This window comes from Clostridium sp., assembly GCF_051656525.1.
In the GTDB taxonomy this organism is placed as follows: domain Bacteria; phylum Bacillota; class Clostridia; order Clostridiales; family Clostridiaceae; genus Clostridium.
This window is the reverse complement of record NZ_JBOGCC010000278.1, coordinates 57,672-115,342: the sequence shown is the minus strand read 5'-3', so window position 1 is coordinate 115,342 and position 57,671 is coordinate 57,672. Positions and strand designations below refer to the sequence as shown.

Genomic DNA, 57,671 nt, shown 5'->3' with positions numbered 1-57,671 from the left:
TTGTTGAGCAGGACGATAAGACGCTGGTGGTTGAGAACTATGTCAACTTGCCATACATGTATCGTTATCAGCACACTCAGATGAGCTGGTACGATCGTTATTGCAACATCTACTCAACTGTATGGTCACAAGTAGCACATGATGCTGCTAAGTTCGACCGTAACAACTACATTATCATTGACCTGCCTGAAGTAATGCCAAGTATCAAAGACTTGCGTATTGCTGAATTCAAGCGGACAATGGTTACTCTTGAGAACATCAAAGAAGATGCGCAGTTGCTCTTCCTTGACCTGTGGACTTGGTTAGGTAAAGACCGCAGTCGTTCACTGATGAATATAATCGGTGACAAAGACCTGATTGAGATCAACCTGATTCTGCGTAGTGGCAACAAGTTCACTAACCTTAACTTGGGTGAACTGAACTACTGGCGTACTGGGGTTGGTTCCCGTCGCTTAGCTGCTTATGATGGTAAGGTTGGTCGTGAGTGCTACCGTTCTCCTGAAGGTGAGCAGCAAATCAATGTACTGTGTGAGAAATTAGGTTTAGAGCATGTGTCTCTGTCTAAGCTTAATACACGTTTGGGTTTTGAAGCTACTGAAACCAAAGTACGTGGTTTGATTGATGATCGTCAAGCACAGAACCGTTTATACGCTACATGTGTTGCATTGATGACTGAAGGTCGCAAGAATGACCTGATTGAAAGCGCTACGCAAGCTATCCTTAAGGATGACAATGCGCAGGCTGATGAGTTGGAAGATATCTCTGAGGAAGAACTGCAGAACGCTAAGGTTGTAATTGGCCGTGCTGACCCAGTTGATGAGGAGACACAGATTTCCGATGAAGAATCTCTCGCGAAGGAACTTAGCTCGTACGAAGAAGCTCCGATTGATGAAGAGCAGGCATTCACTATTGCTGATAAACAAACTGAGAACCTCACTCGGACAGCAGAAGAGATTGCACGTGAAGCATTTAGACCTTCGTCCCCGGAAGAGTGTGTTGACAAAGCTTGTCGTCAATACATTGAAGCCGGTGTAATGAGTGCCAAAGCGTATGAGACCTTCAAGGAGATTTCTGCCACTTATAAAACTCTGCCTAACCCAAATGGTCCGGGTTTGTTGGGTGATAACCTCGAAGCCACCGAAGAAGAACAGGTGCTTAAAGAAGAGGTTGTGTTTGATGATGACTTCATCTTAGATAAGTCTATGGCCAAGACGTCTACACGTCAGATGGACCGTAAATATATCAAAGAGATTATGCAGAAGGACATCAACGCTACAGTTATGGCGTTGCAACGTGGTGGTTTCCCAATCCTCAATTATGAAGTTGAGCGTATCACGGACGCTGCTAACGATACTGAATTGCATACTATCGAAGTAGCCACCATCAAGGGTTCGACTCGCACGCCATTACGCATTGTGATGCCACACGTTAGTCGTTACGGTACCTTCCGTGCGAACAACGTTGAATATTCAATGAAGCGTCAGCGTGTTGATTTGCCAATCCGTAAGATTGCACCAGATTGTGTTGCTTTGACATCGTTCTACGGTAAAACGTTTGTTACTCGTTCAGGTAAAGTGGTTCACAACTACGGTAACTGGCTGGTTAACAACATCCGTGCAATGGGCGAGAACGACAAAGATCTGAATGTTACATCTGTACGTTACTCTAACGTATTTGACCGTACTGTTCAGACTCCGCGTGACTATGCGGCTATCTCTACAGCAATCAGTGAGTTTAAAGCCAAAGGTATTCAGTTCTACTTTGACTATAAGCGTATCCCTGAGGTATTTGACACTGCTGCAGTTAAAGAGCTGGTTAAGTCTAACCTGTTGCCAGTTGGTAAGCGTGGGGATGCTGTTTACGGGATGGACGTTGAGAACCAAGTCTATCGTCTGTCTAAAGGTGAGTCTACTCATATGGGTAGTCTATGTGAGCTCTTGGAAATAGATCTCACTAAGGCACCGTATGAGATGGCTACTGTGGCCGTCAGCGATAAGGAGATACCATTAGGTCTGGTATTCTGCTATTACGAAGGTCTGCAAGGTATGCTTGATCTATTCAAGATTGAGCACCGTATGATTGACCCAGCTGAGCGCTATAAGCCAGCGCAGGATGAGTTTGTTCTGAAACTGGCTGACTGTAAACTGATTGTTAGTCCAAGGACACGTCGTCAAGAACTGGTATGTAATGGATTGCGTCCTTACATCAAAGTCATGGCACCGTTCACATTCAAGGATATGAACACCAAGGATGTGTATCAGGTACTTATCGCTAAAGATAAGATGCCGCCGTACTACCTGAATACGTTAGACCACATGGACGATTTGTTTATCGATCCAATCACCTTGCGTATTCTTAAGAAGATGAAGGAGCCGTTGACTTGGCGTGGATTGCTATATCGTTCTTCTGAATTGATTGCGCATGACAACCATCCTGAAGAAATGGATCTGAAAGAACAGCACATTTATGGCCACCAGCGTATCGTGGGTGCTATGTACAATGAGCTTGTTCGTGCTATGCGTGATTATCAGTCTAAGCCATCGAACTCTCGTAAGCGGATTGATATCAAGTCTCGTGCAGTATGGGATCGTATTCAAAGCGACGGTAGTGTTGCTCCAGTAAGTGACTGTAATGCGCTGCACTACATTATGCAGACATCTATTGTTACTGCTGGTGGTACCGGTGGTCGTTCTCGTCGTTCATTAACAAAACCTACTCGACGTTATACCCACAACAACCTAGGTGTAATCTCTGGGGATGGTGTGGATAACGGTGATGCTGGTAGTACTGAGTATTTGGCAGCAGATGCTCAAATCAACAATATCGATGGTATCATCAGTCCTGATATCGATAGAAGTAATCTGAATCCAGCTCAGTATATGAGTATGGCTGCTATGACTGCACCGGAGTTGTATTTCGACGATGGTAAGCGTCAGGTGTTCTATCGTGCACAGTACGGTTCAACTACTTCAGCATTAGGTTACTGTCGTGCAGGATTATTGACTGGCGCAGAGACACTGATTGCGCACCACACTGGTCCAACACAAGCAAACGTTGCAATTGATGACGGTCGTGTTACTGAAATAACTGACATGGCAATCACTGTAACATACGGGTCTGGTAAATCGCAGTATCAAGAAACATATCCTGTTGGTCGACACTTTGGTAATCACGAAGGTCACGTGTATCCACATGACCTAGTATCCAACGTTAAGATCGGGGAGAAAGTCAACAAAGGCAAAGTAATCTCCTACAACTCTAAGTACTTTAGACCAAACATTTGGAACAAAGACCAAGTTGACTGGATGATGGGTACCGTAGATACCGTGGTATTCATGGAGCACGAAGTTACTCTTGAAGATACCAACGCATTGTCACCGGAACTATCGCAGAAGCTATCCACCGAAGGTACTGTATTGCGTGACATCGTCGCTAGTGCTAAGGACGAGATTCACCGTATGCTTAAGGAAGGGGACCACGTTAATGCAGATACTATTCTGTGTTATATCGAGGATGCCTTGACTGCTGGCAATGATGCCTTTAGTGAGCAAAGCGTTGAAACACTCCGTTCGATTCAGTCTCAAGCACCTAAGGCCAAGACTGCTGGTACGATTGACCGAATTGAAGTGTTCTATAATGGTGAGCTGGAAGACATGACTGAGTCAGTGCGTAAATTAGCAATGGCTTCAGACAGACGCAGAAAGAAAGCAGCAGGTATTGCTAACATCCCAGTGACGACTGGACGTGTTGATGGTACTATGCGAATCGCTGGTGCACCTATCGAGGTTGATCAGGTTCTTATCCGCGTTTACATCAGTCATTGGTCTCCAGCAATTGGTGGTTCTAAGGTTGTTTTTGGCAACCAGATGAAGTCAACCATCCGTGAAGTATACCCGGTAGAAATCAAAACCGAGCTGGATGAAAAGGTCGGTGCCATTTTTGGTAAGGTTTCTAATGACAACCGTATCGTAAACAGTATCTATCGTATCTGCTGCGCCAATACTGTTGCAATGTATATTGGTTCTGACACACTCAAAATTATTCGAGGTCTTAAATGAACAACGTTACTGGTAACGCAAACTTCGCCGCGGTTGCTAATGCAATCGAATTGGCTTCTTCCGCTATCGAATATTACGTTCGTCGTAATGCTGTCCGTACTATGCAGGGCTCGCATGTAAACCGTCAACTGATTGCCGATACCGTTGCGCAGCGTATCGCTAGCAACATCCGTCTGTCTGTTATCGCTGCACACGCCAAGTAAGAGGACCCGGTAATGATCTCCGAATCTACTTTAAACGCAATTTCACCAATCCAAGAACTGCTGTATGCTGACCGCGTTACAGTAGCTACAATGCCGCGTTCTGTACTGGCTACTATTATGGCATCCAGTAAGTCTGCCGCGTTCTCAATGCCTAACGATAGCAAAGATTCATTCATCGATGCATGGTTGGCAGATATGACACTGGACCCACTGGGTAACAAAGATCCAGTTGAGTGTGACGGCGTAACGCACGTACCTATGTCACTGCACTCCCGTACTATGGATGAAGCAGCACAAGCTGTATTCTCCTGTACGCTGGACGCTATCAAGTTTGTTAGCGGTAAGGTTATTCCTGATATCCGTAAACTTATCGATAAGGTAGATGCTTCTGTTAACGATGCATATCGTCCTGTCGAAGAGTGGGAAATCTACGAAGGTTCTTTCCTGCCAGTATGGGAAACCAAGATCGTTAAGCACATCATGAGCCGTGCTTCTGCAGGTGACGGTATTTTACCAGCACTGCGTGTTAACAGTGATTACCCTATGGTAATGTTGCCGGACGGCACCTCACTGTACGAGCATATGTCCAGTGGTAGTAAAGAGCTGGATAAGACTTTCCGTGAAGCACTGAATAGTGTTGGCATGGATATCAATGCATTGTTCATGACTGTGTTTGGCCCAGTCGGTACTGTCGGTCCAATTCGACACACTATCGAAATGCGTAACTTGGCCATGTGTCAACTGTTGATGATCTACATGATCGAAGACAACCCGTGGGAAGGTACTGGATTGTCATCATCTTCATGGTCTAAGATGTGTGCGACTTTGAAGAGTGCGCTTACTAAGACTGTCGCTATCTACAAATCGACTTCTGAACTCAACAAGAAGTCTAACATGATGATCGTAGATATCGATTACAAAAAACATCGTATCTATGTTGAGTCTGATGTCTATAACGACTGGCTGGATGAAAATCAGGCTAACTCCCCAGAGCGTCTGATTGGTTTGGCGATGCTGAATGAAAGTACAGTGTTCACTGCTGAATCGGCTACTACCAAAGGCGCAATGGCTGAGCGTGCGTGGGCATCATACCATGCTTCTAAACAGCAGGCAATTGAGTCTAACCGACTGAGTATCATGCGCTCATCAATCCTGTCTGAAATCGCAGCTTATCTGCACGATGTATCTGCCGACGACTTACCGCCAGGCATCAACCGTTCAATGATCGTTGATAAAGTCACTGAGCGTATGCGTGGTGCTACACTTGCCACCATCAGCAATCTGGCAGAGCTGATCATCGACATCGTGTCCAATGACATCTACGGTCATACTGGCTGCTATAACTTGGCGTCACGTTTCAACCAGGTTATGGTGGAAGAACCAAATCTGTCGGTTGAAGATGCCGAACTGAAAGTGGTAATCGAATACATCACTGACTTCTGCTCAGCGCAGCTCGTAGTCGGTAAGATGTAATGGATATCTCTGCCTTTACCCGGAAGCCCGAAGAAATTTGGGCTAATTTAAAAAGGGTTGGGGATCAGATGATTACGCTCAAAGAGTGTACTATTTTGTTCCCCAAGACTTACGTCAACAAACAGTTAGCATATGTTGGGGATGATATTAGCCTAGTCGGAGTATTCGCGATCTGCTATGGGAACAAATACGGTGTTTCCTTGGTACCATCGCGTTTCGCTATCGGTGATTGCTTGGCAGAAGTAATTAAGATTGCCGATGAAGAATACTATCGTCTGACTTTCTCCCCGGGTGCTGTAATCTTCAAGAGTGTACGTGCTCTTAAGGTTAAGGTATTTAGCTATAACATTGTTAACTACTTTATCGACTATGGCAAGGTACCATGGTTCTTTAACTACGTCGATCTTGCAGAACTGTTATCTGATATCCAGTACTGGTGTAACATCTATCTGGGGAATCAGTCAATTTACGATATGTTGATCAGTATCATTTCTCGTACGCATGATGATCTGCGTGTGTATTATCGTGAAACTATCAAGAGCGAAGCCGATCTTTATAAATCACCTCGATTCATCCCGGTGATGGAGAAGTCGTTAACCGCAACCAGTACGATTGCTCGTATTACTGGCGGTGAGCTCAAGAAAGCTTTCCGTGAGACTCTGATTACTGATAACCATCAGCGTGAGGAACTTGAAGAACTATTCGTTAAATAATTAGGAGAAAGAAAGTGGCATTGAAATTTGAGTGCACTGCACTAGTCGGTGTTAACAAAGTAGGACAGCTCGAGCAAGATGCCGACGGTTATTACCACGTAACGTTTGGTGCGTTGGAATTACCGAACTCAATCGGTATTCCGTACAGTTATGATCTGAACAAGCACGTCTTTGAACCGAACAGCATCTTCATGCGTAAGGTTATGTCAGGCAAACTCTTCTCCGAGGTTGAGCATCCTGAACCACCTATCAAAGACCCGCGTCATCCAGACTTTGAAGATCAGTGGGTTGAGCGTAGTCGTCAAATCGATCTGCGTAACTCTTGTGGCCATATTCGTAGTGTTGAATGTACTCCGGGTACTGACCCTGCTACTGGCCGGCCAATCTGGATTATCCACGGTTGGATTCGTCCAGAGGGCGTGCAAGGCAATGTACTGAAGTCTCTGCTTGATAACAAGCATGCTAACGTATGCTTCAGTCTACGTAGCGTTATCGATACAGTTTATCACAAAGGCGTTAAAGTTCGTGTGTTTGAAGAACTTATCACCTTTGACTTGGTTAGTGAAGGTGGCCTGACTATCGCTACTAAGTATAACTCTGTCGGCTTCGAGCATTTCGTAACACCATCCAACAAGACTGTTGAAATTCCAGTAACTATGGACTCACTGGTTCGCCTGCGTGAAATCGAACTCAGTAAGCAACGTATGGGTCTGGAACATAGCGTAAGTAGCATCGACCATCTGATTAAGGCAGCATCTCGCAGCAACGGCGTTATTAAGTCTAATGCTTTATTGCGCTGGGGGGCCTGATGGACCTTAAAGCATGGATTGCACAACAACCGCGAGGGATCAGGGAAGATCTCTCCATTGTTACGTGCGATGGGCTATACCATATCTCAACGAATCCAGACATCAAGCTGTTTATGCCGATGGTTGGTACTCGTCAATTGCCGGATGAGAACCGCACTATTCCGCGAGTATGTTGCGCAGACAATCTTCTGAGTGCGATACGTGGGCATGCTGCTGTCACTGGCCAAGCCATCAATCGATGGAAGAAAGGTGATATCGGAAAGTTCTATATTTACAAACTGCCATTCAAGCAATGTATTAAGCCAGGTAAAGGTTTGGTTGCTGACGTTGGTATTACTAATGAGTTATGGGTGGTTCCAAACGACCCATCCTCTGGTGCTTTTAAAGCTAAGGTAATCGGGGAATTTATCGTTAGTAATATTAGCGAGGAGTATGAGGACGGGAAACTTGAGCATGAGTTCACCATCATGATTAAGGCTAACGAACTTATTCACGTCGACGGTAATCATACGCTGGTGGGTTATGCGGAGATGGAGCTGGAGCGTGAAGGCAAGATGGCTTATAATGGACACATGGTAGATGAACTTAAAGCTATCAGTGCTGATGCCTATGCTGAAAAGCTAAACGCTCTAATGGCTAACGTCAAGGTGAAGTAATGGAACTTGAGGAGTGGGTAAAGTTACAGAACCGCAAAGTTCGATCTAATGTAGAGATTGTGAATTTACCATGCGCCTACCACATCAGTCAAAACCCTAAGATCAAGAACTTTGTTCCTGCGATCGGTGATTGGAATCCAGATGTTGAAGACCGTACTATACCGAGAGTATGTTGCTCGGCTGACGTGCTTAAAGCAATATCTGGTCATGCTGCGGTTGCTTATAACAGCATTCGCGATTGGTCCAATGGTAAGATGCCAATCTTCAGCATTTATGAACTACCGTTTAAACAATACATCAAGCCTAATGATAAGCTTGTGTATGATGCTGATACCACCGATGAAATCTGGGTAGTTCCATATTGTCCAGATACTGCGAACTTTAAGGCGCCCATTGTCGGAGAGTTCACTCTTCAGAAAGCAGAAGACATATGGGTGAAAGGTGCGAATCAGACAGTTATTACTTTTGTCGGTGTTACTAGCAAGGAAGTTTTGATTGCCGGAGATGTTTATATCAAAGGCGGCTTTGAGCTTGTGGTTTCTACTGGCGGAAAGATGAATGATTTTGTGCCCGAAAACAAATATACTGTGGATAGTGTAAGACGCTGTTCTCCTAGTGTATATGCCAATACAGTTAACTCTATCAAAGACAATATCAATGGACGGTAGGGCTTAGGCCCTACCATCTATATAAAATATTTTGGGTATATATTATCTATGTGAGCTGGGTAAATATTTACACCGGTTGTCTCATTATGAGACGATAATCCACACTGGAGTTTAAGATGTCATTCAACAAAAAGATCCTTGCTGAACTGGAAGTAGTTGCAACTGGTAATAAGTTCGAAATCAAAAACGTAGAGAAAGTCTACGTTGATAACTTGCCAGAAGGCGTTACTCCAGAAGTCGTTAAGCAAGTGCGCCAATACGATGCTGAATTCGACACCACAATTTATGAAGCTGCGCTTCCTAAGATGGTCGACCTGTTGAAAACAGATAAAAAGATCGGTTTGGTGGAAATGGAAGCGGCGGCACTGGGTCGCACTTACGGCATCGCGATTACGCGTCCTGAAGCCGATGAGCCGACTAAAGAAAACTACATCGATGCGATCAGCCTGTACGTTAGCGAAGAGCACAGCTCAGCTATCGGCGACTGCCTGGATCGTGCAGTAACTTTGTGGTCTAACTAAGACCATCCTCTAACAACATCAGCTAACAAAAAATTGTTTTTGATTAAGGGAATTAAAATGAGCTTCGATTTCAAATTCGGTAAAAAAGACGGCAAGACTGTAGCAACTAACGCCAAGCAGGTATTCGACGACAACCTGCCTGAAGGCGTTACCCCGGACGTTGTTAAGCAAGTGTCCGACTACAGCAAGGAGTTCCACAAGGAACTGCTGGCAGCTGCGACCGAACCTATGATTGCCGAACTGAAAGCATCAGAAGGCAAGCAAGTGCTGGCTGAAATGGAAGCTACCGCATATGGCATTAAGTTCGGTGCCACCATGGATGTATCCGGTGATGAAGTTAAGCTGACCGGCTCTGCCGGCTTCGCTATCGGTAGCCACATGATGGTTGCCACCAAGCGTGCAAGCAAGCTGTGGTCTAACTAAGTAATACAAACATCAGGAGGCGTTCGCCTCCTGATGTACTCTTATTTTTTTTATTTTGGAGTTACCGATGAAATTACAAGTTATCGATTTTACTAATCAGTCCAATCTAAACCATGATGTGGCAGTGCGGGATATCGAGAAGCGTCTTGCTACGACATTATCACCAGTAATGCAGGATGAGACTGACGCTGTCATTACATTCCAGATGATGTTCGATTTGTTGGCACATATTTATACTAGCCAGGATGTTGTAATTGGCAAGTATGTGGCTTGTATGAACGGCATCCTATATCGTCCGTACGTATCTATCTTATGTCGTGATACGAATACTAATTACCGTGCGGTGTTTGGGCCTAAAGGTATTGAAACAGAAGTAGCTAACATTAACGCTAAACGAGAAGGGCATTTCGAACGCGTTAGTACATCTATTACCGTAGAATACGTCAGAGTTGCTACGGTCGCCACATTAATCGAAGCTATGTTTACGGATATGCCCGGATACGAATATATGTGTGAACAAGCACAACTATTGATGCGTAGCATGAACTCAATTACGTATCTTAATTACTTCAACATAAAAGTAACAGTCGACATTTGCATGGAACCACGCAGAAATAACGATGGAGCTGAAATAAATGCTGAACATTACAACGGATAATACCGAGATCAATGCCAAACTGGCAAGCGTGATCAGTGACTCACTGAATAACGTTAACCGTACTATCATTGGTTATACTGCAGACTTAAAACATGCGGATAGTTTCTATCTGAGTGTTATGCTGGATAATCTGATTGATGCTGTGTTGGTTACACAATCCATTACGCCTAAATTGCTTGCGCAAGATATCGTATTTGAAATTGGCGATAACAAACTCGTCATGGATATCGATGCTGGTGCGTTAGGTAAGTTCAATCAGAACGTAGCCACACGTGACATCTACACTGAAGGTTCTGCATTGAAGGCTTTGGTGGATAAAGGTATTGCACGTGATGATGCGTCTAAGTTACTGATGCATGTAACTCGAATCCTGCATTCCAAGATGAAGTATTACATTCTGGAATGTTCTGGTTTTGAACTGATGGCCAACAATGCTTTGCGTAATCACACGCGTATTGTTGAGCTATACGAGTCATACTGGAAGCATAATGAAAACGAACTGTTAAGCAATATCAAGTTCGAAGTCATTAGCAAAATGTGATTACTATGAGAGAGGCATACGCCTCTCTTTTTTTTTCATGATAGGGATATAAAATGAAAGATTGGGATAGTAATTTCACGCCGAGTTATACACCGCTCGAGATGCTAGAGCTTGGAGTATTCGAAGGCAAATACATAAACGGTATTCCAGGGGTACCTAAAGAATGGTATGATTTACCCAAGGTGCTAAAGGTATATCAGAAGCCAGACCCATCATTGAACAAGTTCGGCGTTAAGAGTCGTATGTCATTATCAGAATGGCGGGATAAGGGTTGGATTGATGAATGTGACCCTTATGGTTGGTTTGAATGGTATATCAAATATTTCTTAGGTCGACGTATTCGGGAAATTGATGCTAAACAGATATGGCGTTGGCATAGCTTTATCTCCAGACATCAGGCTCAAGTAACCAAGGGTTGTAATTTAAGTGATGAGGCGTGCAGACCAAAGCAGCGACAAGGTTTATTACAGTGGGCATGGGATTCATCAACACCATATGCAATACATCAGCGAAACCTAAATCGTAAACGTATTATTAAACTAGCGCATGACCTAAAACCACTCGAGTATTTTCAAAGGGGCGCTTAGGCGCTCCTTTTCCAACGAAATTTATTTCAGGCATATATTATAATTGTGAACAGAAACAATTAAATTACTGATAATCTTGGATTTGAGGATATAACATGAAAATCGCAATACGTACTTTTCTTAATACAGTTAATGTAACTGACCCAGCATATGCTGTAGTGTCTGGATCTAAATCTAGCGATGGACATCAGATGTTTACGTTGAAGGTTAGCTTCGGCTATAGCCCAGTTATGTTACACAGTAGCTATGACGATTTAGACGTGGCGTGTCAGCTTTTCATTAAGAAGATAACTAAGATACGCACGGCATTACAGGCAGCATTAGATGCTGTTCATGATGTGCCCACAGTTGGGCGGGTGTGGCTTAATGGTGAAGGTTCGGTCGAATGTACCTATACCGGTAACGCCTGCTGGTCAATAGATAGTAAGACGCTGATGTTCAGCTTGACTGACTGTCGGCGATCAGCAAGAATACAGGTAGACACAGATGAGAGCGACTACAAGGAACAACGAATAAAAATTGAAAATTTGATCAAGTTTCTTGATACGGCAATTGCCTATATCAATAACGGTCGTTAATGTATCTTCGAGAGGGGCTTCGGTCCCTCTCTGTTATTTTTTTTGTTTTTTCAATGAAATTTTTTTCAGACATATATTATCAGAGTGATGCAGGTACGTATGACACCACCTGTGCCGAAACGTAATTTAACTATTGGGAGATAATGAATGAGCAATGCTAATCTTAAACTGATGATGACCAAAGGCAAAAAGATATTAGCCAAGATGGTTGTATACGTAGCCAATGGTGGGACCCTAACGTTCCACACACACGGGTCAGATGTGGTTACAGATACGCCGGGATACTTGGACACTGTATCCATGGTAGAGGAGCACGGCAACATCCTAGAAATAGGTGTACCTGCTTTATTCATACTCTTGCAGCCATACATGGAACGATGCAAATGTAGTGTTGTCAAAGGTAATAAGTTGCAAGAAGATATATGGAATACAAAAGACATGACGATAGATAAGGATCTATCGCAACGCCTACTGTTAGACTTAATCGAATCAATGTAGCGCCTTTCTTGGCGCAGGAGCTTATAATGATCGCATATACCAACGTTATATCGATGCTCGACACTGCGTCAAAAGGCCAGCCGCTGCAGGTTATCTCCACTAATGAACGCTGGGATGGTGTTCATTTGGAACCTGCGAAGGACCGTATTTTTGACACGGATGTTATCGCGGATCGTGCCATTTATGGCACGGCTAAATCAATCAAGTCAGTAATCGCCGACGCAGTATTTGTTAAGTCGGTAAATACAATCATGGAGTTGGCTGACAATGCAACTCCAGTTGTTCGTGCTGGCCAAGTTATTGCGTGGGACTTGGACAATAACATGGGACTACTGAAGATCTGCCCAGCAAAAGCTAAGGAAGCACTCGAATCTCTTAATCGTGTGCTTAATTGAAATTTACCCCGGTTTATTTAATACGTAACCATGGCCCTATATGGATCATGTAATGTATTAATGCCGGGGAACTTCAATGCGTTATTTTTTTGACAAAAAACACCCAGAGAATGTGCTGAAAAGGATTAATGAAGTTTGCTGCGGCTACGTAACAGTATACAAAGCTTGCGATATGATTTCTGATCCTTGGCGGCGTGCGTATACTCGACGTGGATTTATTGCCAAACATGGTGATCGAACTTATGAGCTAGTACCGATCTTTAAACAACCTGTTAAAATTCGTGGTGCTGTAACTGCTGCAGCCACACTACTTAAAATGAATGGGTTCGAACTTAAAGCGGTTAATTTCTGTTTTGCTGATAACGACTCTGACGCTACTACTAAAGTTAGTTATGCGATCATTGATATTATTGAATAGGATATAAAGATGCACTACGATTGTGATGATACTTTCCGAGATACTCGTTTATCTACCAATTGTTTTAAGGAAGTTAACGAATGGTGTTCCAATTACCAGGACACAAACTATAATCGCCGACGTGCGGTTGTAGACCTTATCTGTGAAGGTATGGTGGAACTGGAAAACGTTCTTGGAGATACCTATCAACAAGTAACTTTGAACCCGCTTAACGAGCACCGGTTCATCATTTTTATCGATGGTCCAGACAACACTGGTAAAACTACGCTGGTCAATGAGATTCTTAAAGAAGCCGAAGGCAATGCTTATGGACTGGCGGAATTCACTAGCGATCCAGAAGCTGGCGTTACCAACTCTGAACAGTTCAAAGCGTTCTCCAAGTTTATGACCGAGTGTCAGATGCCTGAAGTAGATGCGCACATCACGTTTGCGAACCGTCACTTCAATATCAGTAAGATGTTGAAAGATGAAAACGCGCAAGATAAACTGATTGTGTGTGACCGCAGTTGGCTTACTGCATTTGCATACCAGGGGCAGCAGTCTAAAGAACTGCGCGAAGAGATCTACCGTATGGGACTATCGTTTAACAAACGTCTGGTGGACAACGGACTGATTCCGATCTATATCCTGTTGACCAATGACTCATACTCTGAGAAAGGGGATGAACATTTGGAGACGTTATCAGAAGACTCACGCGAGTTCTTTGATGAGTCGGTGGATCGTTTGGTTGATGATGGTATTCTGTGCGTCAGCAACACTTCGCGTCAGGTGAAACATATGCTGCGTGATTTCTCAGATGCACATCTGCCATTTACGTTGTTCTATGAGCACACACCAATTGAAGAGCAGCCTACAATTATTCAACGACTGATTCGTAAATTCATTGGCATTTGACAAAAAGGTTAGAAGAGAGCCCCTTGCGGGGCTCTCTATTTTTTTTTTGCCTTAGTATCCAGCAACGCCGGAAACACGCTGGCTCTTAGCGTCGCGTGCACCTTCCCAGTAACCGTTACCAGTCGCATATACGTCTGGGTCAACGTTCTCACGGAACGCTTTACGGGTCATTGGGTTCAGGCCACCACGGTCCAGTGCCAGAAGCTCACGCTCTGCCATTTCATAAACGCCATAGGAGTCATCCTGCAGGCCAGTAAATGGAATGTTCAGTGAACTGGTGTTACCGCCAGTAGACATCTCTTTAGAACCGGTTACTTCACCAGAGCCTTTCGGCGCCATGTTGGTAATCAGCCAAGCTTTCTCGATAGAACGCTTACGGATATCCGGTTCAAAGTACAGTACTGTCATACAGTACATGTCGGCCAGCTGATCCTGAATATTCGGGTTCAGCAGGTGGATCATTGGGATGCCGTTATGGACATCGCCCATGCCGTAACGCTGCCACAGGATGAACAAGTTCTGATAAGGACGACCTACCTTATCTTGTTCCATAACGTGGGTTACGTCAGAAGTCTGCAACGTGTTACGGTTGAAGGTAGACTGACGCATGTTTGCGTTACCGATTTCCTGCTCATGGAATTCAGATGTGATCGTTGATTGCAAACCTTGGATCTTGGTTTGTGTTTCAATGAACGACTTGATCATCATCTTGAACATTGCAGGGTCTGGCATGTAATAGATCCACTTAGGGAACTCTACTACTTTCGCAATGACATCGCGTGATACATACGCATCGTTAAATACGTATTTACCAATGTTAAGGACTGCGCCGTTTTGAGCGCCCTCGTGTGCCTTAACCATCGGTGACATACGAGTTCGACCGAACCCGTTGTTACGATCCAGGATCGGGTTGTCACCCAGACGACCTAGAACGTTTTCGCCCCAAGTGTTGGCCATATATTCCACCTTGTTAATAACAAATCAGTGGCGGGGCTTTTGCCCCGCTACAGGTATCAGCCAGCGCGTTGAGCGATAACCGATACTTTGTGTACGTTCTTGTTGGTGTTGAACTTGACAAAGATGTCAACAGAACACTGGTTGCCGGCTGCACGATCTTCTTCCGTGAAGTAAACGTTAACGCTAATGTCTTTGACAGTATCGTAACGGCTGCTTGTACGGTTAAGGATCTTCTGAGAAACCAGCTTCGCGTATTCCTCTTCATCCATTGTTTGGTTGCCGGTGGTTTCAGCCCAAACACGCTGCGATACCATCATCAAGTCACCGCAGACCAGGGAAGGCAACATACCTACCAGGACAGAACGATGATCGTCATAGATGGAACGCATTGACGGGAAGAAGAAGCGATGGTCATCGAAAGCGATTGCGTAGATCAGACCATTTGCATAGTCATTCTCATACACAGTGTTCTCTTTGGTAGGCAGAGATACATCGTAACCTGATTTGATTACGGTATACTCACCACCATCGAAGAAACGCTTGTCGGCGTTCAGCTGAGTGCCGCCGGCATAATCAGCCATCAGTTCTGCCAGATGATAGGTCAGTGGGAGACGATCCAGGTATGACTTATCGTTCAGCAGGAAGTCCTGACCAACGATATAACCGCGCAGTGCACCGGTGGTATAACGTTGTGATTCAGGGAATGCACGCATATACTGCGCAATCGCAATTGTTACTGAAGATTCAGTTTCAACATCGTTTGACGGCATGTCGAAAGCGAATGGACACTCAACAACAGTTACGTTTGGTCGAGTCATACAGTTTGCCATGGCTTCTTTAGTCTTGAGACTGAAGCCACCATCCCATACGTGACTGAATGGATAACGCAACATATCCATCAGCTTAACTGGACCCTTACCGAAACGCTCATATTCACGACGGCAGAGTTTGTCGTACTCGACGTTGTTCATGGTACCGTCAGCACCACCGATGAACGGGTGGAAATGACTTTCGTTCAGGATTTCGCCGCCCAGAGTACCGTTGTCGATTTTGACTTTGGTGTACTTGGTGCCGTCCATATCCATGGCGGTGAATGGATCGACCATGTTGGCTTCGATCTCTTCCACTTTACCAATGGTGGTCAGCAGTTCGTTCATGTGGTCTTCATATACATGGAAACCTTCGAACGGACCAGGCATCGCAGGGATACCTTCACGCGGACGCTTGTCGATGTAACCGTTGGCGATTACATAACGGTAGTCGTATACGCGGTTTGCAGACGGGTCTTTGGCACCATGCACGTGGCTGTACAGTACAGCGCTACCGCCATCCAGGTTGTTGACGATATTGCCATTGATGTTAACTTCAGAGGCTTCGCGAATCTGCATGCGGAACACACGGCTACCAATACGCTCGACTTGGCTTGCGCTAACCGGGTTACTGGACTTGGCATTCGGGCAGCTGAATGAGAAGCGGAAGTTACGGCAATAGTCACCTTCGTACGGGGCACTGATATCATACAGTGGCAGTACAATAGATGATGTACCATCGTGGTTGGTGTTAGTACCTTCCATGCGTTCAGCTTTACCAAACTCTTGGTCTTTGCTGAATTCGCCGACACGATAGATTACATTCAGTACGATTTGCTTGCCTACAGGCGGTTCGCCTTCTTTGACAGGCGTATCAATTTCTTGTGTAAAAACTTCGGCATACAAGCGCAGTGATGCGATGGTTGCATCATCAGGGATCAGGCGCTGGAAAAGGATGCGGTTGACTTTACGGTTAAACAGCTCCACAAACGGCGTCATGAAAGTTGAATACTTCGTGCCGTTAGTGATAACTTCTTTACCGTGCATCGTGAACAAGGTTGGACCTTGCAGCAAGTGTGCTACATTGCCTTTGCCTTTTGGGGCGAAGCCCATGATCCACGGGGTATGTACGGAATCAACTACTGGACGCAGTACCTGCGCTAGTAATGATTCGTCTTTAGTACCGTAGATTACGTTCGCAGGTGCCCCGCTAACTGGGATATTACTTGCGTACATGTGTTTACTCCATTTGTTTGGCCATTATAGCAAACGGGTAAAAAAATACCGTAACTGCCATATGAATTGTAACAGGAGACATTATGTCCATTAAGAATAGCTACGACGGTGCGATTTCTCGTCTGGCTACCACCGAGTCTATTAACTACGAAATCACCAAAGCTTTGCTGCGTGGACCATTCCCTGCTGATGATTCCTGTCAAAGTATTCGCTTTGTAACTGATCAATATGCTGATGTGGATAGCTTCATCCATCCATACTGGCGTCGTGAAGATGATCAGGTATACATTGATATTCGCGGTTTCTCCAATGTTAATGCGGCTGGTGTACTGTCAGTACGCGACGGTGAAGATCGTGATATGTGGATCTATCGTGCCAAGATGGAGCTTGCTTGGATTCGTGGTCGTCGTGAAGATTTGTTTACTGCATGGCAGTTCTCTAACGAAGTGTTTGTTCGCTGGTTGACCTCGGTTATTAAGGACAAGTACCGTCTGAGCCCAATCCACGAAACACGACTGTTGACCTGTATTGCGTTGTTCTCTATTGGTCGCTACTTCGATAAGATTGAAGGCTTCCGTGCGGTAGAACGTTATGCGCAACAGATTGCTTCTACCTACCGTGTTGATTCTGATGTGATCTTTGAAATCATCGATTTGTGCGGTGATGTTTTCCCACGTAATGTGGACGAGTTAATTGGTCTGATTCACAATGCCAATGTGTCTCCTGCGCTGGTTGACTTGAATCGTCTGACCTTGTTTAACTGCTTAGGCGGTAGCTTCTTCATGGTAGCTAACGCGGTACCAATTGTTTCACTGGCGATTGAATACCCTCCTGCATTTGCTTCATTAGTTCTGATGGCACTTAAACACACTACTATTAAGAACAAGACGCTGATTGGTCAACGTGCTGCTATGACTGCTAGCGGTGGCCGCGACAAACACTTCATCGGCGCGGTGGAAAAAGTATTCGATCGCTACTGCGATGAAGTAGAGCCGGGTCGTAAAGACAGTTACGAATTACGTATCGGTAACGAAGGCGTCGGTACAATTGCAGCAGGTGTTGCTGGTGGCTGTATTCTGATTACATTCATCGCATGGTTGATCTCCAACGTATTCGGCGGAGACAAGTCACCTTCTAAAAGCAGCGATAAAGCTGTCGAAGAGTTAACCAAAGCAATCAGTGAAATGAAGGCCAGTCGTGAACTGATCTCCTCTGCATACGAGACACTGAAATCGAACGCGTGGCCGGCAGACGATGCATTGGAAAAACTGGGTGACGAGAACAAGAAGATTTGGCAAGACCTGTCTTCTGGTGTGCGTTTACCGGGCGTTAAGCTGGCGGTTTATGACTTCGCTAAATCCGGTGGTAAAGGTAGCTCCATCTCAATGGGTCCTGTCAAGTATACTGGTGGCGATGTATCCAAGTTCAAAGCGAACCTATCCAAAGCTAATCAGTGGTTGACTACTAACTTCGGCGGTACTGAAGGTAGTGAAATCGCCCAGGCAGTTATCGGTGCGCTATTGGCGAACCGACCGTTCCCAATCAACGATATCAACGGCCCTGAAGCTATCGATGCACTGGCTTCTGGCTTCGGTCAAGCACAAGATATCTTGGAAGCGATTGCCAATGCAAACGACATCAATGCACTTAATGCAATTCTGCCAAAGATTCAGTCTTTCAATACTGATCTGCAGACTGCATTCAACAAAGCCAATCCAGATGCTACGCCTTCCGTAGTTGGTGGTGTACAAGGTGCTGGCGGTGTGGTTACTGCTAACAAGGCCAGTAAGAATGTTAACATTCAACTGTTCTTACCAAGCACTGGCGATTTCAATGAGACCTTCTTAAACGAGCAAACTGAAGCCGTTAAGAAACTGGTGGAGATGCACTCTAATCCAGACAGTGTCATGACAATGGCCAAGAACAATGCGGAAGCCTGTAAGAAGCTGGAAGCGTTGTCCAAGGAATACAAGAGCAAGACCGATCGTTTCAATAAGCTGTCTGAGCATTTGTCAGGCTTCACTGAAGATGAGAAACAGTCTGATGCTCACAAAGCTGCAACTGCTTTTGTTACCGGTAAGTCAGAACTGATGACCTATACCACAGATGTAGTAAACAGCTGTTCTAATACAGCGCGTTCACTGCAGGCTCTGGCTAAGATGATCAGTGGTATGATTATCGACCTTAAGGGTAAGGAGCTCCAGGCTGATGGCGATAAGCCAGCTGAACCAGCTAAGCCAGAAGAGCCAAAACCTGAAGGCAATACAGGAGATAATAAATGAGTTCGTGGTTAGTCAACCACGCTGCTGAAAATGTTTGGTGTCGGCCATCGGAAGATGGCCGGTTCATCATCAAGCCGGCGCGTTTGTGCAATAAGCGTGGTGATGTATTCGGGGTTCAGGTATCTGAACATCATATCCAATTACCGGACATTACCAATTGGTATCATACCTATCAGATTGGTTTACAAGATCCAGAAGCTTTGAATTTTGGGACTTGGGGTGGGTGGAAGTCCGCCAAAGACATCGTTAATGAAAACGGTGTGGTAATTATCCCTTACATCGAGTCTGGGCGACAGATCCCATTAGATTTGGTTTACTTCCGCTTCATCAGTAATCATAACTTACTGATGGCTGTTAAGCGTTATGAGACCCAGGTCAATGTTTCCAACGAAGAAGTATTTATCAAGATTTACACTGGTAAATATCAGACTCACCCTGACTGGACTTCTGAGCACAAGATCTTTTGTGAAAGTCATGTGGTGCGTACGCCTGAAGACATCACTGGATTGATCATCCGTCATGGTCAAGCTTCACGTAAACCAGGTATGGTGTTGTGTACTGTTAACGGCTATCCGGTCGATAAGTTCTCGGTAAACAACGTTAAAGCGTGGGACTATGTGGAGTATATCCACGACGGTACAATGCGGGAAGTTCACAAATTCTATCTTGATGAACTGCCTAGCTTCCATAGTACGCTGGATAAGTTTGGTAAGTTATTAGTACACTTACCAAAAGCAATTGATACCGTACTACATCTCAATGATATCGAACTATACCTATTCAAGAACGGTGTTGGGCGATTTGTACATACGCACATGATGGCTGATTTGCGACAGCTGACGCATCGTGATTTCAGTATATCATCAAAGCATCTGTACGATTACGGTATCTGTAATCCAGAGTGGTGGGAAGGGTACGGTGATATTGAACTTGTAATGTATGTTCGACAACCAGCGCTTGATAATATGGTGGAGTTCGATTCCAATCGTATTCTTGAGCTATATCAGATGGATGACGATCAGATTATCTCTGCTATCGTTGGTCCAGATGATTCGCTGGATATCTGGAAAGCATCTACGTTAGAGCAGGCACCATATGCACGACTGATAAATGCAATGCCGGAGCATATAACCAGAAAATTGGTTACTGATGCATATGGCTATAATGCGTGCAGTAAATTGCTTGGGTATAACTATACTCCAGTGATTTATGATACTGAAGGTAATCCACGTGCCCCGGTTCATTTCGGCATGGTTCAGCAGTGCTCTATTTTCGAGTATGATCGCAAAGGGTTGCTGCTAGGCTGGAGTAATCATTCGGTATTCGAAGGCTCAATGCATATCTGTAAGTACAAGGATACTGCATTTGTTGAAATAATCGAAGGTATTGGTACCGATGAACTTGATATTGAGTTCGGTACAACAATGACTAAGGTCAATCCAATGTACCAGTATCGCTACTATCTCGATGAGACAGTGAGTGAGAAACCTACTTGGAAATATACTGAAGTTACTGATAGTAATGCCTACGATATCCTTGCTGATGGCACTGTGGTTTGGCACACTGACCCAACTCGATTCTTGCCTGTACGGCAAAGCGATCGCTCATTCTTAGTCAATGAGTTTAAGTTTGAAAACGCTGACATGCTTAGCGGCAAAGGTCTGTTGTATTTCAATGCGCAGTACAAGAACAAACTGACTGCAACATATACACCGTTGGAATTTGAACCGGAGACGGTTGAGGTTTGGCTGAATGGACGCAGTCTGGTAATTGGTGTTAGTGCTATTGTTGACTGGCCAATGGTGGGGATTTGTGATAAGACGATTGTTGAGGAGATCGGAAACAAGGATTTCAATATTGTTTTGCGGGCCCGCAACTTCGTTCCACGCTCTACTAAATACACCATGCCGAAGCACGGATTCGTTTATGACGGTATTCTGAGTAATAACTCGCGCTACGATATCAAGGATGATAAAGTCATTCGTGTTATCGCTGGTGGTCGCATGTTTGATCGCAGTCAAGTTACATTCCGTGAGGACTTGGGGCGCATTGCTGGTAAGTTGCCTAATGGTATGCCTTATCAGATTACCGACCCGTTAATCCCACTGCGAAATCACATCGAGTACCCAACGTATCCGTTCCATGCAATTGCTAAAGAGACAGATGCTGCTGTGGAAGAGTATCTGACGCAGGCAATTCCACAGCCACCTGCTGTTGATATCAATCCGATTACTAATCGGTACATGTTGTTTAGCTTAACGCTGAATAAGATGATCTTGGATATCCTCAATGGTGAGTTTGCTATCTCAGAACGTCCAAATAACTATATTTCGACTGAAGAGATTGAGCAGCTCATGGGTAACTACAAAAAGTTCCTCAAGGCTGATGCTGCATTTATGGAAAACATCGATAATGATTATGTCGTGTTCTATCCGATTGCAGTGCGTGGGATGGTTGAGCTGTATCCGCTTGAGTTTTCATTTATTGAGCGTGTGAATAGCCTCTATTTCAACAACCGAGTATTACTCAATAAGCATCTGAGGGTAAAAGATAGACCATGAGTATTAATACCAAAAAGCCTATCGTCGAAGACGGTCGTGACTGGCGGATACTAGCCTATCATGAACTATACTTCGCTGATATTGCCGATAGTGGGCGAATCGTACCTAACGAAAATGAGATAGTTGTTAAGGTCAAGGATCGTACATGGTGGATTGTATCCTACCGTAATCCGAACCCGCCTTTCAACTTCGATCTTGAACCATATGCCGGGCCTAACTACAGCAACACTGATGTTATTACCGGTGAGCGTTCGCCAATGTCTCGTGATGCATTCCGTGTGCTGATTAATAAAGACACGGTACCTGCAACACTTAACTTAAACTCACAGTGGTATGTGAAGGGCTCTGCCAACACACATATTCGCGTTTGGTTAGGTAGCGAGATTGGTGAGGGTGGCACATGCATTTCTGGTTATATGCATGGTAATCGTTTTGATGATAAGATTCCATTGGAGTTATCCTTCAGTGGGAACACTAGCAACAAGACGATCAAAAATCCGGTAGCTGGTATCTGTACTAAGATCCCTGCTAATGGTGAGCGCGTAACTGTAGTTACTTACAACGCGCAAGATATGCCAACCGATATTGGTTCATGTAATGTCATCTTGACCGACATCGCTATGGCTACCAATAAGCCACAGAAGCGTATCGTTGATATTCGTCTGAAAACACCGTGGGTGTCTCCTGACAACGATCGTGTTGTTGAGCTGCCTCAGAACGTTCCTATCGATGACCTACTGTTCGAGTGTGAAGTTATCTACACAACTGGGACTGTGGTTAAGAATATCGATGGTAGTAAGATCAAGTTAATTGGTCTGAAATCGTCTGGTGCTTACGATGAGATGATGATTGCTTCCAGCGTTGGTTTGGAAATCCCATTACAGCTAAGCTACATGCTCTCTAACGAAGAGACGTACATTGGCAATGACATTGTAGAGGGTGTGATCAATCGTCGCTACAGCGCCGTTACAGAGCGTATTGAAGGGGCATATAGTCCTAAGATTTATGCAGTGCCTGTATGGCGTGGTGCTGAGACCGGTTATCGTATGGAATACTACCTGACTGACATCCGTCGGAATGGTGTATATCCTGCGACACAGTGGGTTCGTTACGCTGAGAACTCCCCGCCACTGGACCCTAAACTTTATGGCATCAAACAACAGGTCGGTATTCGACTGAACCTTGCTGACGTAAGTCCTGAGTTTAAGGCGCATTATCATACTGAAGTTTTCTCAATTACTTTCACTGCTCCAGGTAATGAGAAGCGCGACAACTTCATTATTGAATATGTGAAGTCAAGTCCAGCATACGGTGACGAAGCTTTCGTGTTGTTCAAGCCGTTCAACGTTACATACAACAAGCTCGATATCAAGTGTGAGCAGCGTTCACTATCGGAATGGTTGGATAAGTTGTACTATCCTATCTATCCGGTATTTGATCGCAAGGCTGAAGGTTTAAGACCACCACAGCCAACACACTTCGAATTGCAAATCGGTGGACGTAAGTTCCGTTATCCGGTTAGCGATTGGTTGACAGAGCTCGTTGTAGATTGTCCGATTGTTGATGGTGATACCGTGCGTATTGTTTGGCTGATTCAATCTAAAGCCGATGATTTGTATTTAGGTGTCTCGCCGTTGTTACTGCATGAAGACAATTAAGTAAACGAGGTGGGCAATGCCCACCTCTTTATTCGGAGTCTAGTATGTCGATCATACTTAGGAAGGAAGATTGGGGTTACTATCCTGATGCTGTTTATGATTTGAATACTGAAAACGAATCATTCATTCAGCTGGCATATACCCACAAGACCCTAGGTGTTGAGAACTGGTACATGGTGCTTGCGCTATTTCGCCCTAAGTTAAGTGGGGTTGATGCGCGTTTCGATTACACCAAGGAAAAGCCAGATACTCTCAGCACGGATATGAAAACTGCGATTGACCGGGAATGTGCTGAAAACCCATGGTATTGGTTCCGGGAAGTTGCATTGGTTCCTCAAGAAGGTGATGATCCTTCTGTGTTTATGATTAACCGCGGTACTTTTGCGTTAGTCTGGGCATATTTCAATAACGTCGACTTTGGGTTATTGATGATTCGTCAGCGAGGTAAGTCAGTAGTTCTATATATGCTGATGTTATACCTTGCGCAATATGGTCGTAACTTGACGCAAATCCTAATCACTAAAGATAGTGGACTGCGTAATGAAACCATGGTCCGTATGCGGCGTGCTCGAGCAGTATTGCCACAGTGGACTTATGTACTTAACAACGATGCTGAAAACGAATATAAGTTTACCTATAACACCCGTAACAACAACGTTCTAACAGTAATCCCACCTACCGATCGTAAGTCTGCAAACAACCGTGGTCGCGGAAATACCGCTGGTACCTTTGGTTCGGATGAGACAGCTTTTACCAAATACATCGAAGAAATGCTACCGGCAGCACTAGCGGCTGGTTCTAAGGTACGTGAGAACTCTGAACGTAAGGGTATTCCATACGGTAACATGTTCGTAACTACGCCAGGTATGCTTGACACTCCTGAGGGCGCCTACACATACCATATGTTTATGGGTGGCGTCTATTGGGATGAAAGCTACATGAATTTCGCAACTCGCGATATTCTACACGATGCCATTAACCGGGCATGTGGTGGCGACCGTACATTATTCCATGGACCATTTACACACCGACAGTTAGGCATGACAGACTTAGATCTGTATAACGCCATGCGTAACGCCGGTGGTGACAGACTCCAGAGACTACGTGACTTCGGTCTACAGTGGACTTCTGGTAATGCCATGTCACCATTTACCACAGAACAGCTTGAGGCTATTAAAGCCAGTACCAAGCGACCAGAGCATACGGAGTTCTATAAGAACAACTATACTCTGAAGTGGTTCTATCCGAAGCACGAGATTGCTGAACGCATGAAAACCATGCATGTAATCGGTCTTGATACTTCAGATGCTGTGGGTCGAGATGCTATTCAGTTTATCCTGATTAACACCGAAACACTAGAAGTTGCTGCTATCTCTACAGTTAAAGAATCTAACCTTCACATATACACCATGTGGTTATATGAGTTTATGGCCAGATATCAGAACACTGTATTGGTACCAGAACGTAAATCATCAGCGCCTACCATGATCGACACATTGATTGTCGCCATGACTAACGCGGGTATAAATCCGTGTAAGCGTATCTTTAACAGACAGACACAGGAGGAGCGTACAACCGATAACTATCGCGATTACGTAATGAATACGAGCAGTTTCAGAGACCCTCGTTACATGAACAAGTATCGTGCTACATTCGGTTTCAACACAACTGCAGCTACACGACGAGATCTCTATGGCGATGTATTGACGTACGCTATTGAGCTCGGTGTTAACGTACTCCATGCCGCGGAGTTGGTTAACGAAATGCTTGCCCTCCAGATCAAAAACGGACGTGTAGACCACCCAGACGGCGGTCACGATGACTCCGTAATTGCTTGGATGTTGGCAACGTGGTTTATTCTTTACGGTAAGAATCTGGATTTTTATGGGATTTCGAACCGGAGAGCATTGCGTAAAGTCGCTAATAATGTTGAAGAGACCGAGGAGGAATACGAGGAGATGGTTGAACTCATCGATGAAATCCGAGATCTCGTTAAACAGCTTTCTAAAGAGAAATGTCCGTACTCCAAACTGTCCTATGAGCGACAGATTAGGAACAAGCTCAAATTTATCCAGGTGGATACTTCTAGTGCTAAGTCCTTGTCTGAACTTGAGGAGTTGCTCGGGGCGGAAAAACTCAAGAGAGGATATTCATAATGTCTTTGTTCTTACAGTTGTTATTCTCACTAATGTCAGCGCTAATTGCTGTTCATGTCGTTGGCTTAGTGTTCCGTAAACTTGCAACAATCAGTGGGATAAACAAGGTCGTTCTGAACTTCTACACAGTATGGACTGCAAGAGGATTAAGTAAAACTCTTGCCAGTAATCTGGTGTATTTGTCAGTGGCATCTTGTGTTTTCACAATGTCGTTTCAGGAAGCGGAACGCATTGCGTCAATAATTAGTCTGACTTAAAACATAATATTCTAGGCTGTCCTAGGACAGCCTATTTATGCCGGGATCTGTTATGATTGACTTTGATAGTTTATCTGAAAATGCTAGCTGTATCAAGATAGGTGCAGGTTTTTATCAAAGGTTGAAAGAGATAGGAGATATAAGTACTCTTAAAACGCTCTTAAACGTCACGGGTGAAGATATCTACCTGCGACTAGGGCAGACGTACCAGTCAGACTTAGGATCGCTCAGAAAGGCTTATATTGAGAAAGCTACAGATGAGCTAAATTATATATCCTACTATCTAATCCATGCAAATAGTCATAATTCTTTCAGTGTCTACATGCATGGAATGATGGATAAGCTTTATCGCTGGGATATCCCATTCAAACTTTTGTCTCCTGTTATTTTTTCCTATTATTCTTCACCTGATGATATTACCTATGAACAATTACTGGATGATATCTGTATAAGGAGACACACATGCACGCGTTAAAAGTTTTAACTTCGCATAAGCAAGTTCACATGCATTGCGCTAATGGTAACAATGGATATTTCGGACGAATCACCTTCTATGAAGATGCTGCATACGACAACACCGATAGTGCGGAATGGGAAGTAATGGATGACGCAGGTCAACTGACTTACTTGCAAACTATCTGTCAGCGTGACACAAGACGTGATAATGTATTGATCTGCTATCAGCTGGATGAAGGCAACTGGCTGATCAGTTACATTTCGCACGGTGAGCCTGAGATTAAGCAGCTAGTCTTGTTTAAGACAGACAACCTGTTTGATCATCTTGATGCTTTGCATGACCTAGATGAGCGCATTATGCGTACTCAAGTGCCAAGCAAGTTCAACTATCCTGTATATAACGCGTGGGTGAATCATGAATAGAGTCCAGGTTCCAACATACGGCAAAGAGATCAATCCGAAATCGAAAGCCCGTAAGGTTCAGATCTCGGTAGACTTCCAGGATAAGTCATTGGCATCATTCACATTCTACTGGGATACGTTTACGATCTTAGTTGAAAAGCCTGATCACGCTACGACCTGCCCTGTATTGAAAGAAATCTTTGCAATGTATCGTACCGGTATGGAGTTGCCATTCATTCCTACTAGCCGCGATTCACTACTGATTGCTAATGAGAAGGCTGCAACCGTTTGTACGATTCTCAGCAATTACAAGTTCTCGGCAAAAATGATAAAATAGTAGGTTGGGGCTTTCGCCCCAACCTCTAAATTATTTGTACTGATTATAGGCGAGTGCCCGAACCACGAAGTATAACATGATTGTTGTGCGAACTGCTGCCAGTGCTGAAGGTGATCGCAAAAAGCAATTCTTCTTGGCAAACCGCTCAATCTCTGTTCTTATCTTCGGTAGTAATTCGCCCGTTGTCTTCGGAGCAGTGTAAATGGCTCTCAACTTGGTCAGTATTTGACCCGCGTCCGTAACCCTGATTCTGTTCGAGCTGATGTACTCGAATGCATGCTGCAACGTATTTTCCATCATCCAGTTAACAGATTGCCTTAAACGACCGTCAGGCGCACTAGCGATTGCCGTTAAGCATTCACGCAGCGCCTTTTCGCTAACGGTAGGCATAATGTCGCAAACCAGATAGACCAGATCTTCACGAATGAAGTTGGTGGGGTTGCTTGCCGCATCTAACAGGTAATAGCTGGCCGTGTTATAAAACACTGCCGCATCTTTGATGATTTTGTCACCATCTACGGAAATGGCGGTTGACCCAGTAACGGTGATGCGGGAGTTAGCCGCACGCACTGCTTCCAGAGGCCCATACATGTCCTTGACTACAGCACGACAACGAGTACTAATATCAGTAACGATACGAATAACATCGTCGTCTTCGGAAAAAGTCTTAAGGGTGCGAGCACGAATACCCTTAGGATCAACAAGTGCCTCTGCCTGATGTTCAAGCAGGGCACCCCAGCTTCCTAGTTGTCTAAGCCTAAACTTCAGTGAAAGTGACTGATAGGTGGCTTCCGCCGCGGCTTTATCAACTGGGTTACTGAACTGATTAAACCAGATGCTCGTATAGAATCGGAATTGTAAAATAACTCCGACTTCAACTTGTGCTTGTTTAATCAATCGTGATTGTTGGTTTGATGAGGTGACTAAGCGGTGAATTGCCCAAATGCAGCTGAGGTTGAATATATCGGACGAAACATTCCAATCAGTGTTGATCGAGGGTACCGCGTGTACGCATTCTCTAAGAAGATTTTCATCGACTTCCAGAACTTCATCAAACCACCGTTCCACATCGGACGGCACTAACTTAATCCGATCCACGCCCAAAAGGTTTCCACCGAACCAGGAGATGTGATCAGCATTCTTGGTCCGCAGGTATCGGGCGTAATTGATAACACGTTTAGCGAAACGCTCATCGCCTACTACGTTATCCGCAGCTTCGTTGAACGCATCGTATAGCGTGTTATATCTTTCGTTTTTGTAATTCTCCAGCCCGAGCGTTATGCTTCGTGCTAGTAAACTACGCGTTGTACCGATCAGCAGTTCCAACATACGATACACCGTCCTGTTAAAAAATACACGATTCTTTTAGATTGAAAAGAACCAGCCTGGGCCATACTAAGATTGAACATAATCTCAGATATATATTATCTAGGTGAACCAATACGTAATTCAACTTGGAGATTATGAATATGCACATTGGATCGTTTAAAGATTACCAGGCAATGCAAAAGCAAGGCCTAATTCGGAACACTGAGGTGTTCTTAAGATTCGATTCTAAGATGTTCGAATTCAATGTCTTGGCGTCAGGGGACCATGTAGTCAAGACTTCTAACGCCAGTTACGTGAATTCTAAATTCGGTGACTGGTTGCAATCCGTTGGTTTATACGGCTACCTGTTCATCAGTAGCTCAAACGGACCTTCTAGAAACGCTGACAAGTGGATCGAGCGTCATGCAACACTGCCAAGATCGGAATGGCATGGTGACTATACGATCTATAACATCCTAGGAATCGATACAGACCACGTACGGTCTTTACCTAGGGTTACGTTGCCACTTAACGTGATGTCTACTGACAAAGCGTTACAGGAGCAATATGGTGATGCTTGGGATGGTTTCTTAATCCGGGCTACAACCAATCAGGGATTACAGTATTTCCGAAAGATGCCAAATCGTCAAACGTCTGGTACTATCGTAGCCGTTATCACTGAAGAAGATAACGAATCCCAGATCTGTGGTTTGCTAGTAGCTACCGTAAGGGATGGTGTGATGTATCATGTGAAAGCGATGGCCATTCCCAAATGGTTACGTGATACCAAAGAACCATCGAATGGATTCGTGGGCAAATCATGCGAAGTAAGCTTCACACAATTCGTACCCGGCGACCGAGTGAGTAACTTCACCTCACCGCGAGTAATTTCAATTTCAAACAAGCGAGGCAAATGTCATGGTACTAAACCATAGATACTTAAGCTCAAGCGAAGTCAACGAATCGCTTGACGGAATCACATTGACTGACTACCGCGGTAATCAAGTCTTAAACTTGAACTGCTCTGGGTTGCGTAACGGCGACTTGGTGGCAGTAATGCAAACACCTAATGGTCAGCGAATCCTGAAAATGGAATCGACTTACCGAATCGATTCAATCCATAAGCTGAAGTTCATCAACGAGATGAACTCAATTCTCGGTGCTAAACGAGAAATCACAGACATCGGATATTATTACACAGATGCGGAAGGAAACCGCAAAGTTTCAAATATCACGATTCACTAACATCTTCAAAAACTTATCTTGGATTTAAGGGGAATTAAAATGGCTTTAGCAGCACTGGTACTGGCAGCAGCAATGAACGTAACTCCAGCAATCGCATCTACCGCAGTTGCTGATGATCCAAACTTGGTTTACCTGAACACGCACTATGCGTTAACTCAGGCTGAACGAGGCTTGGTCTGTTACGGATGTGGAGAGTTGCCCAAGGAAGTCAAAGACTCACAGGCCATCGTTCTAAGCGATCAAGTCTTGGTGGAGTCGGCCAGCGCCGGCGTGGTATTCATATCCACAGGCGTTAGTGAAGCCTGCCCGGCAGGGAAGCAATACGTTGTCAACTTAGCGGATGCGCACATGGAACCATTGGGTGTTCCGTGCAACGCTAAGAATTTTATCTGGTCATTTTCAGAGCAACGTGTTATCTACAAGTACGACGTTGGTGACTCAGAAGTCATAAAACATTGGACTCTGAACTAACAAATTTCTTGAAGTTCCCCCTAACCGGGGAATTTCATTTTTTTTTGCCGTTTTTGAACCCTGTTAAAAAAAAGTCGAATAAAAGATATAGTTATATAAATCTTTCTCTTTCGACCCCCCCTCCCCCAACACCTTAATTTTCTACATATAAATATAATATACATGTAATTTTTTACAGGATTTAAGGTTTTCCCTGAGTTTATCTCAGGAAAACCAGATTATTTAGGTTAGTTTAGACGGAATTCTTGGGGAATTCCTAATATATAATTTTTAACATGGAATATGTTTCAAGTGAGAATAGTTAAATACCAGGAATAAATTACATGGTATATATTCACTAGAATTCAACAGTAAGCTTTTGAGTATTTACATAAGCGTCGCGCCGGCCAGCGAGCCGAGCCGACGAGTTACATTTATACGTAAACTTAAAACCATGTAAAAAATAACTGGGTTATAGTTCATGTGCACGAACACACAACCGAACCAATTCAATAACAATCAGCGCACACTCATTGTAACTGAATCGGTTGTGAGATCATTCCGAGCGCAATTCCCCTTACGCCTCTCAATACGGATGTTGAAAGGCGTGCTTATCTGCCGACCATGCCACTCCATAGAAGTCTCTGACCGGATGACTATTGGCGTGGTTGGCGACCTAATGCTGGTTGTTGTTATTCTTGTTATCCCTGAACGCGTCATAATGGATTTAGTCAGAGCGCCTCCCCATAGCTATGACAGATACCGAATTGAGTAGCGTAGACACAGCCCAACGAGAGTCCGAAATAACAACAGCCGGCGCCAAGCTACCGTGCTAGAGCAACCTGGAAAGCAATGCGAGTACAGCCTGGGCTGGTATGGTGGGACGATCGTCGTAACGCAGATTGCATAAAATGCGACGATCCCATAAAGCGGTTTAGATATCGCTTGCCGATGTTAGATCATTCGGCGTATAATGGAAAGCTCTGGGGCGAAAGCCCCAGAGCGGTTCCTAATTTTTATTTGTCTTTAAACAGTTACCATGCCAGCGTTCCAGTCAGCTTTCTTAGCACGACGAGCATCACCCAGAATCAGAAGCTTACGCCAGCGCTTGCTAATCTGTTCCTGGTAATCGCTGGAAGCATTGGAATAGCTGTCTACGTAATCTTTGTAAACGCCGAGTTCACGTCCACCGTCAAGTTTAAACATATCGATGTCTAAACGGAGTTCGCGGTAGATATATGACTTAACTGCTAAATCCACCAATAAATTGAATTCATGGTGGTATGGAGGCATTAGCTCGTGAAACTCGCTAGAATAGCCTATACGGCATTCTAAGGTTAAGTTGTAGGCTAGCATTATTGTGTTGGTTACACGCAGCGAGAATGGCCCTACGACCTCTATATCGGCATCGGAGAACTTGACCATCCGATCTCTTGACATAATTTGCTTTGACATCATCTCATCGACGGTAGAAGTCTGATAAGTTGAGTACCCAGCATTGAATGGAGTCATGCCTGCAGTAGCTGAAATTACGCCGTTATTGTAGGCTCTGAGCACTGAATAAATTGGACGATTTTGGGTGTATTTTGCATCGATTTCATAGATGCGATGGTAGCGATAATTGAGTGTATCGTCGTATGAGAATGGACATTCATACAGTGGAATATCGATCAAAGTACCACCGATTCTGCTCAAATCTGGCATCACTTTATTGCGAATAACTCGCTCAATAATGCAATCTGTGAGCGAACGATTACGCTGATTTGAGTGTTTATCTGGCAGAAATGCATCTTCTAAGATGCGTTTTGGGATGTCGTTATTGAGTACAAATTGTACTGCATTATTGAAAAGATCCATATGTCCTCCTGTTGGATTCATACGAAGTTTTAAAAAACGACTGGATATGTATTGCTTTGTAAGCAACTATAGACATATATTATAGTTGTGAGCATTGTGAGGAAAACATTATGACACGACGTAGATACGTCTATCAGTTTAGACTAGAGGATCTGCATGATGTTATATGCGATGTAGATGACGTCGTGTGTGGCTTAAATGCAATCGGATATGTATTCTCTTCAGAATGTTCCTGGGCGCACAACATAGAACTCTGTAATGACCAGTGGGATCGTAGAAGTGGATATATTAGAGATCGGATCATTAAGTCAATATACAACACATTTGTACTCGAGCCGTGTATCGAAATAGTTAATGTTGTACAGGCCGGTAAAAATACTTTTAGAATATATGGGAATATTGAAAATGCTTGATGTCTCGCGAGTATATCTTAATGCAGAAGCTGAACGAATCAGTCACGAGTACGGAGATTTATTCTGCCACTATGGCTATGTTACCAATGGCCTTGTGTACTTCATGGACTTCGCGTTCAAAGATTATTTTCTATCGATTCCAAATGTTCGTGATATTGATTACTTCCTGGAAGCTATCGATGGTTTGGACGATATGACAATTACACCGCCAATTATGCAGCGTATCGGCACACGCCCATCGCTGGAATGGTGTAAAATCATTTACGAAGAATGTAAATCAATCCTTGCACGTTATCATGAACGCTGGGATGCCGTACAATATCTAACAGTAGGTAGCGTACTATCGATGGTATCTTCTGGCGATTATCGCATCATTGCATATACTCGAATGTTTGGTGTTGGTCGTGTGGAAGCACGTGAGTTTAAGAAGGAAGAACCTCTAATCGTTAACGACCCGTTCTTTGTTTCGGATACAATCACCCCGGAAATGGACGAGGATGTTTATAAGAACAATTGCGATACGTACATTGATGATGTAGAAGTGACCAATTACGCGAATCGCTACGATAAATCAGGTGAGCGTGTATTCCTTCTTACGGAACGCGATATCTTAGATTCATTCATCCTTAAAGAGAAATTCGAATACTCCAAGATGGACGAACAGACTATCGCCGAAATTAAACGTCTTAAAGCAACACATCGTGGAAAGCCGAAAGATGAAAAACGCGATACCACTAAACGTGCAGTTATCTCGAGAGGATTGTCACGAGACACTCAACTCATTATCCGTCATACATGGGATTTCAATTCCAGATCACTATCTACTGATGAGAGACGTGATTGAGTTCTGGCTAAATGTCACCCCGTCAGAATACGCTAAGTTCCAGATGGAAACAGATACACGAGATATCCCTGGCTTGCGTGATGTATATATGGACATACATCGAGTTACTCGAAAGCTAGTGCTATCTGGCGTAGGCAAAAACGTAATCTGCGGCGATTTGGATATAGTTGATTTTAAAGAAGGTGCAGATATGTTCTGTGCGGAACTATCTGGGCTAATAAGGTATGTAAAATGAATAAAGAATTGCGCATCTACATGGAACGCGACGAAGTTGACTCGTTGATTGACGAGATATCACGCAATGCCAGTAAACGGCCATCGTGTATCGACTTCGCAGATCTGTGGGTATGGTCAGTAATGCAAGCCATAGAAGATATTAACTCACGTGCACCATTCAGCTTGGATTTGGTAACATCAGTAATTGGTGAGATCAATGAAACCGTTAGCGAGAAAATGGAAGAAGATCAAAACGATCGACCACGTGACATCATCGATGCAATCTCAGCATGTCGTGTAATCATGGAGCGAATTATTACGACATCTGGATATGTTCGGTTGTACACATATCTGGAAGATGTTCTGAGAGATTACGATTTCACAGATATCCAGATAAGAGAAGCAGAATATTCTCGCTATTGTATTGTTGTTGATATGAGGATGGCAAAATGATCGGTGTTCATGTTATCGAAGGATATGGTGAGCTAATTGACGATCTAGCATCTATCAATGGCTTGGGTGAAAGTAACGTTGATCTTATTGAGTTTGTTATCGAAGATGTGAATACACTGATTCGTGCTGGATTGCATTACGTTTCCTTAGAGGAAATTGAAAACAATTCGGCTGCAGTAAAATACATCATTGATAACATCTCACGTAACGGCGAAGAGTTAACAGAGAACGCCGGAATCGTTGCAGCGATTGTTGCAGCAAGATTAATGTGTAGCATACTTTCATGTTTGATGGCGATGAGTGATGAATTCTTCGCAATGCAGATCAGTCTTGAAGAGACCGAAATTGCTGAGCGTAACCATAGTGAATTCATGTGCATAACACGAGTCGCTGCTTACCAAGAGTACAAAATCGAGGAAGATCAGCAAGTTGATCCCGCTCGGTTAGTTACTGCCATCTTTAAAATGTACTCTATGTATAGCGCTAAACACGCGGGAGTTCGCCGTGAAATACAGGGTATACTTAGGGCACATTGAAGACAACTTGCTCGAGATCCACAGAGAGCTGGCATCTGATGAAGCATATGGATTGTTTGCTCATCCTCGTGATGAAGTAGAAGACATAATGCTTAACGATGTTCTGTTTGCATATAGCGTGTATTGCTACGTGTTCATGAGAATCCTCAGGAATGATGATGATGAGGACGAACTGGATGACGAAGATGCAGAACTAGTTACGGCAGCTATCGCTAAAGTATTAGACAGAGTTAAAGATGAAGAAATCATCAGCAACTACCTGGAGTGTCAAGAGATAACCACGTGGGAACTGGCGGTAGAAATCCTAGACATTGTTGAAGACAGTTTTAAAGCGATGAGCGTTGTTAATTCAGTTGCCTATCAAATGGCTATCGTCGAGCTATACGATGAATTTGAACCAGATCATGCTATATATGTAGCTAAGTCAACAAACATTGACTTGCATATTAGTGTAGAGACTGGCATGGTAGCGAGAGGTTCAGTGGAAATTGAGTACGACTGAGGTCCCACAATTAACCCTGTTTATGCATGTTGAGAACGAGGATTATTACTTATCCAAGTGCGCACTTGCAGACGTGTCTATTCGATTAGAGAGCAGGTTCGGAACAACGACCGGATTTACTGAAATAACTCAGATGCTGATCAATGTTTATGCAATGGCGATGGTTAGCGCACTAGACACCGTCGCTGCTGCGCTCATTTATGAGTTAGCTGATCAGTATAATAACGGTGCAAAAGATGCTAAGGATTGCTTCAAGCGCGGCAAAGACCGCGATATTGTTCCTGAGGCTCTTTACGATCGTGCTGCAAAGCTATTGTTAGCGACCGGAATACTCAATGATGAAGAATGCGAGAAGTTAGATTTTCGTGAGCGCATCTGTGAATTCCTGAGTAATAAAGCTGAAACACTACTTACGGGTGTTGTTGAAATAACCACACAACTTGTTAATTTCGACGAGCACGATCCGATAGCTGACTCTTTGGATACATGTATCTTGCACTACAATGCAATGATCGCCAATGACGAATGGTGGGATTTCGCAAGAGAGTGTGTTTATCACGGATATACTGTTTCTGATGAAGTTGGAATTGGCGTGGGTGCGCAACTAGATATATTCTTCGCGTTGCCAACCGATACATATTCCATTGTTTTCGTTCCAAAAGAGTTAGCGCACGGTGTAATACACTAGGATATTTTATGGCAGAAAGACGACTGATAATCCCTATGTACGGGGCAGCTCGTCATAAGTGCATGGTTTTCTTCATCAAGAATGTATACTTGGGCGACAGGGGCTTTGCCCCTGAAGCCAAGACTATGTATGATTATGACGAAGTAGAAGATACGGCAATGATGCAAGAAGCATTAACAGACTTCTTTAATTACTCGCTACACTTAGCAGTAATTGATAGACTGACGCCGGACCTGGATTTGGATTATGTTAGGGAAACTACGGATAAGATTGAAGCCTTCTTGAATAATTTAATAGAAGAGTATTCCTGTGACAATAGCGATGTAGATGGCATCGATTTCCCTGAACATTTCAGAGAGAAATTTAGAAAGCTCATTGACTTGCTTGGAGATGCAGATAGAATATTCTCAGAAGTGATTGACATCATTACCGAAGAAGTAAGAAACTTCGATTTAATATCAGTCACTGGTTTGGATATTGATCTATCTCGCAGGTATATAACTGTGGATGGGGAGATACATTGACTACTATTTGCGTATTGCCGAGTCGTTCCGGTATCAGCAATATACGTCATTTTTATAAAGACATATTGCCTAAAGCACAGGTGTGCATCCGTAAGATTGAAAGGGATGTACTCGGCACATGGGTTAGCAGCTACTACGATTCGCAATGGGTTGTTCACCGAATACTTGATGTTCATACACAGCTTTTGGTACATCTATGTAAGTTGACTTATCGCAGACTTTACCCGTGTAGCTTCCACGATTTGGTTGATTATGATACATATCTAGATAGATTGATGGACGATGTTGAGCTGGACATGTGTGATGTAGAAACATTTATAAAGCTTAAAGAAATCCAAAAACACTTTGAAGATATGGAAAGCTTATACGTGCCAGACTTGTATGCATTGTTGGTAGACCCATTTGCAACAGCAGGATACGATATGAGCGCATGTACGGCAACTGGAATACACTGGAATGCTGATACTAACCATCTTACGGTAACATTCGATTGATTCCTATGATGATTAACTGGGAGTCTAAGTATGGCCGATATCAAAACTCTGCCGTCAGGAACTTATGTAAACATTCGATTGATTACAGAACGTCTTGGCGGCAACTTTAACAACTGTCGCAAAAAGGGCATTGTCGATTTCGATATTGCCGTTGCGATTGACCCAAATATCGTAGCAACACACGCTAACATCTATGCAGATTTACCACCCGGTACGCCGCGTGCTGCACAAGAGTTGGAGTATGTTGCTCTGGTATTGCCAGACGGTAAAACAAGCCGTGCGTTGGCATTGCCATGGATCGATAACGATGTAACAGTTGTTACTGAAGTAATTGCAACCACCAAGATTGTGCTTAGCAATAGTTCCGAGTTGGAGCGGCTGAATAAGTATCTGTTATCAGGTGGTTTCAAAATCCTTTCCATGGAGATTCCGAAAAATGTTTAACGCGAAACAAATCCTGGCTGCAAAAGTAGCACATCAGGTTAATAATGGCTTGCGCTCATATTTTAATGAGCCGTATAACGCAGACTGGGATGAGTTGGATGATGAATCTAAACAGCGTGCACTGGTAGGCGTGTCGTTGGTCTCAGATAATCCAGACATCACTCCAAAAGAGTGCCATAAAGCATGGATTGAATCAATGGCTAACCAAGGCTACCGCTATGGTCCAGAGATTGACCCTGTGCGAATGGAACATCCGGCAATGGTACCATATGCCAGTTTACCAGAGCCGCAGAAACTTAAAACAATGCTATTCATTTCAATTGTTAAATCGATTTGCGTAGCTAACTAAGGGATATCGGAATGAGAGTACGTGCAGAGCCAATATATACACACGGTGGAGACATCATGTTTATCGATAACACGATGGAGCGTGTTAACGTAGGATTGGCAAACAAGATTATCGGTGAAAAACTAAAGAAGTTATCCGATGAATCAGGAAAAAAGACCGCTGAAAAGTTTTATACTACTATAGATGTATCTAAACTATTCAAGGTCGGCAAAGTAGAAGACTTTAATGGTAAACTGTCTTCTGTATTATCACCATCGCAAATTCAGCTACTGAATAACAATCGCGCAGTTACGCAGTCTGATGTTATCGAAGCGATGCAAGGTGAATTGAAAGGTGCCCAATTCGACTACGTTATTAATGCAGTCGGCGAGTTGTTGGGATTACCAGCCAAAGAGCTTATTCTCAAGTTATGTAAATAAGGAAGGGCTTCGGCCCTTCCCAACTTTCTTTTTTTTTTCCTCTATGTCCTATATTATGACAGGTATGGGACAAACGAGGTTCCTTTAATGAGCTTATTTTTAAGATCGATTGACTACTATATTCGAGATAACGATTTCCTAAAAGGTTATTTCGAACAGACAGCAGCGTTCTTTGCTCGCAAGTATAAACAGCCAATTGAACTCATTAAAGAACAAATGGCTATTGCGATGCAACCGGGCGGGCACTTTGAATACAATGACCGTACGGTAACAATCAACGCGCGTGATAGAAAAACCGGAGACCGTGTAAGAACAACGATTCCATTATCGAGAATGTTCGAAGTTATTCGAAAGTGTAACTTCATGTTCTCACCATCGATGACAGCATATGTTAGTGCTGATGAAGAAGAATCACTGCTTGCAAACTTCATCGTTGAAAACGTTGCGGCACGTGGCAAAGTTAAGAAAGAAATGGCTGCTGCAGAAGCTGCAGGCAATATGGTGTTGGCGAGTAACAAGAAGAACGAACAAACCTCGCTTAAAACACGTAACAACTCTTTGTCAGGTGCACACGTATCCAAAGGTACATTCCTACATAACGCAACCCAGCACAGTACTCTTACTAGTATCTGCCGTACAGCAACTGCATACGGTAATGCTAATAATGAGAAGATGTTGTCAGGTACACGACATTACTTCTCTCCTGAGTGCGTAATCCATAATATCAACGCCATCGTTTCAATCTATGACCAAGTTGAGTTCAAAGATTGTATGCGTAAGTATCGACTGAAATTCCCGACAGTCGAAGAAACGATGGAAGTAATCCTTCACTCCACCAGACTGTTCTGGCCAGAAGAGAACAACGAAGGATTCGCAGAGATTCGTGCAGTCGTTGAAACACTCAGCGATTACGAACGTGCTGCATTTGTTTATATCGGCGACATGTATCATGTTGCTAAGTTCAACCCAGAGATTGTCCGACCAATACTCGGCAGTATCATGGAGTTGGAAGATAAGCCACTGCATGATTATGCAGACGTGGAAAAACGACTGGATGGCGATACTGAAATCCTGTTGTCACTTCTGTATAGCAAGTATATTGGCGCTAGAAACTTAAAGAAAGTAAAAGAAGACAATCCAGAAGATTACAAGATTGTGATGAACGGCGCCAAGCGCCTAATGGGAGTTATTGAAGGACACTTGTCTTTCTTCCGTCCGTTATTCTTCACTAAGATTGTACCGGCTTCTGTCTCACGTTTGCCTGATACCGTACGACGCGTTTCACTGGTTTCAGATACCGACTCCACTATGGCTACATCGCAGTGGTGGGTAGAATGGTATTTTGGTGAAATCGTATATGGCGATCATGCGGATGCAATTGCCGACGTAGTAACTTATATAGCGGTTCAGAATATCGCGCACATGATGGCATTGATGTCAGCCAACATGGGCGTGGTAGAAAGACTGGTATTTAAGTACGCAATGAAGAACGAATTTAAATTCGCTGCATTTGCGTTAACTAATAAGGCTAAGCACTACTTCTCGGCGATTACCAACCAAGAAGGTACAGCTAAGCACGAACCAGAACTGGAAATGAAGGGCGTTGTATTACGTAGCTCTAACATTCCACGCGAAATCATGATGGACTTCCGTGCAACAACTATGGAATGTCTGTTGAAAGTTCGTATCGGTGAAAAGATTGAACTGACTAAGTTGTTCGCACACATCGCAGAAATCGAACGTAATATTCGCGAATCGATTACTAACGGTGAAACGACATATCTTAAGACTGGCCAGCTAAAAGACCGCGGAGGTTATGCTAAGCCAGAGTCAGCAGCTTATTTCTACCATATGTTCTGGGAAGCAACATTCTCACGTTTCTATACATCACCGGGCGAACCACCGTACGGTATTGTGCATTTGCCTGTAGATTTGGAAAACAAAACTGCATTGAAGGCATGGTGGACAGATATGAAGAATCGTGAACTCGGAAACTTAATCGAAAGATTCTGTACCGAACATGGTCGTGATAACTTTACCAAGTTGATGTTACCAGAAACTGTTGTATCGAACGGGATCCCGAAAGAGATTCTGGATGTGACAAACTTCCGTAAGCTCATCTTTAGTACCATGGAACCATATTACCATATGTTGGAATCCTTGGGTTACTATTGCATGAACGACAAACGTTATAAACTAATTTCGGATTACTATTGATGGCAAAGATTTATTTCAAGTATGGTGCAATGAATTCCGGTAAGTCTACCGCGTTAATTCAATGCAGCTTCAACTACAAACAGCGCGGCATGGAGACGCTGCGCTTTAAACCAAAAGTAGATACGCGCGATGAAGATGGTTTTATCACTTCACGCGTCGGATTAAAGACCGACTGTATCATGCTTGGAAAAGGAGACTCGGTTCTGGATATGTATCTGGAATCTGTAGTTGATCCGATTGAAGCAGTCCTTATTGATGAAGCGCAGTTCTTAACTGTGAAACAAGTAGAAGAGCTGGTTGTTATTGCTAAGCTTTATGATACACCGGTATTGTGCTATGGCCTGAAGAACGATTTCTCTATGACTTTGTTTGAGGCTAGCGCTAAACTGTTAGCCGTAGCAGAAAGTCTGGAAGAGCTGAAAACTGTGTGTTGGTGCGGCGATAAAGCTACACAGAACGCACGTGTTGATGCTAGCGGTGCAGTAGTCTACGAAGGCGAGAGTGTTGTAGTTGGAGACATTGGACTATACGTTCCGCTGTGCTTAGATCATTATGCACAAGGCATGTCAAACCCAAATGTGATCCGTTTCTGCAACGAGAGCTGGGGAGATTACTTGGATCGTGTAAAACACAACCAAGGAATATTGCATGAAGCAATTGAAGCAATTCATCCTGATATTCAAGAGAATAGCTGAGCTACTTAGCCTGTTCGCACCGAAGAAGCGTCGCAAGTTACCATAAGCATAGACTGAGGGGCTTTCGCCCCTCAGCTATTTATGCTTGTCACCGTTTAAAAAATAACCGATATCTTTCTTTTATATGTGGAGCTGCGTTTTGCAGTATCGACCATATGTGGCTATCTATAGTTTGTGTCAGTTCACGACGCCATGTAGATAACTGCCCCTTGTTGTAATCTTCATTGGTGTTACGCATAAACGTATCGCCATAAAGTATAAGTGGCAGCTTAGCTAAATCGAAGAACCAGCCGGTTTGACGAGAGCGCATAGCAGGCACAGTAGGAATTAAATCAAGCGCACTTAACTTGTAGAACAATTCCGTACCATAAAGGTTTTGTGAAATTGTGTGTGTTTGACCACCTAATTTCTCCAGCAAGTTTCGGATATGTTTTTCCAGTAAGCTGTCAAACGACATAAGAGTCGTAAGATGGTATTTCTTATCTGGAGTCATGTCCCAGCCTTGCTGCGTATAAAGATGTCTGTTAAACAAACTGATATCCGTATAACTGTGGATTGCATTGGTAACTGGGAACTTGTGTAAGAAGCTGCGGATAGTTTCCGTAGAGCCGTCTAACGTTCGCTGTCTTAGCCAGCACTTAAACTGATAAGCTAACGCAAATACGTTAATGGAAATCAGAGCGTATGTATCTTCGTTCCGATGTCCACCGTATAATGTGTTAAGGTTCGTCTCCTCGTGATAAACGAATTCAATCGGTGATATGTTTTGCCAAGCTTCGCGAACGAAGTCATCACAATGTAGATAGATGTATTCATTACATCCATCCATCATGAAGTGGCGATGCGATTTACCGTATGATGTCGGTGATACTAAGCCTAGAGCCGTACCCAACATATATACACGATCACGCAACTTGTAATACATCTCTTCAAGTGAATCGTTGCGGTTAATTGACAATGAGTTTAGTATCGTAATCAATAAATGATCAGGTGGAAGCATATCTGCTGCCAGTCTGCGAGTACGGATATTGTAGCTCACGTTTTTATTAACTGCAGTGCGTATTAATTTGAAGGACGGGTCAAACGATCCACCACGATGTGTGGCGGTTGATACATCGATGGTAATCATAACCTTGTTCCAAAAAAATTTGACACATATTTTATCAATGTGAACCTGCCACAATAAATCTTAAACTGTAATAAAAGGACGAAACAAAATGGGTATCAAGCGCCGTGCTACTGAAACAGAAGTAACCTCCAACAACGCGCAGGTTGAAGAAGGAAAGACTGAAGGTCAAGAAACCACTGGTGGTGAAGAGCGTCGCGAAGACCGTCGCGATCGCCGTGAAGACAGCCGTGAAGACCGTCGCGACCGTCGCGAACGTGATGATCGCGATGAACGCCGTGAACGTCGTGATAGCGATGAAGAACGCCGTGAACGCCGTGAGCGTGAGCGTGAAAATGCACGTCGCGATCGTGAAGACCGTGAACGCCGTGAGCGCGAAGAGCGCGAAGAAGAAGAGCGCACACGCGCTAAAGATAAGAAAGAAACTTTCGAGGATAAACCACGAATGAACCTGAACATCGGTAACGCATACAGTTCTTCACGCAACAACCAGCGCGTGAACCGCTTCAACCAACTGCACCAAGAGTGGAAGAAAGCTAACTCTTCCAACCAGCTCGCTAAGATGCAGGAAGAAGCAATTAAAACCTTCCCAATTCCGGGTATGGAAAACCTGGGTCCAGTGTCTCTGCTGGCAACCGTCGGTACATTCGATAACGATCCGAAGTTCTACTACTCACTGATTGTGGTAGAGAACCGCGAATCTACCGTTCGCGAAGTAACTCGTCGTAACAACGATCGTCGTCGTGACCGCGATGAAATTCGCGAATATATCTCAATGGGCGAGCAGCTGGATGACAAGACTCTGACTTCTGTCGAAGAGACTCTGTGCAGCCTGCATAGCGCACTGAGCATCAGCGATATGCGTTACTGCGGTTATGTAGTCCTGTCACACGGCGTGTCTCTGGATACCGTTGACGAGATCCTACCAATTCTGGGTACCGCAACTGATTACATCCTGACTGCGGCCGGCCTGACTCGCGAGCTGTTCGATGCTGATTTCAAAGCAGACGGCATCAAGCTGGAAGGCATCATCGGCATCGTCGGTACTTCCGACGTAGCTGGTTATGCAGGTCTGCCAATCCGTAACGACATTTCCATCTCACTGGAAACTTCACAGACTGGTAACAACCGTTCAACTTCCCTGATTGATAACACCTCTCAGGCACAGTGGGCAACAGCAAGTGGTTATATCGACCTGCTGCCGGTTGAGTCACCAGACTCTACTCGTGATGATCGTAGCAAAGACCACAATCTGGCATGCCTCCTGCCACGAATGGTCTTCAGCGAAATCGACGTGTATCGTGAAGAAGAATCAGCTGGTCCAATGGTACGTAGCATGATTGCTGCATCCATCGCAGTTAACCTGGATAAAGCATATCGCTACTTCCGCTGCTTTATGCCAACCGCGTTCAGCAGCCGTGACCGCGACATCCGCGATCTGGGCTACCTGATGGATCCACAGGCATCCGTTGAGCCGGGTAAACTGGACATGGAGAACCCAGAAGATGATCAACAAGTCTTCGAAGTTCTGAAGCGACTGGTTCGCCATAGCCTGGGCATGGAATTCGCATACCGTTATAACGAAGGCATGCCTGGTTCATCATTCGGTGAGCTGCTGCGCGACATCTACGAAGATCGTAGCAACGTAGCGCGTGAGCACCTGTTTGATCTGTTGGACGATGCAACAAACAATTACTTCACCGACGAATTCGATCGTCTGAAAGGTCGTGATGTAATCGCAGCTGCATTCAGCCTGCCGGATGGTCACTACATGACCAACAATGGCCCACAACCGGTTACTCGACTGGACCACTGGTTCGCAGCGTCTAAGTTCCAAGATCGCGATACCCAGCGTCTGGATGATTATATCCGTGCACACAGCTCTACAAGTGGCCTGTCCAATGATGAGCGTGTTGGCATTGCGCTGGATCTTTACAAGCATCTGTCCGGTGATACCTTCAAGATGACCGGCATCTGCACCGTAATGATCTTCGATCCACTGTTCATGGAAGCGTGCTATGCAGCATTCCATCGTGCAAATATGGAGCTTCAGGTTAACCGTGACCGTGATGAAGTACGCGGCCGTCGTGGCGAACGTGCATCAGCACACTACGGTCTGCGTTATGACGAAATGCGTGGCGCTGGCCGCAACAATCGTCGTAGCAGCGATCGTCGTGGTCGTGGCGACCGCGACAACCATAGCCGTACCCGTAACGCACGCTGGTAAGGTGTTGGTGTAAAAATGAGAGAGGGGCATTCGCCCCTCACTCTTTTATTTTTTGTCAAGGGGATATGGAATGAATCGTGGCGCTGCACTGGAATTGATCGACCTATCTAAAGAGTTTCGATCATTAAAGAGAAACCCGATTGTTGTAAATGATGTAGTTGAGGGGTGTTCTACTTCTGATGCGGTAAAAGTCCTGAACGATTTGACACGTGTGCATTACAATGGCGATGCATTAGACATTACACCAACGTGCGGGTGTGGTGAATTGTCAGGCAAGTTTAATGAAGGTCAAACTTGTCAGAATCCGAAATGCTCAGACCCGGTAGTAAAGCGAGTGATGGGCCAAGATTTCGAATCACATGTATGGTTTAGAAATCCGGCTGGTCGTTTCATTAACCCGATATTCTGGGTGCGGTTCAACGCAAACTTCAGTAACGCAAAAGATTTCGACATCTTGCGTTATCTGACAGATGCGCGTTATCGCCCAACGCTTTCGGAATCGTCGAAGTTTCACGCGTTAATGCGTTATATCGACGGAATCGTGGAAGAGAGAAGTTTGTCTTATGTTACACGCGACTTGAAAACATTTAAGTCTGTGTTTCGTAAATTGCTGACACCAGAATTCATTAAGATTCTGTATAGCAACAAACGTGCCCGTGTTCGACCAACCAAGAAAATGGAAGAGTTCTTGGAATTGCTGGATATTGAGAATGAGGCAGCGTATTGTAAGTATATGCCATACCCATCCAAATGGGCAATGGTTACTGAGCAAAGCGGCGGCAACACATTCGCAGATCCTACAATGCTGCATGCGATTGATGCAGCAAAGACAATTGCTGGTTTGGAGAATTCACTCCGACCACTGAGCCCAGCTCGCTTGAATAGCAAACTGGTCGATGTGCAAAGCAAGATGTCAGATTTCTACGTTGATTTCGTTCGCGAAACGACGTCAGGTAAATATGGATTGTTTCGTCGGCAATTAGGTGCGACACGAACGCCTTGGTCCGGTCGTGTGGTAATCATACCACATATCGGAGCGCATGAATACGACGAGGTGACTGTTCCATGGTCATGGCTGGTAGTAATGCTTCGAAATCACATCGAAGGTCATTTGCTACAACCACCATTTAACATGACACCAAAACGGATGTCGAAATACATTGATCACTGTATCTGTAATTATGATGAACAGATGCATGATATTCTGAAATGGTTTATCAACAATAGTTTGGTAGGCCACGGAATCCCAATGGCAATGTTGCGTAACCCAACGCTGGAGATGCTTTCTAACCAGCTGTTACGTATCACTGATGTGTTTACAGATCCCCATATCTATGCAATGCGTATCAGTAACCTTATCATCAAGAATCCGAATGCGGATTTCGATGGTGATATGACGCAATGTAAGTTGATTATGGACCAGTTTGATCTGGATACATATAGTGCACTCGAACCATCCAATGGTATGATGAGCTTAACAAGACCGTTCGAAGTTTCAAGCAGTATTGTCTTACACCCTGAGACAATTAGTTTGATTAATAACTATCGCGCCCATTGTTTGAGCGAAGCAAATAAACGGGGATAAAATGGCGATTATTATACAGGGCGCTTCTGAATCTGTTATTGCGGAAACATATTCTTACCGTGATGACGATGCAGTCGAGCGCGTTCGCCGTTCGTATGCCGAAGATGACAGGCTTTCAACAAGATTCCGTGAACGCATTCGCGAGACACATGAGAATCTGAGAAGCGATCGTGCATACCGACTGGCGACATCCGCCATGCGTCGATTACGTAATGTCCGCCGCGAAGATCGAATCGAACAGTTGTACGATATCGGTGCAATGCAACATGCCAAGAAACGTATGCGTGATGTTATTATGACATCTCGCCTATTGAAGAAGGCACGTACCCGCGGAATGATCGACGGATATGGCGATCATATTGAGTGGACCGAAGAACGTTCGCATGAACATGCGTCAATGTTAACTCGTCAACTTAACAATGGTTTGATTGAGAAACACGAAGATGGCGTATATCGTTCAACACGATACTATCTTCGTGAAGAACGTCGTACCGAATTTAATAACTATGACCGTGCTGAAGCAATTCTCACTCGTCGTACAGTGGAACGTTTAATCAGAGCTGGCAAAGGTGATGATCCAACATCTCCTTATAATGCTTGCCTGACAGCGTTCTATCCGTAATCCAAATAGGGCCAGTGGCCCTATTTTTTTTCCTGGTGGTTTATGACAAAAGCTCGTGGCACGCTGTCTACGCGTGGATGGCTGAGAACGCCTGAAAGTAGACTGGCTGGAATGTTTACGGAATACGAGGCGGCAAACCCATCGCAGTCATTGTTTTACCGTAGTAAAATCAGGTCTCTACAGTCCACAATCCAAGCGGTTGGTAAGGACCCAATAAAACTGGCATCTGCAATTCAGAGCGATCTGGAAGGGAAAGTTAAATTGAATTTCCCAGAGCGTGCTGGTAAAGTTGGCGTTGAGTGTGTGCTCAATAGTGATGAGACTGAGATCAATATTGAGATCTCAATTACTGTGTTTGAGAACGATAAATCTTATAGCCTGAACCGTGTATTATCTACGGTAGGCGAAAGCTTTATCAATTTAACTAATGCGGTTATTGTATAAGGAATGATCATGGCAATGTATACCAACCCACTATATCAACCAAGCTCTGAATCTATCCCACATCGGGAAGCCAGTCGTTTGGCAGAACGCGTAACAGAAGTAGCCCGTCGTGAAATCGGACCAATGTTGGATGTCGTTGGTTACAGCTATTTCAAAAGCACAATGTTGCCACTACTGGCGGCAATTTCACGCGGTGAAGATTTTGACCTGGCCACTTGGTCATCTCTGATCTCGCACGAGAACGTTGAAGTGTCGGTTGTTGATGATATCACCGGCGCTGAAAAGTATCGTATTTCATCGGTGTTCTTTAATACCGATATCAGTATCGACGATGTTAACCTTAAAGGCATTTCCGTATTTACTGATGAAGTAAAAGCGCAAGCTAACGTATCCGAAACATTATCACAACAGATGATGATGGATATTGTTGATTCTCGCGTTATCCCAGTTACCAAAGATGAAATGTTCAGCTCTGGCGTATTAGCAATCGCCCGACTGAATAAGATCTTTGAAGATCACGGCATGGCGACACTGCCAGACCCACGCGAATATTTCAAACGTGATATCATGCCTAACGTCGAAGGCGCCGCGCCTGCAGCTAAAGAAGCAGCTGCACAAGCAGTTGATGAAGCGGATGAATTCGACGAATTATGATACTTAATCTATCGGATGTTCATTTGTTGAATCGTGAAGTTCCATCAGAACACATGGTGGAATCACTTCGCAGTTTCATACCGCCTGATATGTGGCAGCGCCTTACTGCCATATTTATCTCTGGCGATCTATTCGATAGATTGGTGTCGGCACAAGATTTAGTCGAACAATACCCAGAAGTAGTTGACTGGTTAAAAGAATTCCTCAGTAATTCTAAGCGGTATAAGGTTCCAATCAGGATGGTTAAAGGTACGCCATCACACGATTGGAATCTTTGCAAGTGGGTTCTGAAAATTGACGAATTGGCAAACATAAAGACCGATATCCGATATTATGACGACGTGCATTTGGAATATGATGAATCATTAAAGCTATGGATAGCTTACATTCCAGACGCCATCCGCCCAGACCCAATGATGGTATATAATGAACTCGTTGAAAAGATGAAAACTCTTGGATGCGATAAGATTGACTATATCATTGCCCATGGATTCTTTGATTTCCAAAATACTCACGACTCACCAGCGTACGATACCGCTTTGTTTTCTGACTTGGTTCGTTATGCAATATTCTGCGGCCACGACCACGGAAATAAATCGTATCTTAAGGTTTATATTCCCGGCTCGTTTGAAAGATTGCGTCAAAATGAGGAGCATCCAAAAGGTGCGCTTATTTCGCAGGTTGTCGGTGATACACATCGTGTATTCTTTAGAGAAAATAAGAACGCTGCAAATATCAGGACTGTAGATTTCACAGAACTTGATGACGATCAGTTGTTAACGCGTGTGAGTGCTGAGATTACCAAGCAACATTTAACAGATGCTGTGTATTTAGGAAAACTCCGAGTATTAGTATCTGGTAAAACTCACTTGCGTACAGCATTGCAACGACTGACCAGAAAAACAGCGTTTAAACTGGATATCGACTACATCAACGACGATACCGAAGTTATAGAGAAGCGTGAACAGAACAAAAAGTTTACTGAAAACTTGGTTCCGCTGCTCCCTGGAAATATCAAGGATTTATTACTAGATGCTGTATCATGTGACACTGATATTGCAACCAAGGTAATCGATAAAATACAGGGGGCCGTTAAATGACACGTGACTTTGGTTTTTATCCGGCATCAATCGGTACGTCCCTCGCCTTAGAGGGACTTAACTCGACTGGCGAGAATGTTGGCGTAAATAAGGGATTCAAGCTGGAACGCTACGGCGCCCTGTACGTAAATATGCGAACGATCGTAAGGAATGCAATTGGCTCATTTCCATATGAGGATCAGCGAAGCTTGTCTTATAAGCAGATCCGGGATGCAGCAGAGCAAGACTATGATTGTTTGACCAAGCACGTGCCTGAACATTTACAGATTATTCCTTATATATGTACATTCCAGTCACTCAACAAAGAGTTTAAAGGTAAGCATAAGCAGTACAACACTGACTTGCAAAAGCTAGCTGTTGAAATCGAAGAAGGTGCAGTATTCGGGATCTATAAAGAGAACGAGGCTGATATCTCCAGATTCGATATCGAAATGAAGGGCGATCGTAGAACAATTTGTCTTACGCATCATCCTATCGATCTGCTATCTGCTAAGAAGTTTCCAGAGTTAATCTTATTGGAATCTCATACCGGAAAACTAAAAGACAAAGAAGAGTGGTCAACTAAGTTAAGAACATGCGCTAATCCATCTCGTATGCCTTTTAACAAAGTTACTCTTCAAATGTACGCCGATAACAACATGTTCATGCCTCAGCCTAAAAAGATGCGTGATGTAATGATGAAGATCGGCGAAAAGCGCGAATGGGATGCAAGTACCAAGCAATCAACAATGCTGCTGGATGTGCGCAATTCTTACGAGCCACACCTATATAAACATTTACTAACACTGGAATAAGTCATGTCTGACATCAAAAAGAATTATCTGGACGAAAACGCATTCAAACCAATCGCCAAGATCGACGGTGGCAAAACCATGCGCCTCCGTGTTTCACTTTGGAACAACTGTTTGCAGCTCGGTACCAAAGTAGGTAACGATTTTCTGAACATTGATATCACACTGGATTACTTCCGCATTATTTACAACCGCGTGAAGAAGTGGAAGCCGGAAGATCGTAACGTTAACGTAGCACTTAACTGCAAAAAAGGCCGCGATAACCAAAACTATGGCATGGTAGCTTTCGGTATTGGCGACGACGGCGTTGCATACATCGGCGGTAAAGATACTCGCGGTGGTTCCGTTAAACATCTGTTCATTCCAAACGTTAAGTTTGCGATGATGGAAAACGGTCAGGTTGTGCCGGATAACGAGATCTCTTATGATCTGTTTATGGCGTGGTTTGAAAACATTGCTCAGATGTTGCCGGTAGCATGGAACAACTCTTATAAGACCGCAGAAGAGCGCGCTTATAAGCCTGGTCAGAATGGCGGACAAGGCGGTGGCCAACGTCAATATGGCCAGCAAGCACCACAGCCAGCAGGCATGACTTTTGATGAAGTGATGGACTTTTAATAACGCATAATGAGATGGGGCTGATGCCCCATCTCTTGAAAAATAACACAGCCATATATTATATAGGTGATGTAGTTAGGGGAATCTTCTATGCGTATTGAAACTAGAACAACTGAACGCGGGCGTGAAGTTGAGCTATCGATATCACACCATAATGATAGCATATTCTTCGAAACGATTAAGATGGGTTCCACAGACACATGGAAACCGGAAGATCTTTATCGTGAAGTAAACGAGTTCTTCCAGTCTTTATCGTCTGTAGAACAAGATGAGTTATTCGCGCTGTATGTAAACGCATCAGATGTTTTACGCGAGTCACACGCATCTGAGTATTTTAAACTGCTATCACCAATCATGTGCAAGATTGTTGATAAGTATTGCACCATCGAACGAATGCTGGACTTCATTCCAACACTCGGTATTCAGATACCAGAAAAGATTATGGATAGCTTTGATACAGAGTTATCCCGCAAGAATCGTGCGCAGACATATCTTCGTTATGAATATGAAGGTCTGATGTGCATGATGGCTGTGCTGAAATGCATTAACCCAATCTGGATTTTCTATCGCTCGTGTATTAGCGATGGTGCGCGAGATAACGATATCTATACGTTGATTGATGCAATGCGTCTAATTGGCGGTAGTGAGTTTTTCCAATCTCGCGAAGTGGATCGTTTCTACGAATTCACCGAAGCTGTGTATGCAACAAAGATTGGCGATAATGTAGATACGTCGATTCTCGAAGGCGTGAGTTCTTCAGATTTGATTAACTATGTTTTCTCAAGCTTGTCTATTGATAAGCTAATGTCGATGCCGATCTCTATTGGCGACCACAATACACATCTGGTAACAAAGTGTTATCACAAGATCGAACAAGACTGTAAATCATTGCCGTCTAAGTTCCGGTCACGTGCTATTCGTCGTACAGCGCCTAAGAACGCAAGCGATGATTCCAAAACCAGCTGGTTGGACATTTTCACAGTACGTGAATCTGTACCTATTAGCTATTATAAAGCTAACGATATCTACCTAAGGGATTTCCGCAAGATTCGTGATGACCTAGACCCGACAATTCCAGATGATTTAATCTTGGACTGTCTGGACGGTTTTGATGAGTTGGCAGGTAAACCAATCTTAGGTGCGTCCCACAAGATTCCTCTTCACCAAACCTTAGTGCAGTTGGTGATGTATGATATTGTGCAGATTCATACGTTATCTAACGTAGGACGCGACAGTATTCTGAATGCCATGGCAGTGACGCAGGCATACTTAATACATCATGGTTTAATCAGCGTAGCAAAGTTATTTAGCATTTATCCGGTGTCAGAAGAACCAATGTTGATGCCAATGAATGTGCCAACAACAGCGCTGAAGAATGAACTCGCAGAGTATTGTAAATACAGTACGCAGACTAAAAAGGATCAGGCCTGCGCGAATCCATTCACTGTAACAATTGAAGAACTGACAACACGTATCAGTTACTTCACCTGGGAAATTTGCACAAACGATGTAATGCGTTCCGCACTAAACTGCCGTGCGCAGCCAATGCCAGTGAACCAAGACATCAAGAATGATCTAAGCAAGATGTTCGTAAAATTAATGGAGAGAAAGAAAAATGCATCCAACCCTGCGTGAGCTTGTGTTCGTGGAAATCCGCGATATGGTAGTACCAGAACAGCGCTCGATGATCATGAACTTCGACCAGTCTATGATCGATGCTCTGACTGAAGAATATGAAGAACAGGGTAAAGTAAACCGCGATATGATCTCGCGTACTCTGAATGCCGGCCTGGATGTGTCGGATACATCTTATACACCGCGTATTGGCCGCAATGGCGACGCTGTTGATTTGCGCCGTATGCGCTGGCACGCACTGGTAGAATTCGAAGAGTGTACGGTTAACATGCCGGGTATTTCATTCTTCGTATCTGGATTTACCGGTGAGATTTATGACGATGATCTGGTTAATATCGATGATCGTCTGGATATGTACATCAACCAGATTACTGAATATCGCACAACGATGCGTCGCGATAAACGTGGCGATGAATATGTACACTATGATGTTTCTAAAATCATTCTGGTACAGCGCAAAGACCACTCTAGCCGCGATCGCCACCACACCAGTCGTGTTGAAGATATCTTAATCTTTACCGATATGGAACATTCCAATACTTTGGAAACGGCACGCAAGCGCGGTGAAATTATCGTGACTGGTTCCGCATTCATGAAGGAAGGCAAAGCGGCAGACATGCGCGAGCTGAACCGCTCAACATTCCTGTTCAACCTTCTGGATTCAGATACTGCTACTGAGGCAGATAGTCGTACGTATGCAGAATCATTACGTAACCCTGACATCTTTGGCGAAAGTCGTTATCAGTCGGCAAGTTATTCGGTCCACACCAACCGCTATAAGTTAGCAGGTGGTCTGATTTCATTCCTGGGTAATCGCAATCCTGATGTTACACAGAATGGTATTTGCCAATATCGTGACTGGGTTGATATGATGGATGTTCGCAATCCAATCATTGAAGACCTGCAAGACATTACAGTAATCATGCCAATTGCTGGTAATGATATCTCTTATATCTCCCGCGAATTCTACGGTAAGTCATCTAAGATGCGTTCGCTGGCAATCGCTTGCCAAGAAATTCCATCTATGATGAATGACTATAAGTTGGCGCAGCTGTCATTTACAATTGACAATGACCAGCTTATTGATGGCAAGCCTGAAATGTCAATCGACGATTTCGCAGCAGTATCAAATATCGATACGAGCGATATCATGGCTCAGGCTTGTCTTCGCCGCATTCTTGGCGAGGTGTACGATCGCATCAGCGATAGAAACCGTCGTTATGTATACATTCGTGTATCAGCTGCGATTGGCGGCCAGATTGAAATCGAAATGGAATACGAGAACAACGCGCCAGAGGAGTTCCGTTATCCAGCATCAATGACTGGTATCTTCGGTACCACAACATCGTACGAGGCAGAAAACACGTACGACAACGCGAAGCAGTATCACCACCTGTCCAAGGAATTCGTAGATAAACAAGTTTTCCACAAGGGCGATGATGAAAAATATGGAGAGCGGAAGTACAACCGCTGGAACGAGGAATAATAGATGTCTCTGGAACAAGAAATTTGTAACAATTATGCCAATCTGTTGACTGGCATGTTCTTAGTTATCGGGAACCGTGGCTCTGTGCTATTCCCGAATGAGAACAATGACCACGTTGAAGTGGATGGCTGTAAACTTTATCTGCCGACCGAAGAAAACCTGGACTCCCGCGATCTTAAAGATGCTGTGTTCTTCCACCCGTTATGTGAAGATGCATTGCATGGCCAATCCAAGATGATTCACTTCCTGACTCGTCGCGTATTGGCTGCAAACTCACTGCGCTTGGACCTGATTGTCCAAGCCATGTTTGACCTGGCTAAGAATCCAGCAAAGCAAAAATCAATCAAGTCAGCAGAAGCGATTAAGTACCTGACCATCATCAAAGATATGAAGGACGATACCGCTAAGAAGTGGACCAAGCTGGTTACAGAAATGTCAGAAAATGATGGCTTGTTTAGCATCTATCTGAACCGTAACAAAAAGCTGGATGATGTGCTGTATGCACGTATGTGCGTTGTTGAAATCCCAGTCATTAGCGATGAGCAACCGGGTGCTATCCTGTGCGGCGTAAACGTGCACTCGAAAGCCAACAAGGAGATGTTCCGCAATCTATTGACGGAAATCTTCAAAGATATGCCGCTGGAATTTGGCAGTAACCACACTGTACCATATTTCCATGCATTGATGGAAGCACATCGAACAATCACCAAGCGACTGAATAACATCACAGCGTTGTTCAAAGGGGCAATCGATTTACCGCAAATCAATACCGAATGGTTCGAAGATCTTCTCGAAGACAACTTCAGTAAATACCATCGTATGATTCCAGACCTGAAAGATAACACCGGTACTGATGTTAAGTCAATTCGCGACACTGAAGATGAAAAATCAGGCAAGCGCGTAGATAACTTACCTAATGCAGCACGCGGTGGTAAGACCGTATCACTGGATGATCTGGATCGCACAAACAGTAAAGAGCGTGACCGCGAACGTGATAGCGATCGCCGTGGTTTACGTGATGATCGACGTGACCGCCGCGATAGCGATTATGATGATTATCTGCGTGAAGTTAATGGTCGTGGTCGTGACGATCGTGATGACCGCGATGACCGCTATAGTGATCGTCGGGACCGTCGGGACCGTTATGATGACCGCCGTGACCGTCGCGGACGTTATGATGATGATGATCGTTATGATGACCGTGGTCGCCGTGACCGCATGCGTGATGGATTCGGTAGCCGCGATCGTTACGACGACCGTGACCGCCGAGATGATCGTCGTGATGACCGGAATGACAAACGCCGTAGCGGTGGTGTCAACCTGTTTGATTACGATTGATCATAAAAGATCTAAAGAGGGGCAGATGCCCCTCTTTTTTTTTCGTCTTAAAGTTCAGCAATAGAAATAATGTCTTCAACCACTCCAGAATCGGGAATGATCAATTGATCCACTTTGGTATCAAAGTGCATGTGCGAAGGAATATTATTGATGAGCATGATTACGTAATGCAATTCGTTAGGATACCCAACACTCTTCATAAATCGATAAAAATCATACAGGTCTAAGCTACGCATATTTGCGTCAACCGGTACTGTTTTTGATAAAGGGTGTTTTCTGAGGTAATCTGCGTGATGCAGTATCAACTCACGTAGTTTGGGGTTAGCGGCAACATCTGGCGTAATGTAATCACGATGTTGATTAAATGGATGTGCCATGTAAAATACCTCACACATATATTATATAGATGAGACGAGTGGATCTCATCTGTAAAGTTAACTGGAGTGTTATATGGATTTATCGGTACCTATTAGAACTGAGTATGTTGGTGGTTGTGCGGACATGATTCCGGCCATCACATGTAACTCAGCTTCGCGTGTACAGATGTTCACCTCACACGTAATTCAATCCACCACTTGCATAGGAATTGAGCCGCCTGCCACACTCACAGGCGTAGAAATGGAATATGCCAAATATGTAACTGGTGCGAAGGTTGGAGAGAACTGCCATATCCGTGCAATCGCTCGACGTTATTCAAACCGTGACCAGAATCCTGAGCCGGTTGAGATTGCGTTGTTCGTTTGGTTGGTAGAGTCTCGTAAACTTGATGTAATCATTATCGATACTTATCGTAGTGACCATCAATATTTTGGTTATGATCTGAACGTAAATGAAAACCTGCCTATCAAACAAGATGGATTCTTAAAGAAAGGCGAATGGTGCACACGCTCACCACGTGTTAAGAGCGATGGCATTAACGATGTCTATTCCACTGGCCTGCATGCGAACGCACTGACGGCTTCATCAATGGCGTGTATTGAAGATGCCATCGAAGTATCAGATGAGTTTGCTGCTGCAAATATGTCATATGGTTATCGCCGTAATCGCTTCTGGTTATCTCCTGGCGAAATCCTGTTGCTTGGTCATGGCACGGAAGAAAACCCTCGCCCTTGGCCACGCCGTGGTGAATTCGTTGGCGCCGATGGTATTCTGGTAGCCAAGCGTAAATTCAATCCACTGTTAGCAGCAGTAGAGTGCAACACAATGGCTCTGCGTGAAACATGTGGTATGTTCGACATGCCGATTACAGTTGAACCAGATTCAGAAGTAATCGACATTAAAGTTATCCGTAGTCCTGCAGATAACTCCAAGCGTATGGAAATTGCAACGCGTTGGTTAACTGAGGAAGAGCGTGAATGCCAATTGTTCTATTCTCAAATCCTGGAGTATTACTTCAAGATTGAAGGACAGCTGCAAGTTGAAGAAGTGAATGGTCGTAAGCGTCGCCACACCGAGCAGACATATGAGCTCACTGGCGCAGCACACCGTTTGTTCTTGGAAGCAATCGCACGTTTCCCATCAGATCCACGTATTAACGTAGACCGTAATAAATCCCGTCTTCAATTGCACTACGATGTAATTGACGAATGGTATGTTGAAATTATCACCAAGTACAAGATTCCGTTTAACGAAGGCAGTAAGATGACGGAACAGTGTGGTGGTAAAGGTTGTTGTTCTTCCATCCGTCCAGTAAAAGATATGCCGATTGATGAACACGGTAATATCATTCACGTAATCATGTCATCGTTGGCAGTACTCCGCCGTACAAACTTCACACGTACGTTCACGATGTTTATTAACGCAGCGCGTCGCGACAATCAGAAGCGTGTGCTTGACATTTACGAACGTGATGGTTTGAACGAAGCCTGGTACTACCTGATTTCGTTCTTGGAAGCAGCGTCTCCAATCTGGGCAGAGTGTGTACGCGAAACACACATGACAGATGCGCAGCGCCAAGATATGCTGGAAGAGTTGTATCACAATCGCCTCATCATTGCGATTCCTCATGAAACTCGTAAGATGATCGATGATATTCAGCGTGATATTCTCGAGAAGTTCCCGCCTAATAAATCCAAGTTGACGATGACCACCTATGATGGTCGTAAAGTACAAACGTTGAACACTCACATGACTGGTGAGTTGTACTTCATGCGTCTTGACAAAACTGGTAAAGACATGTCAGCAATTGCAGTCGGTACACGTCAGCACTTCGGTACAATCGCTAAACAGTCTCCAGCAGAGCGTGATCGTCGCTATATGCGCGAGCACCCAATTGCATGGATGGGCGAATCAGAGGCACGCCATCAGGCAGCTTACTGCCGCAGCGGTGTACTGGAAGAGCACCACGATCGTGCTAACAATCCGATTACTGCAGAAATGGCAGTTGAGAACATCATGACATCACACAACCCAATGCGGCTTAAGTATTTGGTTAACCGTGATGAATACCCGCTTGGACAGAGTTCGGCTGTTCGGTTGGTACACTCAGTATTGAACTGTGGTGGTGTTCGTTTGACATCTAATAAGGGGTAAGATGTGCTAGATTTTGATGATGCGCTAAAGTTAAGCCATGAACAAATTGTAAAGGAATACGACGCATTCGATTTCCATGAGCTGTGTTTCAAAGGCGATACGTTTAAAGTTCTTGGTTGTGATTTACACACATACTCAATCTTCTGGGATGTGTATCGTGAGAACCCAGATATTCCTCATGCGAAACATTTCCTGCTGAATTACAATGAGCTATTTACTGATAAGATCATGCAGAAGATCTTCTATAAGATCATCGAGCCGACCAAGTATAGCTCCAAGTACAACAAAAAGAAAATCTGGAAATCATGCTATCGGGCATACAATCGGATCTATAACTATGCAGCTATGGAACTGATGCCGTACATCGATAGTATCGATAGTTTTGCAATCATGCAATTGCTGAACGATCCAGAGATTCGTGATGCTAACCAGCGCGTGCAAGAAAAGCTTGCAGATGTTGAATATGGTTACGGCGTGTTTAAGCGCCGTTTAATCCATAAAGATCACGAAGATAACCCAATCTCCCGTGCATTTAAATACGGTACAGCTCCACTGCCACAGCTAAATCAGTCGTTTGTAGCGATTGGTCAGGTTACTGATATTGACTCCGTAGTTTACCTAAATGAGATTCGTCGTGGGTTTGCTATGGGGTACG

At 44.2% G+C, this 57,671-nt stretch carries 57 protein-coding genes (2 of these 57 cut by a window edge); 51 read left to right on the top strand and 6 right to left on the bottom strand.

Annotation, left to right across the window (positions count from 1 at the left end):
* The 17 genes from ACRDDY_RS14165 to ACRDDY_RS14085 all read left to right on the top strand — a co-directional run.
* Positions 1-4,058: the 3' portion of a hypothetical protein gene (locus ACRDDY_RS14165; protein WP_438565597.1), read on the top strand. The gene continues 361 nt to the left of window position 1, outside the view; the window shows 4,058 of its 4,419 coding nt (coding positions 362-4,419); the start codon falls outside the window, past its left edge; it ends in the stop codon at positions 4,056-4,058.
* The gene (locus ACRDDY_RS14160; RefSeq protein ID WP_438565596.1) at positions 4,055-4,261 is read left to right on the top strand and encodes a hypothetical protein; all 207 of its coding nucleotides are present in this window, start codon (positions 4,055-4,057) and stop codon (positions 4,259-4,261) included. The genes ACRDDY_RS14165 and ACRDDY_RS14160 overlap by 4 nt, the downstream gene beginning before the upstream one ends.
* A 12-nt stretch (positions 4,262-4,273) precedes the next feature.
* Positions 4,274-5,734 (top strand): hypothetical protein, encoded by a 1,461-nt coding sequence (locus ACRDDY_RS14155; protein ID WP_438565595.1) that lies wholly within the window; start codon positions 4,274-4,276, stop codon positions 5,732-5,734.
* Positions 5,735-5,802: 68 nt separating this feature from the next.
* Positions 5,803-6,447, top strand: a complete 645-nt coding sequence (locus ACRDDY_RS14150) for a hypothetical protein (protein ID WP_438565594.1) — start codon at positions 5,803-5,805, stop codon at positions 6,445-6,447.
* A 14-nt stretch (positions 6,448-6,461) separates the two neighbouring features.
* Positions 6,462-7,256, top strand: coding sequence for a S80 family phage morphogenetic serine protease (locus ACRDDY_RS14145; RefSeq protein WP_438565593.1), 795 nt, complete (start codon positions 6,462-6,464; stop codon positions 7,254-7,256).
* Positions 7,256-7,912 carry a hypothetical protein gene (locus ACRDDY_RS14140; RefSeq protein WP_438565592.1) on the top strand — a complete coding sequence of 219 codons (657 nt, stop codon included), beginning with the start codon at positions 7,256-7,258 and terminating at the stop codon, positions 7,910-7,912. The genes ACRDDY_RS14145 and ACRDDY_RS14140 overlap by 1 nt, the downstream gene beginning before the upstream one ends.
* Positions 7,912-8,580, top strand: coding sequence for a hypothetical protein (locus ACRDDY_RS14135; RefSeq protein WP_438565591.1), 669 nt, complete (start codon positions 7,912-7,914; stop codon positions 8,578-8,580). Before ACRDDY_RS14140 ends, ACRDDY_RS14135 begins: the two co-directional genes overlap by 1 nt.
* Before the next feature lie 116 nt (positions 8,581-8,696).
* Positions 8,697-9,101 (top strand): hypothetical protein, encoded by a 405-nt coding sequence (locus ACRDDY_RS14130; protein WP_438565590.1) that lies wholly within the window; start codon positions 8,697-8,699, stop codon positions 9,099-9,101.
* Between the two features lie 57 nt (positions 9,102-9,158).
* Positions 9,159-9,524, top strand: coding sequence for a hypothetical protein (locus ACRDDY_RS14125; RefSeq protein ID WP_438565589.1), 366 nt, complete (start codon positions 9,159-9,161; stop codon positions 9,522-9,524).
* Between the two features lie 67 nt (positions 9,525-9,591).
* Positions 9,592-10,182, top strand: coding sequence for a hypothetical protein (locus ACRDDY_RS14120; protein WP_438565588.1), 591 nt, complete (start codon positions 9,592-9,594; stop codon positions 10,180-10,182).
* A complete protein-coding gene (locus ACRDDY_RS14115) occupies positions 10,160-10,723 on the top strand; it encodes a hypothetical protein (protein WP_438565587.1) in 564 nt (187 codons plus the stop codon). Before ACRDDY_RS14120 ends, ACRDDY_RS14115 begins: the two co-directional genes overlap by 23 nt.
* A 53-nt stretch (positions 10,724-10,776) precedes the next feature.
* Complete coding sequence (locus ACRDDY_RS14110) at positions 10,777-11,310, top strand: hypothetical protein (protein WP_438565586.1); 534 nt, start codon at positions 10,777-10,779, stop codon at positions 11,308-11,310.
* A 95-nt stretch (positions 11,311-11,405) separates the two neighbouring features.
* Positions 11,406-11,888 carry a hypothetical protein gene (locus tag ACRDDY_RS14105; RefSeq protein ID WP_438565585.1) on the top strand — a complete coding sequence of 161 codons (483 nt, stop codon included), beginning with the start codon at positions 11,406-11,408 and terminating at the stop codon, positions 11,886-11,888.
* A gap of 147 nt (positions 11,889-12,035) precedes the next feature.
* Positions 12,036-12,386, top strand: coding sequence for a hypothetical protein (locus ACRDDY_RS14100; RefSeq protein WP_438565584.1), 351 nt, complete (start codon positions 12,036-12,038; stop codon positions 12,384-12,386).
* 26 nt (positions 12,387-12,412) lie between these two features.
* Entirely contained in the window at positions 12,413-12,781 is a 369-nt protein-coding gene (locus ACRDDY_RS14095) for a hypothetical protein (RefSeq protein WP_438565583.1), read from the top strand.
* 76 nt (positions 12,782-12,857) lie between these two features.
* On the top strand, positions 12,858-13,199 hold the full coding sequence (locus tag ACRDDY_RS14090) for a hypothetical protein (protein WP_438565582.1): 342 nt from the start codon (positions 12,858-12,860) through the stop codon (positions 13,197-13,199).
* A 9-nt stretch (positions 13,200-13,208) separates the two neighbouring features.
* Positions 13,209-14,093, top strand: a complete 885-nt coding sequence (locus ACRDDY_RS14085) for a hypothetical protein (protein WP_438565581.1) — start codon at positions 13,209-13,211, stop codon at positions 14,091-14,093.
* Positions 14,094-14,144: 51 nt separating this feature from the next.
* Here the strand turns inward: ACRDDY_RS14085 and ACRDDY_RS14080 are convergent, their stop codons facing one another.
* A complete protein-coding gene (locus ACRDDY_RS14080; RefSeq protein WP_438565580.1) occupies positions 14,145-15,050 on the bottom strand; it encodes a hypothetical protein in 906 nt (301 codons plus the stop codon).
* Positions 15,051-15,106: 56 nt separating this feature from the next.
* Complete coding sequence (locus ACRDDY_RS14075; RefSeq protein WP_438565579.1) at positions 15,107-17,095, bottom strand: hypothetical protein; 1,989 nt, start codon at positions 17,093-17,095, stop codon at positions 15,107-15,109.
* An 83-nt stretch (positions 17,096-17,178) separates the two neighbouring features.
* Here ACRDDY_RS14075 and ACRDDY_RS14070 point away from each other — a divergent pair, with 83 nt between their 5' ends.
* The 7 genes from ACRDDY_RS14070 to ACRDDY_RS14040 all read left to right on the top strand — a co-directional run bounded on the left by ACRDDY_RS14070 (position 17,179) and on the right by ACRDDY_RS14040 (position 27,204).
* Positions 17,179-19,377: a hypothetical protein gene (locus ACRDDY_RS14070; protein ID WP_438565578.1), complete on the top strand. Its 2,199-nt coding sequence runs from the start codon at positions 17,179-17,181 to the stop codon at positions 19,375-19,377.
* Positions 19,374-21,938: a DUF7193 family protein gene (locus ACRDDY_RS14065; protein ID WP_438565577.1), complete on the top strand. Its 2,565-nt coding sequence runs from the start codon at positions 19,374-19,376 to the stop codon at positions 21,936-21,938. Before ACRDDY_RS14070 ends, ACRDDY_RS14065 begins: the two co-directional genes overlap by 4 nt.
* Positions 21,935-23,596: a hypothetical protein gene (locus ACRDDY_RS14060; protein WP_438565576.1), complete on the top strand. Its 1,662-nt coding sequence runs from the start codon at positions 21,935-21,937 to the stop codon at positions 23,594-23,596. Before ACRDDY_RS14065 ends, ACRDDY_RS14060 begins: the two co-directional genes overlap by 4 nt.
* A gap of 44 nt (positions 23,597-23,640) precedes the next feature.
* Positions 23,641-25,752: a hypothetical protein gene (locus ACRDDY_RS14055; RefSeq protein ID WP_438565575.1), complete on the top strand. Its 2,112-nt coding sequence runs from the start codon at positions 23,641-23,643 to the stop codon at positions 25,750-25,752.
* A gap of 294 nt (positions 25,753-26,046) precedes the next feature.
* Entirely contained in the window at positions 26,047-26,484 is a 438-nt protein-coding gene (locus ACRDDY_RS14050) for a hypothetical protein (RefSeq protein WP_438565574.1), read from the top strand.
* Complete coding sequence (locus tag ACRDDY_RS14045; protein ID WP_438565573.1) at positions 26,472-26,888, top strand: hypothetical protein; 417 nt, start codon at positions 26,472-26,474, stop codon at positions 26,886-26,888. Before ACRDDY_RS14050 ends, ACRDDY_RS14045 begins: the two co-directional genes overlap by 13 nt.
* Entirely contained in the window at positions 26,881-27,204 is a 324-nt protein-coding gene (locus tag ACRDDY_RS14040; RefSeq protein WP_438565572.1) for a hypothetical protein, read from the top strand. Before ACRDDY_RS14045 ends, ACRDDY_RS14040 begins: the two co-directional genes overlap by 8 nt.
* Before the next feature lie 30 nt (positions 27,205-27,234).
* Here ACRDDY_RS14040 and ACRDDY_RS14035 read toward each other — a convergent pair whose 3' ends face one another.
* A complete protein-coding gene (locus tag ACRDDY_RS14035) occupies positions 27,235-28,533 on the bottom strand; it encodes a hypothetical protein (RefSeq protein WP_438565571.1) in 1,299 nt (432 codons plus the stop codon).
* A gap of 140 nt (positions 28,534-28,673) precedes the next feature.
* On the opposite strand from ACRDDY_RS14035, the gene ACRDDY_RS14030 reads away from it, so the two are divergent.
* The gene (locus tag ACRDDY_RS14030) at positions 28,674-29,447 is read left to right on the top strand and encodes a hypothetical protein (RefSeq protein ID WP_438565570.1); all 774 of its coding nucleotides are present in this window, start codon (positions 28,674-28,676) and stop codon (positions 29,445-29,447) included.
* A gap of 349 nt (positions 29,448-29,796) precedes the next feature.
* Positions 29,797-30,228, top strand: a complete 432-nt coding sequence (locus ACRDDY_RS14025) for a hypothetical protein (RefSeq protein WP_438565569.1) — start codon at positions 29,797-29,799, stop codon at positions 30,226-30,228.
* Positions 30,229-31,233: 1,005 nt separating this feature from the next.
* On the opposite strand, the gene ACRDDY_RS14020 is transcribed toward ACRDDY_RS14025, so the two are convergent.
* A complete protein-coding gene (locus tag ACRDDY_RS14020) occupies positions 31,234-32,064 on the bottom strand; it encodes a DUF7484 family protein (RefSeq protein ID WP_438565568.1) in 831 nt (276 codons plus the stop codon).
* 405 nt (positions 32,065-32,469) lie between these two features.
* Between ACRDDY_RS14020 and ACRDDY_RS14015 the strand changes: the two genes are divergently transcribed.
* The 12 genes from ACRDDY_RS14015 (at position 32,470) to ACRDDY_RS13960 (ending at position 40,858) form a co-directional block, all read left to right on the top strand.
* Entirely contained in the window at positions 32,470-33,321 is an 852-nt protein-coding gene (locus ACRDDY_RS14015) for a hypothetical protein (RefSeq protein WP_438565567.1), read from the top strand.
* Between the two features lie 231 nt (positions 33,322-33,552).
* Entirely contained in the window at positions 33,553-33,990 is a 438-nt protein-coding gene (locus tag ACRDDY_RS14010; protein ID WP_438565566.1) for a hypothetical protein, read from the top strand.
* Positions 33,987-34,526: a hypothetical protein gene (locus ACRDDY_RS14005; protein ID WP_438565565.1), complete on the top strand. Its 540-nt coding sequence runs from the start codon at positions 33,987-33,989 to the stop codon at positions 34,524-34,526. Before ACRDDY_RS14010 ends, ACRDDY_RS14005 begins: the two co-directional genes overlap by 4 nt.
* Positions 34,495-35,028: a hypothetical protein gene (locus ACRDDY_RS14000; protein WP_438565564.1), complete on the top strand. Its 534-nt coding sequence runs from the start codon at positions 34,495-34,497 to the stop codon at positions 35,026-35,028. The genes ACRDDY_RS14005 and ACRDDY_RS14000 overlap by 32 nt, the downstream gene beginning before the upstream one ends.
* The gene (locus tag ACRDDY_RS13995; protein WP_438565563.1) at positions 35,015-35,716 is read left to right on the top strand and encodes a hypothetical protein; all 702 of its coding nucleotides are present in this window, start codon (positions 35,015-35,017) and stop codon (positions 35,714-35,716) included. Before ACRDDY_RS14000 ends, ACRDDY_RS13995 begins: the two co-directional genes overlap by 14 nt.
* Before the next feature lie 8 nt (positions 35,717-35,724).
* Entirely contained in the window at positions 35,725-36,240 is a 516-nt protein-coding gene (locus ACRDDY_RS13990) for a hypothetical protein (RefSeq protein WP_438565562.1), read from the top strand.
* Positions 36,241-36,482: 242 nt separating this feature from the next.
* The gene (locus tag ACRDDY_RS13985) at positions 36,483-36,734 is read left to right on the top strand and encodes a hypothetical protein (protein ID WP_438565561.1); all 252 of its coding nucleotides are present in this window, start codon (positions 36,483-36,485) and stop codon (positions 36,732-36,734) included.
* Between the two features lie 30 nt (positions 36,735-36,764).
* The gene (locus ACRDDY_RS13980) at positions 36,765-37,178 is read left to right on the top strand and encodes a phage DNA polymerase-associated SH3 family protein (protein WP_438565560.1); all 414 of its coding nucleotides are present in this window, start codon (positions 36,765-36,767) and stop codon (positions 37,176-37,178) included.
* Complete coding sequence (locus ACRDDY_RS13975) at positions 37,171-37,527, top strand: RyR domain-containing protein (protein WP_438565559.1); 357 nt, start codon at positions 37,171-37,173, stop codon at positions 37,525-37,527. Before ACRDDY_RS13980 ends, ACRDDY_RS13975 begins: the two co-directional genes overlap by 8 nt.
* Positions 37,528-37,538: 11 nt before the next feature.
* On the top strand, positions 37,539-37,946 hold the full coding sequence (locus tag ACRDDY_RS13970; protein ID WP_438565558.1) for a hypothetical protein: 408 nt from the start codon (positions 37,539-37,541) through the stop codon (positions 37,944-37,946).
* A gap of 87 nt (positions 37,947-38,033) precedes the next feature.
* The gene (locus ACRDDY_RS13965) at positions 38,034-40,163 is read left to right on the top strand and encodes a family B DNA polymerase (protein ID WP_438565557.1); all 2,130 of its coding nucleotides are present in this window, start codon (positions 38,034-38,036) and stop codon (positions 40,161-40,163) included.
* Positions 40,163-40,858 carry a thymidine kinase gene (locus ACRDDY_RS13960; RefSeq protein ID WP_438565556.1) on the top strand — a complete coding sequence of 232 codons (696 nt, stop codon included), beginning with the start codon at positions 40,163-40,165 and terminating at the stop codon, positions 40,856-40,858. The genes ACRDDY_RS13965 and ACRDDY_RS13960 overlap by 1 nt, the downstream gene beginning before the upstream one ends.
* Positions 40,859-40,946: 88 nt before the next feature.
* On the opposite strand, the gene ACRDDY_RS13955 is transcribed toward ACRDDY_RS13960, so the two are convergent.
* Positions 40,947-41,987, bottom strand: a complete 1,041-nt coding sequence (locus ACRDDY_RS13955) for a hypothetical protein (RefSeq protein WP_438565555.1) — start codon at positions 41,985-41,987, stop codon at positions 40,947-40,949.
* Between the two features lie 88 nt (positions 41,988-42,075).
* Here ACRDDY_RS13955 and ACRDDY_RS13950 point away from each other — a divergent pair, with 88 nt between their 5' ends.
* The 11 genes from ACRDDY_RS13950 (at position 42,076) to ACRDDY_RS13900 (ending at position 54,484) form a co-directional block, all read left to right on the top strand.
* Positions 42,076-44,211, top strand: coding sequence for a hypothetical protein (locus ACRDDY_RS13950; protein ID WP_438565554.1), 2,136 nt, complete (start codon positions 42,076-42,078; stop codon positions 44,209-44,211).
* 70 nt (positions 44,212-44,281) lie between these two features.
* A complete protein-coding gene (locus ACRDDY_RS13945; protein ID WP_438565553.1) occupies positions 44,282-45,796 on the top strand; it encodes a hypothetical protein in 1,515 nt (504 codons plus the stop codon).
* A gap of 1 nt (position 45,797) precedes the next feature.
* Entirely contained in the window at positions 45,798-46,418 is a 621-nt protein-coding gene (locus ACRDDY_RS13940) for a hypothetical protein (RefSeq protein WP_438565552.1), read from the top strand.
* 42 nt (positions 46,419-46,460) lie between these two features.
* A complete protein-coding gene (locus ACRDDY_RS13935) occupies positions 46,461-46,862 on the top strand; it encodes a hypothetical protein (RefSeq protein WP_438565551.1) in 402 nt (133 codons plus the stop codon).
* 78 nt (positions 46,863-46,940) lie between these two features.
* Positions 46,941-47,516, top strand: a complete 576-nt coding sequence (locus ACRDDY_RS13930; protein WP_438565550.1) for a hypothetical protein — start codon at positions 46,941-46,943, stop codon at positions 47,514-47,516.
* Positions 47,517-47,542: 26 nt separating this feature from the next.
* The gene (locus tag ACRDDY_RS13925) at positions 47,543-48,616 is read left to right on the top strand and encodes a hypothetical protein (RefSeq protein ID WP_438565549.1); all 1,074 of its coding nucleotides are present in this window, start codon (positions 47,543-47,545) and stop codon (positions 48,614-48,616) included.
* Positions 48,613-49,410 (top strand): hypothetical protein, encoded by a 798-nt coding sequence (locus ACRDDY_RS13920; RefSeq protein WP_438565548.1) that lies wholly within the window; start codon positions 48,613-48,615, stop codon positions 49,408-49,410. Before ACRDDY_RS13925 ends, ACRDDY_RS13920 begins: the two co-directional genes overlap by 4 nt.
* Positions 49,411-49,413: 3 nt before the next feature.
* On the top strand, positions 49,414-50,025 hold the full coding sequence (locus ACRDDY_RS13915) for a hypothetical protein (protein WP_438565547.1): 612 nt from the start codon (positions 49,414-49,416) through the stop codon (positions 50,023-50,025).
* A 90-nt stretch (positions 50,026-50,115) separates the two neighbouring features.
* Positions 50,116-51,660, top strand: coding sequence for a hypothetical protein (locus tag ACRDDY_RS13910; protein WP_438565546.1), 1,545 nt, complete (start codon positions 50,116-50,118; stop codon positions 51,658-51,660).
* On the top strand, positions 51,641-53,146 hold the full coding sequence (locus ACRDDY_RS13905) for a hypothetical protein (RefSeq protein ID WP_438565545.1): 1,506 nt from the start codon (positions 51,641-51,643) through the stop codon (positions 53,144-53,146). Before ACRDDY_RS13910 ends, ACRDDY_RS13905 begins: the two co-directional genes overlap by 20 nt.
* Before the next feature lie 3 nt (positions 53,147-53,149).
* Positions 53,150-54,484, top strand: coding sequence for a hypothetical protein (locus ACRDDY_RS13900; RefSeq protein ID WP_438565544.1), 1,335 nt, complete (start codon positions 53,150-53,152; stop codon positions 54,482-54,484).
* A 47-nt stretch (positions 54,485-54,531) separates the two neighbouring features.
* Here the strand turns inward: ACRDDY_RS13900 and ACRDDY_RS13895 are convergent, their stop codons facing one another.
* Positions 54,532-54,861 (bottom strand): hypothetical protein, encoded by a 330-nt coding sequence (locus ACRDDY_RS13895; protein ID WP_438565543.1) that lies wholly within the window; start codon positions 54,859-54,861, stop codon positions 54,532-54,534.
* A gap of 73 nt (positions 54,862-54,934) precedes the next feature.
* Here ACRDDY_RS13895 and ACRDDY_RS13890 point away from each other — a divergent pair, with 73 nt between their 5' ends.
* Together ACRDDY_RS13890 and ACRDDY_RS13885 are read left to right on the top strand one after the other, a co-directional pair.
* Positions 54,935-57,016: a hypothetical protein gene (locus tag ACRDDY_RS13890; RefSeq protein ID WP_438565542.1), complete on the top strand. Its 2,082-nt coding sequence runs from the start codon at positions 54,935-54,937 to the stop codon at positions 57,014-57,016.
* A 3-nt stretch (positions 57,017-57,019) separates the two neighbouring features.
* Positions 57,020-57,671, top strand: partial view of a hypothetical protein gene (locus tag ACRDDY_RS13885; RefSeq protein ID WP_438565541.1) — the beginning only. Its footprint extends 1,343 nt past the window's final position; 652 of the gene's 1,995 nt are visible here — the first part of the coding sequence; its start codon is at positions 57,020-57,022; the stop codon falls past the right edge of the window.

Bases quoted from the DNA above. Each gene is read 5' to 3' on its own strand.
- ACRDDY_RS14160 (WP_438565596.1), top strand. From the start codon at position 4,055: ATGAACAACGTTACTGGTAACGCAAACTTCGCCGCGGTTGCTAATGCA.
- ACRDDY_RS14155 (WP_438565595.1), top strand. From the start codon at position 4,274: ATGATCTCCGAATCTACTTTAAACGCAATTTCACCAATCCAAGAACTG.
- ACRDDY_RS14150 (WP_438565594.1), top strand. From the start codon at position 5,803: ATGATTACGCTCAAAGAGTGTACTATTTTGTTCCCCAAGACTTACGTC.
- ACRDDY_RS14140 (WP_438565592.1), top strand. From the start codon at position 7,256: ATGGACCTTAAAGCATGGATTGCACAACAACCGCGAGGGATCAGGGAA.
- ACRDDY_RS14135 (WP_438565591.1), top strand. From the start codon at position 7,912: ATGGAACTTGAGGAGTGGGTAAAGTTACAGAACCGCAAAGTTCGATCT.
- ACRDDY_RS14130 (WP_438565590.1), top strand. From the start codon at position 8,697: ATGTCATTCAACAAAAAGATCCTTGCTGAACTGGAAGTAGTTGCAACT.
- ACRDDY_RS14125 (WP_438565589.1), top strand. From the start codon at position 9,159: ATGAGCTTCGATTTCAAATTCGGTAAAAAAGACGGCAAGACTGTAGCA.
- ACRDDY_RS14120 (WP_438565588.1), top strand. From the start codon at position 9,592: ATGAAATTACAAGTTATCGATTTTACTAATCAGTCCAATCTAAACCAT.
- ACRDDY_RS14115 (WP_438565587.1), top strand. From the start codon at position 10,160: ATGCTGAACATTACAACGGATAATACCGAGATCAATGCCAAACTGGCA.
- ACRDDY_RS14110 (WP_438565586.1), top strand. From the start codon at position 10,777: ATGAAAGATTGGGATAGTAATTTCACGCCGAGTTATACACCGCTCGAG.
- ACRDDY_RS14105 (WP_438565585.1), top strand. From the start codon at position 11,406: ATGAAAATCGCAATACGTACTTTTCTTAATACAGTTAATGTAACTGAC.
- ACRDDY_RS14100 (WP_438565584.1), top strand. From the start codon at position 12,036: ATGAGCAATGCTAATCTTAAACTGATGATGACCAAAGGCAAAAAGATA.
- ACRDDY_RS14095 (WP_438565583.1), top strand. From the start codon at position 12,413: ATGATCGCATATACCAACGTTATATCGATGCTCGACACTGCGTCAAAA.
- ACRDDY_RS14090 (WP_438565582.1), top strand. From the start codon at position 12,858: ATGCGTTATTTTTTTGACAAAAAACACCCAGAGAATGTGCTGAAAAGG.
- ACRDDY_RS14085 (WP_438565581.1), top strand. From the start codon at position 13,209: ATGCACTACGATTGTGATGATACTTTCCGAGATACTCGTTTATCTACC.
- ACRDDY_RS14080 (WP_438565580.1), bottom strand. From the start codon at position 15,050: ATGGCCAACACTTGGGGCGAAAACGTTCTAGGTCGTCTGGGTGACAAC.
- ACRDDY_RS14075 (WP_438565579.1), bottom strand. From the start codon at position 17,095: ATGTACGCAAGTAATATCCCAGTTAGCGGGGCACCTGCGAACGTAATC.
- ACRDDY_RS14070 (WP_438565578.1), top strand. From the start codon at position 17,179: ATGTCCATTAAGAATAGCTACGACGGTGCGATTTCTCGTCTGGCTACC.
- ACRDDY_RS14065 (WP_438565577.1), top strand. From the start codon at position 19,374: ATGAGTTCGTGGTTAGTCAACCACGCTGCTGAAAATGTTTGGTGTCGG.
- ACRDDY_RS14060 (WP_438565576.1), top strand. From the start codon at position 21,935: ATGAGTATTAATACCAAAAAGCCTATCGTCGAAGACGGTCGTGACTGG.
- ACRDDY_RS14055 (WP_438565575.1), top strand. From the start codon at position 23,641: ATGTCGATCATACTTAGGAAGGAAGATTGGGGTTACTATCCTGATGCT.
- ACRDDY_RS14050 (WP_438565574.1), top strand. From the start codon at position 26,047: ATGCCGGGATCTGTTATGATTGACTTTGATAGTTTATCTGAAAATGCT.
- ACRDDY_RS14045 (WP_438565573.1), top strand. From the start codon at position 26,472: ATGCACGCGTTAAAAGTTTTAACTTCGCATAAGCAAGTTCACATGCAT.
- ACRDDY_RS14040 (WP_438565572.1), top strand. From the start codon at position 26,881: ATGAATAGAGTCCAGGTTCCAACATACGGCAAAGAGATCAATCCGAAA.
- ACRDDY_RS14035 (WP_438565571.1), bottom strand. From the start codon at position 28,533: ATGTTGGAACTGCTGATCGGTACAACGCGTAGTTTACTAGCACGAAGC.
- ACRDDY_RS14030 (WP_438565570.1), top strand. From the start codon at position 28,674: ATGCACATTGGATCGTTTAAAGATTACCAGGCAATGCAAAAGCAAGGC.
- ACRDDY_RS14025 (WP_438565569.1), top strand. From the start codon at position 29,797: ATGGCTTTAGCAGCACTGGTACTGGCAGCAGCAATGAACGTAACTCCA.
- ACRDDY_RS14020 (WP_438565568.1), bottom strand. From the start codon at position 32,064: ATGGATCTTTTCAATAATGCAGTACAATTTGTACTCAATAACGACATC.
- ACRDDY_RS14015 (WP_438565567.1), top strand. From the start codon at position 32,470: ATGCTTGATGTCTCGCGAGTATATCTTAATGCAGAAGCTGAACGAATC.
- ACRDDY_RS14010 (WP_438565566.1), top strand. From the start codon at position 33,553: ATGAATAAAGAATTGCGCATCTACATGGAACGCGACGAAGTTGACTCG.
- ACRDDY_RS14005 (WP_438565565.1), top strand. From the start codon at position 33,987: ATGATCGGTGTTCATGTTATCGAAGGATATGGTGAGCTAATTGACGAT.
- ACRDDY_RS13990 (WP_438565562.1), top strand. From the start codon at position 35,725: ATGGCAGAAAGACGACTGATAATCCCTATGTACGGGGCAGCTCGTCAT.
- ACRDDY_RS13980 (WP_438565560.1), top strand. From the start codon at position 36,765: ATGGCCGATATCAAAACTCTGCCGTCAGGAACTTATGTAAACATTCGA.
- ACRDDY_RS13975 (WP_438565559.1), top strand. From the start codon at position 37,171: ATGTTTAACGCGAAACAAATCCTGGCTGCAAAAGTAGCACATCAGGTT.
- ACRDDY_RS13970 (WP_438565558.1), top strand. From the start codon at position 37,539: ATGAGAGTACGTGCAGAGCCAATATATACACACGGTGGAGACATCATG.
- ACRDDY_RS13965 (WP_438565557.1), top strand. From the start codon at position 38,034: ATGAGCTTATTTTTAAGATCGATTGACTACTATATTCGAGATAACGAT.
- ACRDDY_RS13960 (WP_438565556.1), top strand. From the start codon at position 40,163: ATGGCAAAGATTTATTTCAAGTATGGTGCAATGAATTCCGGTAAGTCT.
- ACRDDY_RS13955 (WP_438565555.1), bottom strand. From the start codon at position 41,987: ATGATTACCATCGATGTATCAACCGCCACACATCGTGGTGGATCGTTT.
- ACRDDY_RS13950 (WP_438565554.1), top strand. From the start codon at position 42,076: ATGGGTATCAAGCGCCGTGCTACTGAAACAGAAGTAACCTCCAACAAC.
- ACRDDY_RS13945 (WP_438565553.1), top strand. From the start codon at position 44,282: ATGAATCGTGGCGCTGCACTGGAATTGATCGACCTATCTAAAGAGTTT.
- ACRDDY_RS13940 (WP_438565552.1), top strand. From the start codon at position 45,798: ATGGCGATTATTATACAGGGCGCTTCTGAATCTGTTATTGCGGAAACA.
- ACRDDY_RS13935 (WP_438565551.1), top strand. From the start codon at position 46,461: ATGACAAAAGCTCGTGGCACGCTGTCTACGCGTGGATGGCTGAGAACG.
- ACRDDY_RS13920 (WP_438565548.1), top strand. From the start codon at position 48,613: ATGACACGTGACTTTGGTTTTTATCCGGCATCAATCGGTACGTCCCTC.
- ACRDDY_RS13915 (WP_438565547.1), top strand. From the start codon at position 49,414: ATGTCTGACATCAAAAAGAATTATCTGGACGAAAACGCATTCAAACCA.
- ACRDDY_RS13910 (WP_438565546.1), top strand. From the start codon at position 50,116: ATGCGTATTGAAACTAGAACAACTGAACGCGGGCGTGAAGTTGAGCTA.
- ACRDDY_RS13905 (WP_438565545.1), top strand. From the start codon at position 51,641: ATGCATCCAACCCTGCGTGAGCTTGTGTTCGTGGAAATCCGCGATATG.
- ACRDDY_RS13900 (WP_438565544.1), top strand. From the start codon at position 53,150: ATGTCTCTGGAACAAGAAATTTGTAACAATTATGCCAATCTGTTGACT.
- ACRDDY_RS13895 (WP_438565543.1), bottom strand. From the start codon at position 54,861: ATGGCACATCCATTTAATCAACATCGTGATTACATTACGCCAGATGTT.
- ACRDDY_RS13890 (WP_438565542.1), top strand. From the start codon at position 54,935: ATGGATTTATCGGTACCTATTAGAACTGAGTATGTTGGTGGTTGTGCG.